This is a genomic window from candidate division TA06 bacterium B3_TA06 (assembly GCA_005223075.1).
Classification (GTDB): domain Bacteria; phylum Hydrothermota; class Tepidihabitantia; order B3-TA06; family B3-TA06; genus B3-TA06.
In genome coordinates, this window is record NJBO01000012.1 from 1 (window position 1) to 57,671 (window position 57,671).

The 57,671-nt window shown below is 53.2% G+C and carries 50 protein-coding genes and 1 tRNA gene (1 of these 51 running past the window's edge); 19 read left to right on the forward strand and 32 right to left on the reverse strand.

What is annotated here, in order from left to right; translation table 11 throughout:
* Positions 1–20: 20 nt before the first annotated feature.
* A complete protein-coding gene (locus tag CEE36_07635) occupies positions 21–143 on the forward strand; it encodes a hypothetical protein (protein ID TKJ41992.1) in 123 nt (40 codons plus the stop codon).
* Between the two features lie 434 nt (positions 144–577).
* On the opposite strand, the gene CEE36_07640 is transcribed toward CEE36_07635, so the two are convergent.
* A complete protein-coding gene (locus tag CEE36_07640) occupies positions 578–1,183 on the reverse strand; it encodes a hypothetical protein (GenBank protein ID TKJ41919.1) in 606 nt (201 codons plus the stop codon).
* A 243-nt stretch (positions 1,184–1,426) separates the two neighbouring features.
* Here CEE36_07640 and CEE36_07645 point away from each other — a divergent pair, with 243 nt between their 5' ends.
* Positions 1,427–3,244, forward strand: coding sequence for a hypothetical protein (locus CEE36_07645; GenBank protein ID TKJ41920.1), 1,818 nt, complete (start codon positions 1,427–1,429; stop codon positions 3,242–3,244).
* Between the two features lie 33 nt (positions 3,245–3,277).
* Positions 3,278–6,205 carry a transcription-repair coupling factor gene (gene mfd, locus CEE36_07650; protein ID TKJ41921.1) on the forward strand — a complete coding sequence of 976 codons (2,928 nt, stop codon included), beginning with the start codon at positions 3,278–3,280 and terminating at the stop codon, positions 6,203–6,205.
* Positions 6,206–6,426: 221 nt separating this feature from the next.
* On the opposite strand, the gene CEE36_07655 is transcribed toward mfd, so the two are convergent.
* Positions 6,427–6,714 carry a hypothetical protein gene (locus CEE36_07655; protein ID TKJ41922.1) on the reverse strand — a complete coding sequence of 96 codons (288 nt, stop codon included), beginning with the start codon at positions 6,712–6,714 and terminating at the stop codon, positions 6,427–6,429.
* A 102-nt stretch (positions 6,715–6,816) separates the two neighbouring features.
* Here CEE36_07655 and CEE36_07660 point away from each other — a divergent pair, with 102 nt between their 5' ends.
* The 5 genes from CEE36_07660 to CEE36_07680 all read left to right on the forward strand — a co-directional run bounded on the left by CEE36_07660 (position 6,817) and on the right by CEE36_07680 (position 11,427).
* Entirely contained in the window at positions 6,817–8,652 is a 1,836-nt protein-coding gene (locus tag CEE36_07660) for an arginine--tRNA ligase (GenBank protein TKJ41923.1), read from the forward strand.
* Positions 8,653–8,701: 49 nt separating this feature from the next.
* The gene (locus tag CEE36_07665) at positions 8,702–9,211 is read left to right on the forward strand and encodes a hypothetical protein (protein TKJ41924.1); all 510 of its coding nucleotides are present in this window, start codon (positions 8,702–8,704) and stop codon (positions 9,209–9,211) included.
* A gap of 218 nt (positions 9,212–9,429) precedes the next feature.
* Positions 9,430–9,903, forward strand: a complete 474-nt coding sequence (locus tag CEE36_07670; protein TKJ41925.1) for a hypothetical protein — start codon at positions 9,430–9,432, stop codon at positions 9,901–9,903.
* Positions 9,851–10,846: a glycerophosphodiester phosphodiesterase gene (locus CEE36_07675; GenBank protein ID TKJ41926.1), complete on the forward strand. Its 996-nt coding sequence runs from the start codon at positions 9,851–9,853 to the stop codon at positions 10,844–10,846. The genes CEE36_07670 and CEE36_07675 overlap by 53 nt, the downstream gene beginning before the upstream one ends.
* A 185-nt stretch (positions 10,847–11,031) precedes the next feature.
* The gene (locus CEE36_07680; protein ID TKJ41927.1) at positions 11,032–11,427 is read left to right on the forward strand and encodes a hypothetical protein; all 396 of its coding nucleotides are present in this window, start codon (positions 11,032–11,034) and stop codon (positions 11,425–11,427) included.
* 12 nt (positions 11,428–11,439) lie between these two features.
* Here CEE36_07680 and CEE36_07685 read toward each other — a convergent pair whose 3' ends face one another.
* Positions 11,440–12,720, reverse strand: a complete 1,281-nt coding sequence (locus CEE36_07685; protein ID TKJ41928.1) for a hypothetical protein — start codon at positions 12,718–12,720, stop codon at positions 11,440–11,442.
* A gap of 90 nt (positions 12,721–12,810) precedes the next feature.
* On the opposite strand from CEE36_07685, the gene CEE36_07690 reads away from it, so the two are divergent.
* The 8 genes from CEE36_07690 to CEE36_07725 all read left to right on the forward strand — a co-directional run bounded on the left by CEE36_07690 (position 12,811) and on the right by CEE36_07725 (position 21,529).
* Entirely contained in the window at positions 12,811–14,118 is a 1,308-nt protein-coding gene (locus tag CEE36_07690) for a thymidine phosphorylase (GenBank protein ID TKJ41929.1), read from the forward strand.
* Positions 14,119–14,216: 98 nt separating this feature from the next.
* Positions 14,217–16,643 carry a DNA gyrase subunit A gene (locus CEE36_07695; protein TKJ41930.1) on the forward strand — a complete coding sequence of 809 codons (2,427 nt, stop codon included), beginning with the start codon at positions 14,217–14,219 and terminating at the stop codon, positions 16,641–16,643.
* Between the two features lie 39 nt (positions 16,644–16,682).
* A complete protein-coding gene (locus CEE36_07700; GenBank protein ID TKJ41931.1) occupies positions 16,683–17,147 on the forward strand; it encodes a cytidine deaminase in 465 nt (154 codons plus the stop codon).
* 2 nt (positions 17,148–17,149) lie between these two features.
* Complete coding sequence (gene rsmD / locus CEE36_07705) at positions 17,150–17,707, forward strand: 16S rRNA (guanine(966)-N(2))-methyltransferase RsmD (protein ID TKJ41932.1); 558 nt, start codon at positions 17,150–17,152, stop codon at positions 17,705–17,707.
* On the forward strand, positions 17,704–18,189 hold the full coding sequence (locus tag CEE36_07710; protein ID TKJ41933.1) for a pantetheine-phosphate adenylyltransferase: 486 nt from the start codon (positions 17,704–17,706) through the stop codon (positions 18,187–18,189). Before rsmD ends, CEE36_07710 begins: the two co-directional genes overlap by 4 nt.
* Positions 18,190–18,730: 541 nt before the next feature.
* Positions 18,731–20,062: an HslU--HslV peptidase ATPase subunit gene (locus CEE36_07715; protein ID TKJ41993.1), complete on the forward strand. Its 1,332-nt coding sequence runs from the start codon at positions 18,731–18,733 to the stop codon at positions 20,060–20,062.
* A gap of 75 nt (positions 20,063–20,137) precedes the next feature.
* Entirely contained in the window at positions 20,138–21,130 is a 993-nt protein-coding gene (locus CEE36_07720) for a hypothetical protein (GenBank protein TKJ41934.1), read from the forward strand.
* Positions 21,131–21,529, forward strand: a complete 399-nt coding sequence (locus CEE36_07725; GenBank protein TKJ41935.1) for a twitching motility protein PilT — start codon at positions 21,131–21,133, stop codon at positions 21,527–21,529. It abuts the gene before it with no gap.
* A 33-nt stretch (positions 21,530–21,562) separates the two neighbouring features.
* Here CEE36_07725 and CEE36_07730 read toward each other — a convergent pair whose 3' ends face one another.
* The 4 genes from CEE36_07730 to CEE36_07745 form a co-directional block, all read right to left on the reverse strand.
* Positions 21,563–23,596 carry a hypothetical protein gene (locus CEE36_07730; GenBank protein ID TKJ41936.1) on the reverse strand — a complete coding sequence of 678 codons (2,034 nt, stop codon included), beginning with the start codon at positions 23,594–23,596 and terminating at the stop codon, positions 21,563–21,565.
* Positions 23,596–26,769: a hypothetical protein gene (locus CEE36_07735; GenBank protein ID TKJ41937.1), complete on the reverse strand. Its 3,174-nt coding sequence runs from the start codon at positions 26,767–26,769 to the stop codon at positions 23,596–23,598. Before CEE36_07735 ends, CEE36_07730 begins: the two co-directional genes overlap by 1 nt.
* Positions 26,770–26,903: 134 nt before the next feature.
* Entirely contained in the window at positions 26,904–28,325 is a 1,422-nt protein-coding gene (locus tag CEE36_07740) for a hypothetical protein (protein ID TKJ41938.1), read from the reverse strand.
* Positions 28,322–28,600 (reverse strand): hypothetical protein, encoded by a 279-nt coding sequence (locus tag CEE36_07745; protein ID TKJ41939.1) that lies wholly within the window; start codon positions 28,598–28,600, stop codon positions 28,322–28,324. The genes CEE36_07740 and CEE36_07745 overlap by 4 nt, the downstream gene beginning before the upstream one ends.
* Before the next feature lie 104 nt (positions 28,601–28,704).
* On the opposite strand from CEE36_07745, the gene CEE36_07750 reads away from it, so the two are divergent.
* Entirely contained in the window at positions 28,705–29,124 is a 420-nt protein-coding gene (locus CEE36_07750; protein TKJ41940.1) for a hypothetical protein, read from the forward strand.
* Between the two features lie 334 nt (positions 29,125–29,458).
* Here CEE36_07750 and CEE36_07755 read toward each other — a convergent pair whose 3' ends face one another.
* The 8 genes from CEE36_07755 to CEE36_07790 all read right to left on the reverse strand — a co-directional run bounded on the left by CEE36_07755 (position 29,459) and on the right by CEE36_07790 (position 39,227).
* Positions 29,459–30,895, reverse strand: a complete 1,437-nt coding sequence (locus CEE36_07755) for a hypothetical protein (GenBank protein TKJ41941.1) — start codon at positions 30,893–30,895, stop codon at positions 29,459–29,461.
* Positions 30,896–31,001: 106 nt separating this feature from the next.
* On the reverse strand, positions 31,002–32,456 hold the full coding sequence (locus CEE36_07760) for a hypothetical protein (GenBank protein ID TKJ41942.1): 1,455 nt from the start codon (positions 32,454–32,456) through the stop codon (positions 31,002–31,004).
* Between the two features lie 97 nt (positions 32,457–32,553).
* The gene (locus CEE36_07765) at positions 32,554–34,077 is read right to left on the reverse strand and encodes a hypothetical protein (protein ID TKJ41943.1); all 1,524 of its coding nucleotides are present in this window, start codon (positions 34,075–34,077) and stop codon (positions 32,554–32,556) included.
* Positions 34,078–34,199: 122 nt separating this feature from the next.
* A complete protein-coding gene (locus CEE36_07770; GenBank protein TKJ41944.1) occupies positions 34,200–35,366 on the reverse strand; it encodes a hypothetical protein in 1,167 nt (388 codons plus the stop codon).
* Between the two features lie 140 nt (positions 35,367–35,506).
* The gene (locus CEE36_07775; GenBank protein ID TKJ41945.1) at positions 35,507–36,358 is read right to left on the reverse strand and encodes a hypothetical protein; all 852 of its coding nucleotides are present in this window, start codon (positions 36,356–36,358) and stop codon (positions 35,507–35,509) included.
* The gene (locus tag CEE36_07780; protein ID TKJ41946.1) at positions 36,355–36,930 is read right to left on the reverse strand and encodes a hypothetical protein; all 576 of its coding nucleotides are present in this window, start codon (positions 36,928–36,930) and stop codon (positions 36,355–36,357) included. Before CEE36_07780 ends, CEE36_07775 begins: the two co-directional genes overlap by 4 nt.
* Positions 36,914–37,630, reverse strand: a complete 717-nt coding sequence (locus CEE36_07785) for an RNA polymerase subunit sigma-24 (GenBank protein ID TKJ41947.1) — start codon at positions 37,628–37,630, stop codon at positions 36,914–36,916. Before CEE36_07785 ends, CEE36_07780 begins: the two co-directional genes overlap by 17 nt.
* A gap of 235 nt (positions 37,631–37,865) precedes the next feature.
* The gene (locus tag CEE36_07790) at positions 37,866–39,227 is read right to left on the reverse strand and encodes a hypothetical protein (GenBank protein ID TKJ41948.1); all 1,362 of its coding nucleotides are present in this window, start codon (positions 39,225–39,227) and stop codon (positions 37,866–37,868) included.
* A gap of 353 nt (positions 39,228–39,580) precedes the next feature.
* Between CEE36_07790 and ftcD the strand changes: the two genes are divergently transcribed.
* On the forward strand, positions 39,581–41,269 hold the full coding sequence (gene ftcD / locus CEE36_07795; GenBank protein TKJ41949.1) for a glutamate formimidoyltransferase: 1,689 nt from the start codon (positions 39,581–39,583) through the stop codon (positions 41,267–41,269).
* A gap of 47 nt (positions 41,270–41,316) precedes the next feature.
* Positions 41,317–42,369 (forward strand): hypothetical protein, encoded by a 1,053-nt coding sequence (locus CEE36_07800; protein ID TKJ41950.1) that lies wholly within the window; start codon positions 41,317–41,319, stop codon positions 42,367–42,369.
* Positions 42,370–42,442: 73 nt separating this feature from the next.
* On the opposite strand, the gene CEE36_07805 is transcribed toward CEE36_07800, so the two are convergent.
* From CEE36_07805 to CEE36_07885, 17 genes are all read right to left on the reverse strand, one after another.
* The gene (locus tag CEE36_07805) at positions 42,443–44,506 is read right to left on the reverse strand and encodes a glycine--tRNA ligase subunit beta (protein TKJ41951.1); all 2,064 of its coding nucleotides are present in this window, start codon (positions 44,504–44,506) and stop codon (positions 42,443–42,445) included.
* Complete coding sequence (locus tag CEE36_07810; protein ID TKJ41994.1) at positions 44,499–45,404, reverse strand: glycine--tRNA ligase subunit alpha; 906 nt, start codon at positions 45,402–45,404, stop codon at positions 44,499–44,501. The genes CEE36_07805 and CEE36_07810 overlap by 8 nt, the downstream gene beginning before the upstream one ends.
* 29 nt (positions 45,405–45,433) lie before the next feature.
* Positions 45,434–45,982, reverse strand: a complete 549-nt coding sequence (locus CEE36_07815) for a phosphohydrolase (protein TKJ41995.1) — start codon at positions 45,980–45,982, stop codon at positions 45,434–45,436.
* Between the two features lie 75 nt (positions 45,983–46,057).
* Positions 46,058–49,132, reverse strand: coding sequence for a CusA/CzcA family heavy metal efflux RND transporter (locus tag CEE36_07820; GenBank protein TKJ41952.1), 3,075 nt, complete (start codon positions 49,130–49,132; stop codon positions 46,058–46,060).
* A gap of 55 nt (positions 49,133–49,187) precedes the next feature.
* The gene (locus tag CEE36_07825; GenBank protein TKJ41953.1) at positions 49,188–49,505 is read right to left on the reverse strand and encodes a hypothetical protein; all 318 of its coding nucleotides are present in this window, start codon (positions 49,503–49,505) and stop codon (positions 49,188–49,190) included.
* A gap of 14 nt (positions 49,506–49,519) precedes the next feature.
* Positions 49,520–50,818 (reverse strand): hypothetical protein, encoded by a 1,299-nt coding sequence (locus CEE36_07830; protein TKJ41954.1) that lies wholly within the window; start codon positions 50,816–50,818, stop codon positions 49,520–49,522.
* Entirely contained in the window at positions 50,815–52,059 is a 1,245-nt protein-coding gene (locus CEE36_07835) for a hypothetical protein (protein TKJ41955.1), read from the reverse strand. The genes CEE36_07830 and CEE36_07835 overlap by 4 nt, the downstream gene beginning before the upstream one ends.
* Before the next feature lie 221 nt (positions 52,060–52,280).
* Positions 52,281–52,352: transfer RNA gene (locus CEE36_07840), tRNA-Thr, on the reverse strand.
* A gap of 171 nt (positions 52,353–52,523) precedes the next feature.
* A complete protein-coding gene (locus CEE36_07845) occupies positions 52,524–53,144 on the reverse strand; it encodes a hypothetical protein (GenBank protein TKJ41956.1) in 621 nt (206 codons plus the stop codon).
* A gap of 243 nt (positions 53,145–53,387) precedes the next feature.
* A complete protein-coding gene (locus CEE36_07850) occupies positions 53,388–53,867 on the reverse strand; it encodes a PTS fructose transporter subunit IIA (GenBank protein TKJ41957.1) in 480 nt (159 codons plus the stop codon).
* Positions 53,868–53,893: 26 nt separating this feature from the next.
* Positions 53,894–54,244 carry a ribosome silencing factor gene (rsfS, locus tag CEE36_07855; GenBank protein TKJ41958.1) on the reverse strand — a complete coding sequence of 117 codons (351 nt, stop codon included), beginning with the start codon at positions 54,242–54,244 and terminating at the stop codon, positions 53,894–53,896.
* The gene (locus CEE36_07860; protein TKJ41959.1) at positions 54,241–54,864 is read right to left on the reverse strand and encodes a hypothetical protein; all 624 of its coding nucleotides are present in this window, start codon (positions 54,862–54,864) and stop codon (positions 54,241–54,243) included. The genes rsfS and CEE36_07860 overlap by 4 nt, the downstream gene beginning before the upstream one ends.
* On the reverse strand, positions 54,642–55,595 hold the full coding sequence (locus CEE36_07865) for a hypothetical protein (GenBank protein ID TKJ41960.1): 954 nt from the start codon (positions 55,593–55,595) through the stop codon (positions 54,642–54,644). Before CEE36_07865 ends, CEE36_07860 begins: the two co-directional genes overlap by 223 nt.
* Positions 55,592–55,939: an aspartate 1-decarboxylase gene (locus CEE36_07870; GenBank protein TKJ41961.1), complete on the reverse strand. Its 348-nt coding sequence runs from the start codon at positions 55,937–55,939 to the stop codon at positions 55,592–55,594. The genes CEE36_07865 and CEE36_07870 overlap by 4 nt, the downstream gene beginning before the upstream one ends.
* Positions 55,940–56,482, reverse strand: coding sequence for a 50S ribosomal protein L17 (locus CEE36_07875; protein ID TKJ41962.1), 543 nt, complete (start codon positions 56,480–56,482; stop codon positions 55,940–55,942). It lies immediately after the preceding gene.
* A complete protein-coding gene (gene rpoA / locus CEE36_07880) occupies positions 56,472–57,482 on the reverse strand; it encodes a DNA-directed RNA polymerase subunit alpha (protein ID TKJ41963.1) in 1,011 nt (336 codons plus the stop codon). The genes CEE36_07875 and rpoA overlap by 11 nt, the downstream gene beginning before the upstream one ends.
* Positions 57,482–57,671 carry the final stretch of a 30S ribosomal protein S4 gene (locus tag CEE36_07885; GenBank protein ID TKJ41964.1) on the reverse strand. 425 nt of this gene lie beyond the right edge of the window, so only the last 190 of its 615 coding nucleotides appear in the window; its start codon lies off the right edge, out of view — the gene reads right to left on this strand; the stop codon is at positions 57,482–57,484. The genes rpoA and CEE36_07885 overlap by 1 nt, the downstream gene beginning before the upstream one ends.

Consider the following 57,671-nt stretch of genomic DNA (forward strand, 5'->3'; position numbering starts at 1 on the left):
AAGAGTTCTACACCGAGGGGATCAAGACCACCGTGCCGTTTCATTTAAAAGTCTTAGACGATGCAGAGTTCCGCGCCGGCAACCTTCACACCGGCTTCATCGCCGAAATGGCGGAACGGGCGAAGGCCAAAGAGAAGAAGTAAGTTCCACAAAATCAGAGAGATATGAAAGACGCCCCGCAAGGGGTGTTTTCTTTGCTAAAAGAGTTAAGAAGGCATTTGCTTCCTTTTGAGGAACTTCTTAGCCGTTGCATAGACGTCGTCATGCGGTCCGATTGTGAAAATCATAACAGAGTTGTCTGAGCGATTCTTACATCCCTTGCAATTTAAAAATCCCTGTCTATTCTGCTCACGACATTCTTTGCATATGCAAATGAGCATAAGGAAGTTCTTTTTGATCTTTACAGTACGTAACCCAACGAGATCGTGTCTTAACCGTTCACTAACGCTGGCGTCATTAAGGATGGGTTTTTAGAGCATTCGTCTTTCCTTTGATAGTATTTTTAAGATTCGCGAATTTTTCCCGGACCAGACTTTTGACATTTTCGGTGACAATTACTTCAAATTCGGGTGGGGTTTTACTCAAAAAGGGAATCGACCGGATATAATTTGCCCCTTCTTGCGTCTTCTATTCCCCTTTTGAAAGATGCAAGAAGCTCAGGACTTCCTTCGATAATCTCCGTCGCAGTTAACTTATTGGCAATAGCGATCAACTCTTTAACCTCTTCTTCGGAATCCAGAGAAGCGAGCTCCAAAGATACATAGCTTCTTGGCAGCAGGTGTATCCAGGCATAGTTTTGATGGCTTAAGTATATTACCATCTCGGTAGAACAGGAGAGGAACTCCTTGGCGACGCTGCGGAGCACTTTCTGTTCGGTCTCTGAGAAGACAGATAAATCGTAGGGCTTTGCAGGCAAGAACGGAGTTTGATTCCTTCGTCCCTTCCTTATAAGTCTTGCCCGCTGCATAGAGTCCAGAACTTTATCAAATCCTGCAGGCATTGGCCCCAGGTTCATCCGAAGGTAATCGATCCCAGTGATAGGCTCGTTTGTTGCTTTGTAGGCTTTCAGGTCCGCAAAAAACAACAGCTTCGCCAACTTCACTTTACCCAATTTCCTATTGTTGGCTTCGTGAAGGAAGAACAAGATGGTATTTACCATCTTTGCCGGGAGAGTTCCACTCATCGTTTAATTATGTGCATATTTCAATGTTTGTCAAGGGCGGCCGAACTCTCACTCTTACGTTAAGTTTCACTTATAAATCATCTTCCGAAACCTGACGAATGCAATCGAAATCTGAGGGAGTAGGGGCCGACGTTCGCAACCTTTGGTTGCCCGCTTTGCGTCCCCTCGGTCCGGTATTACATCGCTTGAGGAACAGGTGGACGTTGGTATTATTCTACAGGTTGATTTAGAAGGAGGTAACCTATGTTCCTTTTGGTGTTAGCCCTTTATGCAGGGGAGTGGGTGGAGACTACCCAGGAAGATTTCTGCGACGGCTGCTATGAAGTGAACCTATACGCTTCCCATCGCGGTGACGGGGCTTTGGAGTTTGTACCCCGCTGGGATGCAAATAACGACAGCTGGATAGACCTTCTATCCTGCCACGTTTACGGTGGATCCAAGCTCTTCTGGGGTAGCCCGCTTGGATTTTCGGATAGTCGCTGTTGCGATTATTATGCAGGAAGCGGAGGAGGATGCTTTGCCGACCTAAATCAGGATGGGTATCCTGATTATATCTCTACCGGCCCAATATGCATCTATTGGGGGAGTCCCGACGGTCCGGATACGACAAATTTCACCACGCTCGAAAACGGGATGGAGGCCTGCCTGGTTGCCGATTTCAACAAGGACGGTTATCTGGACATCGCCTTCGACTACGCCGATTATGATTACGGAGGCATCTACTGGGGTTCGCAACGGGGTTATTCAGAGACAAACCTAACCCTTCTGCCCACGGTTAAGGCGCAACACAATATAGAAGCAGCGGACCTCGACAAAAATGGTTGGCTCGATCTTGTATTCGTTAATCAGGAAGGGAACTACAACGTTATCTATTGGGGCGCAGAATCAGGCTTCCGAGCTTCAAACCGAACGCACCTTGCTTATCTTATGGAATATCCCCACGGGTGCTCGGTCGCCGACCTGGATGCTGACGGGTGGCTGGATCTTATTTTCACTGGTAACTACAATATTGATGAGTCCTGGATCTACTGGGGACCTGACTTTTATTCATGGGAGAAAACCACACTAGCCACCGGCGAGTGCTACGGCGGGTCGGCGCTCTCAGACCTTAATGGCGACAGTCTTCTGGATATAGTGTTCTTCCGTGGAGCAACAACCAACTATCTGACCCGTATCCAATGGGGAGACGGAAACCGCTTCAGAGACGATTCATTCAGTCTGGTCGGGCCTGCCTTCAGGGCATCAGGAGGGTTCGTTGCCGACTTTAACAAGGATGGGTACCTTGATGTCTTCATGAACTCTTACGATGAGGAGAGCCCCATCCTGTACGGCCCGGATTTCGATACTTCCAGTATGACTTGCCTTCACGGCGGGATAGACCACCATGCATTGGCCAGGGAGATAGGAAACGTTTACACCAGGGAATATAAAGAGGCCTACTACTCCTCAATCTACGACGCACAGATAGATGTTGGTTATGTGGAGTTATCATGGGAAGATTCATGTCCTGGCAACAGCAGGATACGTTTTGCCATACGGACGGGCGAGAAGCCGGACACCACAAACAACTGGTGCATGTGGACTCCGCTTGCTAACGGTGAACGCGTGGTTATCCTGAATGACTTCTACTCCATCCACCGCTATATCCAGTACAAGGCGATCTTTGAATACACTAATCCTGCCGAGCTGCCGGTGCTCAAAGAGGTTCGCATCCGCTACGAGGAGGCGGAAGGCGTTGAAGAAGACCGCAACCTGTCTTGCCCCTTCGGGCTCATCGTTACCCCCAAGAGTTTCTGTTCCGAGTGGAGTATCCGGTTCTCTACCTCAAGTCCAGGGCCGGTGGAGCTGGCTGTCTATGACATAAGAGGTTCCCGTGTACGTACCCTGATGCAGGAAAACGTATCTGTCGGACGCTTCTCGCTTATCTGGGACGGCTGCGACGAGGATGGCATCGTTCTGCCTGAGGGTGTTTACTTCGTTCGCCTGAGAACTCCAGAAGGTGAACAGGCCACTCTTGGCTTCAAGATTATCCAACGCGTGAATATGAAGGTGTGGCTTTGACATCCCCACGATCGTCACTACAATCATCCTCCCATGGCTGAACACCTGACTAAAAAAGACCTCTACGCGCGCTTCCTTGAATCCGCCTCGTTGATTCGCTTCCTTGGCTTATCCGAGCTGCCTCGCTCGGTTTCAGGACTGCCGGGAGGACTGCGTGCCTTCTTTCTTAAAGCACTTCGGGGGAGCGGGAGCCAGATGCTCTACCTGGCAAAGGACTCCGAAGAGGTGGAACGCTTACTTTTTGATCTAGAGGGGATTGATCGTACGGGTATAGTTGCGATTCGCAGGATCGAGAGCCTCAACCTGTTACGTCTTTCGTCCGGCGCGCCGAGACTGATTCTCTGTCCTGCAGAGCTGTCCGAGCAAAGCATGGGCTGGCGAGAAGAACGAGCGTCAGTCTATTTTGAGCCCTCAGGCGAGGTGGAACTTGAGGAAGCCCTGAACTGGCTTGAAGAAAACGGCTTCGAGCGCGAAACACTCCTGACCGAGCCTGCTGAGTTCGCGCAAAGGGGAGGGATATTGGACGTCTTCTCCCCCTTGTGGTCCGAACCGGTGCGGATTGAGTTCGAGGGCGACAGGGTTGTATCTATCAGACGTTTTGATCCCCTTACCCAGCGCTCGCATGAGAAACTTTCCTCGGTTGAAATCATCTCAAACAAGCCCCCTGACAGCCAGGGACCAACGCTCCGAGAGTATCTAAAGGATAGCTTGACAATCTCCGCTCTGCCTGAGGCCTCCCCCCGATTGCTGATTACCGATAAAGCCGCAGAATTTGCACCCCAAGAGGGGTACTTTGATTTCGGCTTTACACCCGCGGTAAAAGTCTTAGGACACTTCGAGGAGCTCCGAGAGCTCGAAAGCCAGGGGCTTGAACTTTGCTTCGCGCTTGATCCTGAGCACGGGGAATCTTATCTCTCCCATCATCTTGAGCGCTTCAAGCTGGTTGACGCTCATCTCTCCGGTGGGTGGGTGGATAGAGCTACAGGTTATGGTGTTTTCACCGAGCACGAGCTGTTCGGGGTCAGGCACCGGCGCCGCCTCCCACGCCACTTCAAAGGGATTCCCTCGGACGCAATCTATGAACTTCACCCTGGCGACTACGTGGTGCACATAGACTACGGCATCGGCATCTACCAGGGGCTAAAACGTTTGGAGATTGGAGGCCAGGAGAAGGAGTTTTTGAAGATCTCCTATGCGGGCACCGACGTTCTTTATCTGCCGGTGGAGAACCTCGGGCTCCTGGACCGCTACATAGGTGCCGAGGGTCGCGCACCTAGGGTCAACCGGCTGGGTTCACAGCGCTGGAGGCTTGCGCGCAAGCACGCCCGCAAGGCCGCATACGACTACGCCCAGGAGCTTTTAGCCCTCTATGCTAAACGGTCGGTGGTGCGCGGCCACTCCTTCAGCCGCCATCCAGACGAGATGGAGTGGGTCGAGCTTACCTTCCCTTACGAGGAGACCCCGGATCAAAAGCGCGCCATTGAATCGATCTTAGCCGATATGGAGACGCCAAACCCCATGGACAGGCTTGTCTGCGGCGAGGTGGGATACGGCAAGACCGAGGTAGCGGTGCGCGCCGCCCTCAAAGCCGCACTTGACTCAAAACAGGTGGCCATGCTCGCCCCGACAACCATCCTGGCGCTTCAGCACTACCGGACGTTCACCGAGCGCTTGAAAGAGCTACCAATAAGGGTCCAGATGCTCTCACGCTTCGTCGGGCTGGCAGAACGCAGAAAGACATTGGCAGAGTTGGCCTCAGGCAAGGTAGACGTGCTTATCGGCACCCACGCGTTGCTTGCCGAGGCGGTGAAATGGAACGATCTGGGGCTTCTTGTAGTAGACGACGAGCACCGCTTCGGGGTCAGACAGAAGGAGCGCATCCGCCGCAAGAAAGCTGAGGTGGATACCCTGACGCTGACCGCTACGCCGATCCCGCGCACGCTGTACATGAGCCTTGTGGGGATCCGCGACGTCTCAAGGATCGAGACACCTCCCGTTGGCCGAAAAGACGTGGTGACCGAGGTATCTAACTGGTCGGACGATATGGTAAGGGAATGGGTGCTGCGCGAGCGCTCAAGGGGAGGATTGGTGCTCTTTATACACAACAGGATCGAGACCATCGAATCGTTAAGACGCAGGCTGGAAAGGCTTCTGCCCGGACTTCGCCTAGAGGTCGCCCATGGCCAGATGCCGGAGCGAAAGCTGGTTAGTATCTATGACAGCTTCATCGAACGCAAAATAGATATCCTCATCTCTACCGCCATCCTCGAGGCCGGCATAGACATACCGGACCTGAACACGATAATCGTTGACCGCGCTGATCTGTTTGGCCTTGCCGATCTCCATCAATTGCGCGGCCGTGTGGGGCGAGGCCAGCGTCAGGGCTATGCGCTGTTTATCGTTCCGCGAAGGACTACCGACGACGCCCGCAAACGGCTTGCCGCAATCCGCGCCTACGCCGAGCTTGGTGCAGGATACAGGCTGGCTGTGCGTGACATGGAGATACGCGGGGTGGGCAACCTGTTGGGAACCGAGCAGCACGGACACGTGAACTCCATAGGTTTCATGCTCTACACGAAGCTCTTATCAGAGGCGGTGGCAAGGCTCAAGGGCGAGGAGTGGTTCACCGAACCTGTGCTGGAGATAGAGCATGGCGCGTACCTGCCTGAGACCTACATCGGCGATTCGGCGGAGCGCGTCTCTCTCTACAAGCGACTCCTCTCAGTGGAGGAGGAGAGAGAGATCGACGCCCTGCATGAGGAACTTGCCGACCGCTTCGGCAAGATGCCCTCCTCTGCCTTAAAAATTCTGGACATCGCCCGGGTTAGGGCATTAGCGAGAAAGAAGAAGGTGAGCAAGGTCAGCTATCGAAAGGATTCCTGGTTCATCCTTGCCGCCGACCGCACCCTGCGCGGCACCGGCCCGTTTGAGATGCTTTTGGATCAGCTGAGGAGATTGTAGCACAAACCTCAGCGTGCCACTGGCGAGTATCAGCCTCGTAGGGGCCGGTTTCGGTGTGCCCCCGTCGGGTATTAAACCGGCCCGATCTCTTTACCGGGCCGATCTGACACGAAGTGCGCAGCCTCGGCTGCGAAGGTCGGCCCCTACAGACCTCCACATAGTTAGACATATGCATCTCGCAACATTCCAGGCACGCTAAAGGCTAGAAACCCCCTACCTTATCACCCGATCTTCCACTCCCAAGAACCAGAACAAACCAATATAAGATGCTTGCCCAACCTCGCTCCGGCTTGGGAGACAACCCACAATAAGACCTTCTCCACCCAGTCGCGATCCGGAACATCATTTGATTCACGGGCATAGGTAGTGCTTGGCAAACCGGCAGCCTCCCCAGCACTAGACCTGAGAAACGGACAGAATCCATACTTACCCAACGCCTCTGCCGTCTTCCTGTAATGATCGGGTGAAGGGTTCTTAAGGTCAAAAGATATGATAGCAAGTGAAGCCATTCGACCTCCTCCTTTGTTCGGATTGCTATAGCAATAACTTATATTAACTTCCTTTTCAGGCATGTCAAGTCCCCTCTCCCTGCTTGACACAAGCATCCCGCAATGTTACACTTACTCCAAAGAGGAGAGAGATTGAACTACGTATTGGATAGAATTTATGCCGATGTTGAGAGTCTTGCGGCAACTGAGTTCGGGCAGCCCAATCCTGAGATACGCCGACCGCCCAAGGGGTCGGAAGCGATCTACGCCGTGCCATGCTTCCAGTACGCGAAAGAGAAAGATACTAATCCTATAAAGTTGGCAGAGGGGTTATCGGCTAAATGGAACCAGGGATTGCAAGCGGGCTCACTAATCGAAAGATTCGAGCCTGCACGCGGATACGTAAATGTATTTGTAGATCAAAAAACTCTCCTTGCACGCATACTCAAAGACCTGCTAGATTATGGTGAAAAATATGGTTCCTACCCGAAACTCAACAAGACCATGGTGGTTGACTACTGCTCGCCCAACATCGCTAAGCCCTTGTCGGTAGGGCACTTAAGATCAACCATCATCGGCCAGGCGCTTATAAATATTCTACGAGCAAGGGGATACCGAGTAGTGGGCATAAACTTCATGGGTGACTGGGGAACGCAATTTGGCAAGCTTATTTATGCGTTTGAGCAGTGGGGTAACGAGAAGAAGTTGGAAGATGAGCCAATCCAGCATCTATTGGAACTTTACGTGCGCTTTCACAAGGAGGCCAAGGAAAACCCGGCTTTGGAGGATGAAGGTCGGGCGGCGTTCAAACGATTACAGCAGGGAGGAGAAAAGGAACGAGCGCTCTGGCAGCGCTTCCGAGAAAGTAGCCTTGAGGCCTTCGAAAAGACGGTAGCCCGACTGGGGGTTAAGTTTGACCACAACTGGTTTGAGAGCGAGTTCGAGGAGAGGGCGTGTGAGTTGGTGAACGAGCTACTTGCCAAAGGGATCGCCGAAGAGTCAGAAGGAGCAATAATAATCCGATTCAGACCTTTACTGCCAGCCGAATCTCCTGAGCCTCCGCCAGCCCAACCTCCACTTGTAATCCGTAAGTCTGACGGAACCACCCTCTACCCGACACGTGATCTCGCCTCAGCCGTGGAAAGAATCGAAAGGTTCCAGCCTGTCCATAGGTTGTTATATGCTGTAGCTTCAGAACAAACCCTTTACTTCTCCCAGTTATGGAATGTCCTAGAGGAGATGCGGAAAAGGGGATTCTTCAAGCATGCGAAGATAAATCAACCAGGGATACTGAAGTATATACCCTTCGGGATGGTGTCACTGCCAACAGGTAAGATCTCCACACGCGAGGGGCGCATCGTTTATCTTGACGAACTCCTGGACGAGGCCGAGCGTCGAGCAGCCCAGATCATAGCAGAAAAGAACCCGGATATGCCTGACGCCCGAAGGAAGGAGGTGGCAAGAAAGGTGGGGATCGGAGCCGTGATCTATGCCGACCTCTCTCAGGATCGAATAAAGGACATCGTCTTCGACTGGTCAAAGATGCTGGCATTCGAGGGCAACAGTGCTCCTTATCTGCAGTACGCGGCGGTGCGCTGCGCCAGGATACTTGCCAAGGCCTCGCCTGAAGATCGCAAGTGTTTGGAGGAGCCCAAGGATGCCGACATCCCCAGGATGGTGGAAGAGATCAAGGAACCGCAGAGCATCGAGCTTCTTATGGCCTTGGGCCGATTCCCGCAGGCGATAGCAGAGGCCGCAGAGCGCTACGCCCCGCACGCCCTGGCCTCCTATCTATACGATCTTGCCACCGCACTCAGCCGGTTCTACACCGAGGTGCCTGTTCTTAAAGCCAAAACCAACACTGCCCGTCTGGCAAGGCTGACGCTTATCGAGGCGACGGGCCGGGTCCTGCGCCGAGGCCTTGCTCTCCTGGGGATCGAGACGCCTGAGCAGATGTAATAATGCACAAGTATCTAAATAAAAAAAGGAGGCAATTCTGCCTAATTCAATGACTCCTAATAAGCATCTGATAGATGCTCTTGGCGATCACCTAGACGCGTTCTCATGGAAGCTGTGGGTAAGTGTGACAGTTAAGCCTTACTTGGACGAGAAAGGGCAGGTATGCCGTCCTGATAACGAACAGGCCATGAGGACTTGGGGTAGATTCAATAAGCTTCTTAGGCATGAGATAGGTCATCGCTCAGAATTCCTTGGACTCATCGAGAGACACAAGGAAGGCGTCACCCCCAGCTTTTGCGTTCACGGGCTATTCTGTGGAGAGGATCTGAAAAGAGTATCGACAGAAGTCTTCAGAGAAAAGTGTTTGAAGCACCTTGGTGAGACTGCGATCGAGACCTATGATCCGCATCGCGGAGCAAAACATTACTTGGTCAAATATCTCTCCGGAGACGGTGAAGCTGAGCTTATCTTTTCCCGTAATCTGCCCAGGTGGTTGCGTTCGATAGAGGATAGCTCTCAACGCGCTCACGCCGAAGCTATCCTCGCCTTACGGCCATAACTTCCCCAAAACCGAGTCGGAAAAACTCCCGACGGACGAGACCCCCGAAGAGATGTAGCCAAATCCTCCTTTTCTCCTGACGGAGAAAAGATCGGAGAAGAATAAAAGGAAGTAGCCGACGAAGTCGGCCACTTTTTACCTGCAATCTTCTACCCTGCAACAAAAAGAACCAGGTTTACACCCTTGACAAATCATTTTAATTGAGGATAGTAAAAGGTATGGCGCGTACCATAGACGAACAGATCAGACGCCTGGAAGAGCTGGGGCCGATTCTGATCAGAGGGTTTCAGTTGATCGGTTCCTCCACGCCCTTCGGCAGTGAGCTTTCCTTCTCCCAGTATATGATCCTACAGACGCTTCTCCTGAAAGAAGCGATGCGGATGAACGAACTCGCCTCAACCCTGGGTGTATCAAAGGCGAACGTTACCGGATTGGCGGATCGTATGATACGCTCCCGGCTTCTCGAACGCCTGCGTTCGGATGAGGACCGCCGGGTGGTCTTCGTGAGACTCTCTCCCAAAGGACAGCGTATCGCCCAGCGTCTCTTAAATGCCCAGCGCAAGGATTGGAAACGTATCATGGAGAAGCTGCCACCTCGTAACCTTGAGATCTTCATGAACTCCCTCGATCAACTCGCCCATGCCCTGGCAGAGAGAACTCGTGAAGCCCCTCTGCCCGATGAAAAAGACTAATTTACCCTTCCCCTTCCCAATCAACGCCTCAGGCAAACCCCTTCACAAGGAGAAGGTTTTGGAACCAGGCCTCCGGGCAAGGGTCCTCGTGGTTCTCGCCATGAGTGCGGTCCCGGCCTTCGCCTACCTTGATCGGACAGAACCACCATTGATACTTGCCCACCGCGCAGGAGCGTTTGTTGTGCCTGAGAACACGATTGAGGGATGGGCCGAGTCAAGGATTCGCTACCAGCCCGACGTCTGGGAACTGGATGTGCATCTCACCGAAGACGACAGTCTGGTGGTGATCCACGACGAGGAGATTGACCGCACAACCAACGGCACGGGTCTCGTCAGAGAGATGGCCTTTGTCCAGATCCGCTCCCTGGATGCGGGGTTCTGGTTCACCCCCGACTCAGGGGGAACCTACCCCTGGCGCGGGAAAGGGCTGCGTATACCGACACTTGGCCAGGTCTTTGATTCTTTTCCAAGGGACTTCTTCAACATCGAGATCAAGGATTCCCTTACATACGCGGCGGCTCGCCTTGTAGGAATCATCCGCGAAAAAAGGATGCAGAATCAGGTGGTTGTGGTCTCGGAATATACCGAGGTTTTGGAATGCTTCAGGGAATTTGATCCATCTGTGGCCACCGCCGCCACGCCGGACGAGATCCGCAAGTTCGTCATCTGGGGAAAGCTGGGACTTGGATTCCTGGCCAGGACCCCGATGGACGCGGTCCAGGTGCCCGAATACTCAGGCTCCATACACGTGGTTACGCCGGGTTTCGTTAAGCGCTGTCACCGTAAAGGAATCCAGGTGCACGTCTGGACCGTCAACGACGCTGAGTCCATTAAACGTTTGCTTGAAATGGGCGCAGACGGCGTCATCACCGACCGCCCCGATGTTGCAGACAGGGTCGCAAAAACCATGGGGTTCCGCGAGTTCCCCCGTAACACACCGTAACACCCCCGTACACCTTCGGGGCAGAGCCTGCCCCTTGAAGTATTTTATACTTCATAGGGTATTCTCATTATTACTTGGAGCTAATGCTCCAGAACATCTAAGAATATAACACCCGTAACACCCGTAACACCCGTAACACATCCACCCCTTGACATAAGCCCGTAAAGCGTTATCTTTAGGATGTAGTGAGAAAACTGCTGCCGATTCTTATAGTTCTTGCAAGCGTGCTGGGGGGGTGCGGGCGCAGGGTAAGCGTTACTGGGGCGCTAACCCACAGTGAGACCGGGCGGCCCATTGCCGGAGCGTGGGTTTATGATCCAACCCTTGACACGCTCGCGATAGACTCCCTTGCAACGCCCGATATTGAACCGCTTGATGGCATACACCCGAATAAACAGATAGTCACCACGGACAGCGCGGGCCGCTATTTGTTGGAGAACATCTCGGCGCGCAGGCACTTCATCTACTTTGCCGCCAAGGACTTTGAGTGGATCAAGGTGGACTTCAAAGCAAAGGGACGCGACTCAATATTCGAGCTAAACGTCAAGCTCGAGCCCGAACCCATCGAGGTGATCTACTAGAGCTATTACCCCTTACGTTACATTGTCATCGAAGAAATGGGCTGAACTCTCAATTATTCCCTTACCCTTACGCCAGTCGTTTTTTGCTACGCTCAACAAACCACGTTTGACCTGTCTACAGATATCGATTATATCTTCGTCTAGGCAGAACGATTTTACATTCTCTCCGTGTTTTTTCACAATCTCATCGATTTGAAGGTTAAGCTTTTCAACCGTTCCAAGCCTTAAAATTATTTCCCCGTCACGCTTAACGAAGCTGTAAAAATCATGGTAGATTTCTCTCAGCAGAAGAAGTGGAAACATTACGAAGATTTCTCGTTTCCTATCGGGACTCTCAATACGAGAAACAAGAGAAAGTATCTTTTCTACAGCTCGCAGTATGCGGCGGGGATTGCCCATCGCTTTAGGTCCATACCCCTTGGATCTATCCCACCATCTACCTATAGCTTTCTCAAAATCCTTATCTGCCTCTATTCCAACCAACTCTTTATATTTCTTCGTCACAAATCCCTGGAAATGTTCGTGAGTAGGAAGAGGAATCCTATACATCCTATCAATTAGTTTCTCCAGATACCAATGTCCATTGATATTAACATCCTTACCAAAACGTGCCGTGATAGCATCGGCAACGACTTCTTTATCTAACGCGACGATAAAAATAACTCTTTCGCTGTCAAAGAATAACCTAAGTTTCTCTAAAAACTCGAGTGCCTTATCTGGCAAACAACGATCGAGGTCATCTACAGGTACAACAATTTTGGTATTCTTCGATTTACCCTCTAAACCTTTCTCCACCAACTCGTCGAATTGTTCGTGAAGTTCCTTCTCAGCAGCTTTCCAGATATTATAAATTTCGTCAGGTTTAGAATGCACGTTGACCCCAGGAAGCCCTATTGACACCCACGATGCAAACTTGAATAATGTATCTCTTACCTTACCGAGCAATTCCTTGGCGCTTTCCTTTTGGGACAACCTTAAATGTTCAGTAATAGTCTCAACCATGGCCGTTGCAAGATCAACCCTCCCAGAAAACCTCCAAAGCTCCATTCTATCAACGACTTCTAACGTTGGATATCTTTTTGCCCTTTGCTTTATACACTCAACAAGGAAACTCGACTTCCCTATCCCCCACTCGCCTGTAAGGCCAATCACGTATGGCGGATCGGTGGCCCTTAACTCTTCTACAAATTGCGGGACAAGTTTATCAAAACCCAGCAAGTCGTTTTTGATGTCGTCAATCGGCTCGCGCCGCTTGAAGCGGATAGTTGGTTTAGGTTCTTCGGCTTTGGTCATCGCTCCTCCTTTGCGTTAATATACAAAAAGCCTGCCCTTTGTCAACCGTTACCACCCTTGACTACCTACAATCTCACGGTATCCTTCCCCATGCCCATCTCGCCCTACGAGTTCATCCGATATAAACGTCTAGGCAAATCGGCTGATCCCAAGGATATAAAGGAGTTCATTCAAGGTTATCTGGATGCTAGCGTCGCCGACTACCAGATGTCCGCTTGGCTGATGGCGGTGTGCTTTAACGGACTATCGGATGCCGAGCTTTTTGCCTACACTGAAGCACTTATAGAGTCTGGCGAGCGGTTTGATCTCTCGGAAATCCCTGGCTGCAAGGTGGACAAGCACTCCACCGGCGGGGTGGGGGACAAGGTGTCACTGGTGCTCGCTCCGCTGGTAGCTTCTTGCGGGGTTGCGGTGCCCATGGTCTCGGGCAGAGGGTTAGGCCACACCGGAGGGACGTTGGACAAGCTGGCCTCCATCCCTGGATTCTGCACGGACTTGAGCGTGGATGAGTTCAAGCGCTATCTTTCCAAGATCGGGGTGGCGATGATGGGCCAGAGTGTTGATTTATGTCCGGCGGACGGAAGAATTTACGCTTTGCGTGACGTCACCGCCACGGTTGATTCGATTCCGCTGATCGCGGCGTCTATATCGTCAAAGAAGATCGCCGAGGGGGCCCAGGGTCTAGTTTTGGACGCGAAGGTAGGCTCGGGCGCGTTCATGAAGGATGAAAGCAAAGCCGAGGAGCTGGCCAAGACGATCGTGTGTGTTACGGGGAGGTTCGGGGTACGTACCACCGCTCTCTTGACCGACATGAGCCAGCCGCTGGGCAGGGCCGTTGGCAACGCCCTGGAAGTAGCCGAGGCTATCGATTGTCTTAAAGGCCAAGGGCCGGATGATCTGAGAAAGATAGTGCTTGAACTCGCTGCCGAGATGCTGCTACTGGCCGGGCGCAAGGATCACGAGCAGGCCAGAAAGGAGGCAGAGGATGCCCTGGAGCGAGGCAGGGCGCTTGAGAAGTTTCAGGAGATGGTCAAGATGCAAGGAGGTGATCCGGGGATAGTAGATGATCTATCTCTCCTGCCTCATGCAGCTCATGATATTCCGGTCCTAGCCGAGAGTAACGGGGTTGTGCAGTCTGTAGATACCTATAGGGTCGGTATGCTTGCGGTCGATCTGGGTGCGGGAAGAAGACACAAGGAGGATTTAATCGATCCGGCGGTGGGGTTTACGATACTCAAAAAGATCGGTGATGAGGTCAAGCAGAGCGAGGTGCTGGCGACCGTTCACGCAAGTAACGCATCAAAAGGGGTTAGAGTCGGCAACGAACTGGTAAACTGTTTTAAGATAGGCGATGGAAGCCCAAACGTGCCCCAACTTATAACCAAGAGGATCACATAGATTCAACGATGAACTAACTCGTCTAAGGGACGTAAAAAGGAGACTTAATTGGACTGCAAGCGTTTGACTTCCCCCTCCCTGCGCGTAGAATTAGGGTTATGGACGATAGCCGAATGCAACCAGTATACATAGAGGACGAGGTTCGCCAATCCTACCTCGACTACGCGATGAGCGTGATAGTGGGCCGGGCTTTGCCCGACATACGCGACGGCCTAAAGCCGGTTCAGCGCCGCATCCTTTACGCGATGAAGGAGCTGGGCCTTGATCCTAACAAAGCCTATCGCAAGTGTGCTACAGTGGTGGGTGAGGTTCTGGGTAAGTATCACCCTCACGGCGACCTGGCGGTCTACGACGCACTCGCGCGCATGGCCCAGGATTTCAGCCTGCGCTATCTGCTGGTGGACGGCCAGGGCAACTTCGGTTCCATAGACGGCGATCCGCCCGCGGCCTACCGTTACACCGAGGCCAAGCTGCAAAGACTGAGCCTTTCACTACTGGAGGACCTGGATAAGGAGACCGTTGATTTCGCGCCCAACTTTGACGGTTCGCGCCAGGAGCCGGAGGTTCTGCCTGCCGCCTTCCCCAACCTTCTGGTGAACGGTGCGGCCGGGATCGCTGTGGGCATGGCTACCTCCATCCCCCCTCACAACTTCTCAGAGATCACCGACGCCCTTGCAGCCATGATCGGCGAGCCAGGGGTCTCGGATGAGAAGCTCTGTGAGATTGTTCAGGGGCCTGACTTCCCCACCGGCGGTCTGATCCTGGGGCGCGAGGGGATAACCCAGGCCTACAAGACCGGACGTGGAAAGGTAACCGTACGCGGAAGGGCGCGATTCGAGGAGCCAAAACCCGGACGCCAGGCTATCGTCATAACCGAGATACCATACCAGCTCAACAAGTCCCAGCTCATCGAGCGCATCGTTAATCTGGCACGTTCAAAGAAGCTTTCAGACATCTCCGACCTGCGGGACGAATCAGACCGGGAGGGCATCCGCATCGTTATCGAACTCAAGCGAGGCGCCAACCGCGAGGTGGTGCTCAACAGGCTCTATCAGCACACGCCGCTGCAGTCCACCTATTCCATGATACTTTTGACCATCTCCAACCTGACGCCCAGGATATATCCCTTAAAGAAGATACTGGAAGAGTTCCTTGAGTTCCGCTACCAGAGCGTGCGGCGCCGCACCTCCTTTGAGCTTAGAAAAGCCGAGGAAAGGGCTCACATACTGGAAGGGCTGAAGATCGCATTGGACAACATCGATGAGGTCGTAGGGATCATCAAGAAGTCAAAAGATACCAAGATCGCCAAGGAAAGGCTGATGGAGCGCTTCAAGCTCTCCGATGTTCAGTCGCAGGCGATACTTGACATGCGGCTGGCGCGGCTGACAGGTCTTGAGCGGGGAAAGATCGAGGCTGAGTACCGGGAGCTGATCAAGGAGATAGAGCGCTTGAAATCGATCCTTGCATCGCGTACCGGGGTGATGGCGGTGATTACCGAGGAGTTAAAGGAGCTCAAGAAGCGCTTTGGCGATGAGCGCCGCACCGAGATCAGAGCCGAGAAGCCTGAGGAGATCACCCTTGAGGACCTTATCAGTGAGGAAGACGTAACCATCACCCTTACCCTGCGAGGCTACATCAAGCGCACGCCGGTATCCGGCTACCGCAAACAGGGCCGGGGCGGAACCGGACGGGGGACAATAGACCTGGGCAAGCAGGATATGGTCACGACTCTTTTAACCGGCTCGACCCACGACTCCATACTCTTCTTCTCCAACCTGGGACGCGCATATCTGCTTAAAGCTTATGAGGTTCCGGAGGGTTCGCTGACTGCCAAGGGAAGGCCGATATACCAGCTGTTTAACCTCTCCGAGGGCGAGCGCATAACCCAGCTCTTGCGGGTCAAGGAGTTCACCGAAAACGCCCATGTGGTGGTTGTAACCGAGAGAGGCGTTATAAAGCGTACCCCGCTCAAGCTTTTGGAGAACACCCGGCGCTCAGGTGTGATCGCCATCACCCTCAAGGAGGGAGACAGACTGCAGGATGTCCTTCTTGTGGAGGATGGAACCGATATCTGCCTGTTCTCAGCCGAAGGCCAAGGCATCCGATTCTCGACCGATGAGGTTCGTCCCATGGGCCGGGCCGCCGCAGGAGTGCGAGGAATTAAGCTGGCAGAGGAGGACAAGCTGGTCGCTGCGGTACTGGTGCGCAAAGATGTCTCGCTCCTCTTCGTCACCCGGAACGGCTACGGCAAGCGTATGAAGTTTGAAGAAATCCGACCTATCCACAGAGGAGGCAAGGGAGTTCGTGCCATCGCAGTAAACGAGAAATCGGGACTGCTGGTGGGCGTAAAGGTCATCAGTGAAGCCGGACACGCCATCATCGTAACCAAACACGGCACCGGTATCCGCATCGCCGCCAAGCAGGTGAAGCCCCTGAAGCGAGCAAGTCTGGGGGTTCGCCTCATCTCACTGCGCGCGGAGGATGAGGTGGCCGAAGTGGCGATCGTTCCAGAAGACGAGGAGTAGACATCAACCCATCGGAAACTAAAACCACGAGCAGAGGAGATGAACAAAGCACCTGAAAGAATCCCGTGGGATCACTATTTCATGAAGATAGCTCAGCTAGTGGCCGAGCGCTCCACCTGCGTCCGCCGCAAGGTGGGTGCGGTGATCGTTCGGGACAAACACATCCTTACCACCGGCTACAACGGCGCACCCAAGGAACTTCCGCACTGCACCCAGATCGGCTGTCTGCGGGAGGAGCTGGGAATCCCCTCGGGTGAGCGGGTGGAGATATGCCGCGGCATCCACGCCGAACAGAACGCCCTGGTGCAGGCCTCGCGGTTCGGTATCTCACTAGAGGGCGGCACGCTCTACTCGAGCACCCAGCCATGCGTTACCTGCGCCAAACTTTTGATCAACGCAGGTATAGTGAAGATACTCTACCTTGAAGGCTACGCGGACAAGTTGGGTAAGGAGATGTTAAGTGAGGCGGGGGTGGAGCTCGAACAACTAAAGTTCGAGGAGTAGCCATGCCCAGGATAACCGCAGGCGAGTTCAAGGGACGCAACTTGCGTTATCCCGAAGGCGCGAGGTTCAGACCTACCATGGACAAGGTAAAGGAGGCGCTGTTTTCTATAGTTGCCGAAGAGATTATCGACGCACGTGTGCTCGATCTTTATGCGGCAGCTGGGGGACTGGGATTGGAGGCGCTCTCACGTGGGGCAAGACAGGCGGTGTTCGTGGAGCAGAACCCCCAGGCGTGCAGGCATCTTGAGGCAAATATCCGAGCCCTTAAGGTGTCTGACCGCACCATAGTGGTTCGGCAGGACGTTCGCGTCTACCTCAAGCAATCGAAGTTCTTCGCCACCCATATCTTCTGCGACCCACCCTATTATTACAGCCTGGCCAAAGAGACCCTCGAGCTTCTTGCAAAGAACCCGGGTGTGACCACCGAAACCTTAATCATCCTCGAACACGCCTCAGATGAGGAGATAGCCATACCAAAGGGCCTTGAACTGAGAGAAACAAGGGAATACGGGGAGACCAAGTTGAGCTTCATCGGCAAGAAAGAAAGGAGGGTAAAGTGAGGATTGCGATCTATCCAGGCACCTTTGATCCCATAACCTACGGACATCTTGATGTTATCAAGCGCGCGCTCTCTTTATGCGATAAGCTCGTGGTGGCAGTGGCCGATCGCAGGGAGAAGGCCCCGCTCTTTTCGGCAGAAGAACGCGCCGAGCTGATACGAGAGGTGCTTGCCGACGAGCCTAGGGTGGAGACAGAGGCGTTCTCCGGCCTTCTTACCGAGTTCGCCAAATCCAAGAATGCAAACTTCCTGATCCGCGGGCTTCGAGCAGTATCCGATTTCGACTACGAGCTGCAGATGGCATTAACCAACCGCAACCTCGCCCCTGAGATAGAGACCATCTTCCTCATGCCTGCCGAGAACTACATCTTCATCTCCTCATCGCTTGCAAAGGAGATCGCCCGTCTTGGCGGAGACGTTTCCGAGCTTGTGCCGCCGGCGGTCGAGAAGGCCTTACACGAGTGCTTCGCGGGCAACGACTGAGCCGTTTTGCCATTGGAGGAAAGGGTTATTTAAGAAGTAGGGGCAAGGCATACCCTATGAGACGCCAAGCATCTCAAGGGGCACGCTGTGCCGTGTCCCTACAAATTCTGACTAGAGAGATATTTCCCGGGGTCCCCGAACGGATGCGCCTGTACCCCCGTCGGGTGAAGCAGCCGTTTGGGGTGTATAATCCCCTCCCCCTTGATCCCCCTTACCCGACTGGGGCACTTACGCCACCAGGGAGGGGGAAACGATTTATCAGAGGGTTCTCCTCTCTCTTTGGGAGACGTAAGTGCCACCGTCTGGCAGAAGTTAGAGGTGAGGGTGTCATTGCGAGGGAGACGGAGTCACCCGAAGCAATCTCATAATATTCATTTGGAGTGCAACAACCGCGTTGTTGCGTTGTTGTTTCAGCATGACAGAATAACAGGGTTGCTCCATAATTCTGACTTGACATACGCCGTATCCATCTTATCATAGAAGTATGGCTGAAGCTTTAGAGCGTATATCGGCTCCTTTGGGAGTGCTTATACAGAACGGTATGTTCACGCCGTCGCAGATAGTCAGAGAGCTTGACCGCTACATCATCGGTCAGGATGCGGCCAAGCGCGCGGTGGCCATAGCGCTCAGAAACCGCTGGCGCCGACAAAGGGTCTCCGGACCCTTACGTGACGAGATATATCCCAACAACATCATGATGATCGGCCCAACCGGCGTGGGCAAGACCGAGATCGCCCGACGTCTGGCCCAGCTGGCAGAGGCACCGTTCGTCAAGGTCGAGGCCTCCAAGTTCACCGAGGTCGGATACGTGGGCCGGGACGTTGAGTCCATGATACGCGAGCTTGTCGAGATCGCGGTCAAGATGGTCAGGGAAGAACAGACCCTAAAGGTCCAGGCCAAGGCTGAAGAGCACGCACGGGAGAGGGTGGTCGACCTCCTCTTACCCAGCATGCCACAACCCAGGGAGGGCGAACCGGACACTCGCGCCGAGACCCGTGCCAAGCTCAGAAAGATGCTTGATTCAGGCAGGCTGGATGAACGCACGGTGGAGATCAACACCTCACGTGAGCCCGCAGGACTCTTCGACCTCTTCCGCATGAGCGGCATGGACGAGGTCAATGTCGAGCTTCAGGATATGCTTCAAAACGCCCTGCCGCGCAAGCAAAAAACGCGCCGCGCAACCGTAAAGGAGGCCCTAAGGATACTTATCCAGGAGGAGGCGGCCAAGCTTGTAGATATGGAAGAGGTAACCCGGCTGGCCAAGCAGCGTGCCGAGAACTCGGGGATCGTCTTTATAGACGAGATAGACAAGATCGCGGTGGGCGAGGGCACGCGGGGGCATGCAGGACCGGACGTATCGCGCGAGGGCGTGCAGCGAGACCTTTTGCCCATCATAGAAGGATCAAACGTATCCACAAAGTACGGGCTGGTTCGCACCGATCATATCCTTTTTATCGGTGCGGGTGCTTTCCACAAGACCAAGCCCTCGGATCTGATCCCCGAGCTTCAGGGCCGCATGCCCATAAGGGTGGAGCTTGACTCCTTGACCAAGGAGGATTTCGAGCGCATTCTGACCGAGCCTGAGACAGCGCTCGTAAAGCAGTACCAGGCTCTGGTCGAGACCGAGAACACAAAGCTTAGCTTCACCAAGGATGGCATCGTGGCCGTGGCGGAGATCGCGGCACTGGTTAACGAGCGTTCTGAGAACATAGGCGCGCGCCGGCTGCACACGGTGATGACTACCTTATTGGAGGATTATCTCTACAACCTGCCGGAGTCGGGCGAGCGGGCGATTAAGATCACTGGCAAGGCCGTTCGCGCCAAGCTAGACGCCATCGTCGCCGACGAGGACCTGAGCCAGTACATTCTGTAAAAACTTGATTACAACGGCCTTGACAAAATCCAACTTCTAGTTATACTGTAATTATATTCCAACTTGGAGGCGATCATGGCTGGAAGTAACGTTACACATCTACTCACGATAAAGCTTGACGGCCCCAAGATCAAGCCGGGGCGTATCCCATTAAGTGATCTAGTGGCTTTAGGCGATAGGCTGATGAAAGCCATTGAACGCTCCGCAATGATATTAGGAGGAAAAGCGGTTAGTCTAAAGCGTGGCCGCAGAGCCAAGAAATTAAGGGAACCCTGTGCTCTTGACTTGGTAAGTATAGGCAGAGGAAGTGTTACTCTGGGATTCGAACGTACAACGAAGTTACCCGAGTTTGACGAAACAGATCCGGGATTGCAGGTAATAGAGAAAAGTATACAGGGACTAAACAAAGTCGTAAGTGACGTTGAAAAACCACTACCTCCTGGCTTTGACGAAGGGGTTTTGCTGGCGTGGCGAGATGTAGGGAAGCCTCTCCTCAGTAAACGCATAACCAAGATGGAATTCACCCTCAACCACCAGAGGACGCCTTTAACCGTAACTTACAACAAAACCGGCTTCAATAGGATACAAAAACGTATTCGGAAACCCGTAACAAACCAAAGAACAATAGAAGGCCGTCTATTGATGGCTGATTTCAAAGAAGAAGGTCCACGAATCAGAGTGCATCCCTCAATAGGTAAACCCGTAATCTGCTACTTTAAGGATTCGCTACGTGAGGAGGTGTATGAAAACATTCTGCACTTCGTAGAGGTAACGGGTGAAGCAAATATTAATCCTCAAACAGGGGAAATTATTAGCATCAAGATTTCAGATGTAAATCGCCTAGAAAGCAAAGAAGACGAACTCACAGACAAACTACCCTCCGGTTCACCCTTACAGGAAGGCTTTTGGTCAGAACTTTCTTTAGAGGAACTTGCTGAAGCGCAAGGCGTGAAGCGCTTAACTAATATCGAAGAAATCCTCGGTAAGTGGCCAGGGGATGAAAACGAGGGGGATATAGCGGAAGAAATCCGTAAATGGCGAGCCGAAGATCTCCACGAGGTTCGTTAGGTGGAACACGTTCTGATCGACACCAACGTACTCTCTTACATCTTTAAAAATGATACCAGAAGTTCTTCCTATTTGCCATACCTTTCATCCGACAAACTCCTCGCTGTTTCTTTCCAGACTGTAGCTGAGCTATACCTTTGGGCAGAAAAGCAATCTTGGTCGAACCCCAAAATCAATGAACTGCAAAACCTGCTCCAGAAATTCATCATTGTCCTTTATGATAACAAACTAGCACATATTTGGGCCGGAATTGTCGCTACACGAGAAAGAATCGGCACGCCTATTTCTTGCGCTGATGCATGGGTAGCTTCCTGCGCTTTACGACACTCCGCAACGCTCATTACACATAACAGAAAAGATTTCGAAAATATTCCTAAACTTAAGGTTATTTCCCACTAAAATCCGATCAACTGTTATTGGCTTTGTAGAAACTTACCCGCCGGCGAGGGCTTCGAGTTTGGCCTGGGCGCGGGCAAGGTTCTTGCGCGCGTTGGCGTGGCCCGGGTCTATCTCAAGAACCCGCTGCCAGTAGGAGATAGCAAGCTCGTAGTTGTTCTCGGAGTATGATTCAACCCCTAAAAGGTAGAGCTTCTGCACGTCGGCAGCCTTCTTTGCCGCCTTCTCGATCTCGGCCAGGTTCTGCTGCACCTCTATGTTTGCAGGATCAAGCTGCAGCGCGGCCCTTAGCTCCTTCTCCGAACGCGCCGGGTCCTGGGTTTCCTTGGCGCGCGCCAGGCGTCGCTGCACGTCCTCTGAGAGCCTGCGGTCTATCTCGCCCAGCTTCTGCAAAAGCTCGGCGTTCTGGGGAGCAAGCCTTAAAAGCCCACGTACCTTAGACTTTGCCTCGGAGTAGCGGCTGCGACCCAGCAGTGCGCCAACCTCCTTGATCTCGGCTGATATATAGCGGTCGATCTCCTCCTTGGTCTTGCGCATGTAGTCGCGAGCCACCTCGTTGTCGCGATCGTAGTCAAGCACCTTCTCGAAGGAACGCATGGCGGTAAGGTAGTCCTGTGTGGCAAGTGCCTCGATGCCTTTCCGCAGGTCGTCCTGTATCACGACAGGGGCCGAGGCGATAAGCTCTTTGGTAACACCCTCTTCTGCATCCTCTTGATAGAACAGGGCAAGGCTGTGGGTTGAATCCTGGGCCAGTATCTGCTCGGCCAGCACCACCAGCGCCACGTAGTTCTTGCTCACGTAGGCCTTTTTTGCCCCCTCAACCAAGGAGTTCAGCGCCATCTGTTCCTTCTCTGCATTAACCTTGGCAATCATCCCCTGCGCCTGGGTGTTCTCCGGCCACCAGATAAGTGCCAGATCCCAGCTCGCCAGCGCTTCGTCGTATCTGTCCATGTTGTAGGAGGTCATCCCCTGCTCATACAGGCTCTGGCTGGTGAGCTTCATCCGTTCAAGCGCCTCTTTCTCGGCCTCTTTGCGCGCCTCGGCAAGGAGCCGCTCTCGCTCCGCCTCGCTTGCACCGAAGTGAAAACCTATATCAAGCCCGTGAATGCCGCCTGCGCCGAAGTATGTATTGGGCAGGTAGGAGTAGTTGATCTCCAGGTTGGCAAGCTGCAGGCCGAAGCCGGTGGCCAGACCGTTGATGAGGTGGCCGGCGATCCGCTCGGAGGTATAGCCCATTCTGAGCGAGAGGACCCGCCAGAGGGAGTACTCCAAAGCGCCCGAGATCACCAGCCCGCGCGCACCGTACCCCGCGCCTGCCAGGAGCGCAAGCTTGTCTTCCAAAAGCCCGTAGCGTGCAGAACCGCAGACGTAAAGCGGCTGCAGGGCGCCGTTGCTTTCGACGGTGTCGCCCGAGAGGGTGTCGGAGCCTGCAAGATCGAACCTCATGCGGGGACCGAGATTCTGAACAACAAGCCCCAGGCTCAAATCCCCGAGTTCCTGATACGCTCCGAGGTCTACAGCCACCGATGCGGCCTGGAAATCGGGGCTATCTTCGAGGTAGGGATTTGTGCCAAGGGAGACGGTCTGCGCGCGAAGGGCCAATCCGGCACTGAAACTTCCAAATCGACGGGAAAAGGAGAGCGCAGGGGCAAAGGCGGAAGCATTCGTGTTGTCTAGATAATAGTCGGGATTGGCAGGGTCGGGACGCACCTCGATGCCCTGCACATTGGCTCCCTTGAACCCCACGCTGAAGGTTCCGAACCTCGCTGGGAAGACCCCGATCAGCCCCGCTGAATTCACAAACCCCATGTTCTGCATGCCCGCGATGACCACCGTCTGCTCGGCAAACGCCGAGGTAGCCGGGTTGTTATAAAGGCTCATGCGATCCGCGGGCACGGCCTGCATGACCTCTGCCAAGGCAAGACCTCGCGCGCCGAAGGAGACGTCAAGGATCGAAAGCCCGGGGGCCGAGGCCTCAGGAATGGACTGGGCAAGAACAGAGACTACCCCCAAACCCATCATCACCCCCAACATCAGAGAAAATCTCAACGAACTCTTGATAACACCCATCAGCGCACCACCACGAAGGGCTTTGTGACCACCACCACGTCGTCGGGTTTTTCACCATCCGGAGCAGCATCACGAATCGCCTGGAAAGTTGGGTTATCACGGGCATCAACGGTCAGGCGGAAGAAGTATACGTCCGCACCAAGATCTGATATGTCTATCTCCACGTAGTTGTGGTAGCCTGCGGAAACAAGATCGCCGCCTGCCTCCTCGTGATACAGGAGCCGCCTGGCGCGCGCGGTGAAGATCTCAAGCGTTACGCGCGCGTCGTAGCCCAGGTCGTAATAGACCCGACCCGTGCTCTGGTTGACCGCAGGCGAAGGCACAAAGAAGACCTGTTTGGGGTCAACAAGGATAGTGGTGTCGGGCCGGGCAAGCACCTCAAGGGTATCCTCAACCTTCGACTCAAGGACACCGCTTTGAGCATCGGCAATCACCCGATAACTTCCCTCAGGGAACTCGCCGGTTTTGGAGAAGCAAGCGTAAAGCGAGTCGTAATCTGCGGAATCGGTGGGAAAACAGTAGTCGGGATAGAACTCATCGCCAAGCTCTGCATGCTGCAGGTGAAGCTGGATGGAGTCTGCGAGGATGTTGGACTTGACTACTACCTGAAAGGTATCGCCTGCAAATATCTGATCCGGTGCGGAAAGGGTAAGGATGAGTATGTCAGGCAGGGTATCCGCCACCACGGTAAGGGTATCCACCACCGAGGTAGTATCCAGTTCCACATAGGCGTTGGCAATCACCCGGTAGCTCCCCTCCGGAAACCCGGCGGTGTTTGAGAAGCGGGCGTAAAGCGAGTCGTAGCCTGTTGAATCGGCAGGGAAGCGGTAGTCGGGATAGAACTCATCGCCAAGCTCAATATGCTGCAGGTGAAGTTGGATGGAGTCCGTGAGGATGTTGGCCGTAACCGCAACCTCAAGGGTATCTCCTGCAAATATCTGATCGGGTGCTGAAAGGGTGAGGATGAGTGTGTCAGGCAGGGTATCCGCCACCACGGTAAGGGTATCCACGGCGGCAGTAATATCCATCCCAAGGTAGGCCTGGGCTGTTGCTTGATAAAGGCCGATTTCAAGTTCTCCAGTGTTGAAAAACCATGCGGTAAGCGAGTCGTAGTTCACCGAGTCCTGAGGGGGATAGATGGAGTCTGGCCACGATACCTGCATGTCGGTAAGATGTTTTATGTGCACGGTTATGGAATCCACAAGCCTGTTGGCCCGCACCGAGATGTTGAAGGCGTCACCTTGTTGAACGGTATCGGGCAGCCAGAGGCTGAGCTGGACTTCAGGGGGCGGAAGGTCAACCTCGAACACATCGTAGAAAACACCTTCCGCCGAAGCCACGTAGACATGCGCCTTGGATTCTGCAACCCTGACCTCGCAGACCTGCGCCATGCCGGGCGCCGGATCGGGACGAACGTCCCAGTTCTCGCCGCCGTCGGTGGTAAAATAGACGGAGAACCCCTTCTTAATCTGCTTGTACACGTCGGCGGCTAGCAGGAACTCGGGCAGCGAGGGGTCGGTTGCGATCCGCTGAACGTTCACGCTCTCCAGACCGGTGACCTTGCTCCAGCTTTCCGCACCGTCGGTGCTTACGCATACCTGATTGTTATCCAGGAGCGTATAGAGACGGGTTCCCGCGACCTCAAACTGGATCGGCAGGCCGTTGGCAGGCAAACCAGCATCTGCGGTCTGTTTAAGACTACCCTTCACCTCCGGCTCGTCGGTGCGGAAGCTACCCAGAACGGTGGCAACGTAGAGCTTGCGATCCAGGGGAGAGTAAGTGAGATCGGCTACCGCTCTCCACTCAAGGTTCTCGGTGACGATGTAGTTATCCAACCCGTCGCTGCTGTAGCAGATGCGATACTGGGTCTGGCCACCCCACCTGCCTATGGCGACAAACCAGACCTCGTTTCCGTTCCCAGGATTAGAAACCACAAAGGGGACGATGCAGGGAGCACCCGTCTCGTCCGAAATTGTATACACGAGCCAACTTCTCCCTTCGTCTTTGGAGACCCCGATGCCGTTGAACAGCCCGGCATAAAAGATAGACCCTTCGTTGGTTTCTCCTGAGGCGAGATCGAAGGCCAGGGTTATATCGTTTGCGCCGGTTCTATCCCAACTCTCACCGGCGTTATCACTTATAAACCCGCCGCTGCCAAACGAAGAAACCATAAGCCTGGTTGGGGCATCCAGGTTGACCACGATGCCCGTAAACGTCTGTGCGGGTAATTCCTCTATCACAGCCCATCCGCTTCCGACTCGGCGGTAAAGCCCGTCGAACGTAGCGGCCATAACGCCTCCTTCCCAACCGGCGAGATCGGTAACAAAAAGCGAAACCAAACCGTTACTTGCCTCAGACCAGCTGGAGCCGTGGTCGTGAGAAAGTGCAATCCCCCCGAACGTGGCTGCGTAAAGATCACCTCCGGCTGCCGCAAGATCTTGGATCTGCACACCCACAAGTTCCATGTCCCCCTTCCAGTCGCCCGGCCCTATGTGGGGATTTAAGACATAGGTGACCCCGCTCGCAGTCCCTACGTGAAGATACAGGGCACCGATGCTGCCGGATGTCCACTCCAATGAAAGGATTCCACTTGGCACATAGCCGGGAAGCTCTTCCGTTCTCCAGGTGTCCAGCGGCCGCCGGATTCGAATCTGGCGGTAGTTGGAGACCGCAACGGCAAGAACCTTTTCATGGACCGCGAGAGCCGAGATCTTTGCCCCTGGGACATGCCAGTCAGGAAAAATCTGAAACGATGCCCCGTTATCCTCCGAGAGCCACAAGCCGTTGCTCTGGGTGGCGACGACAATGGTATCCCCAATACCGCAGATCCCCACGACATCGGCGTCGGTCGGGATGCCCTGAGCCTGAGACCAACCGGGCGCATCCTCTGCGTGCCACCAAAGACCCCCTTTCCTGGGGCACGACCAGAGCTTGCTCTCGATAAACGCAACCTCGTTCATCCAGTCCACTGTGAAGGGGATCGGCTCGTATCCGTCTATCCTCTGCCAGTCAAAGCCGCCCAGCTTGCGGTAGAAGCCCTCGTTAGTGTATATGTAGGGGTTGGCGCCGCCGTCCACGCAGACCGCCTCCCCCAGACCGCCGTAAGGGCCGTTACTGCTCCACACCTGCGTGATGGAAAGAAGAACCTTGAACCCTAAAAGAAGACCCGCCATACATTATCACTTTACGGAATATTATTAACTTGTCAATAGGGAATTCACCCCACGCCGTTGCTTCGCAACGCCGCGGGGACCCCGAACTTAATCCTCCTTTCGCCTTGCAGGCGAAAGATCGGAGGATCGGAATTCTACGGAATGAGAATTACCTTTTGGATAGCTGCCGGTCTATAGACCTCCCGAATAAAGTAGACTCCCGGCGTGTAACCTTCACCCCAAATAAGTGTACCTGAGGGGGCTGTACAGTGCATCTGATCCACTTTGCGGCCTGCAGCATCGAAAATCTCCGCACAGAAACCATCGGGACGATCGGAATACCGCAGCACTATCTTTTGACCGACAGGGGAGATTATCTGCCAGTTCACACGAGAATCAACGATCGGCTCTTCTTTAACTGCATCTATGAGTCCTTCGGAGTTGGTTTTCATAAGAAGCAGATCGCTGCCCGCACTAGCCCAGGTCTCGGTTGAACCGGTCAGGATGTAGCCGCCGTCTGATGTTTGCAGTACCCACCTTGCATCGTCTTCCTGGGGATTCTCGCCGTACAGACGGGTCCATAAGGTGTCGCCTTCCGAATCGGTCTTTAGAAGCCATGCGTCGCCGTTTTCGAAAGAATAACCTGACCACTCCCATGAGTAGGCCCCTGCCACTATATAGCAACCATCTGAGGTCTCTTGCACACAATATCCAAAATCGTAATGATCCTCTCTCATATCTCCATAGGTCTTTTCCCATACGAGGCTTCCATCTTCGTCCAATTTTACTAAAACTAGGTCTCCATCATTGGTTTGACCTGCGGAGACGTAGGCATTATCCGTAGTCTGCTGTATGCAGTTCATAGAAGAACCAGCTCGGTAAGTCCACACGGTATCTCCTGCAGAGTCGGTCTTCATTATCGCGATGGCCTTAGAGGTAGCCTGAGAGTACAGGGCGTAGCAAGCGATGATGTAGCCTCCGTCACTGGTCTGGCTTACGTGGTTGCCGAAGTCGGTCCTGTCTTCGCCGTAGGTCCTGGTCCACATTGTATCACCGTGGGGGTCGGTCTTCAAGAGCCACATATCCCCGGACATATAGTAGTTGGGACCATCCCGGTGACCGGTAATTATGTAGCCGCCATCTTCGGTCTGCTGTACCCAGTAAGCGGCATCGTATTGCGGTCCGCCGTATGTCTTTGTCCATAGGGTGTCGCCTGCTTCGTCCGTTTTTAGGAGCCAAATATCTCGGATTCCTGCACCAAAAGATTCAGTGTAGCCGGCAAGAATATAACCACCGTCAACTGTCTGCTGACCACAGTAGCAGTATTCAGGAGCTTGTCCGCCGTAGGTTTTTGTCCATAAGGTATCGCCCTGGGCATCGGTTTTGAGGAGCCATATGTCGCTCGAACCGGCACCTGAGACGATGTTTCCAAAGACAACGAAGCCGCCGTCCGAAGTCCCCTGGATTACATACCCGGATTCGTCGTCTTCTCCGCCGTAGGTTTTTATCCAGCCCGCTTGAAGGGATAAAGCGGTAAAGGTTGTCGCTAAGACAACCAGTAATACAAGGTTTTTCATACCTGCCTCCAACATTTTGATTTTATTATCAAGAATATACGCAGGTGGGTTGAGTTGTCAAGCATACATGCTCCTTTTGACCAAAGGTCAAAGGATCGCAGGAAGAGAGGATCTCTAAGCTTATCCTGCTGGTCCTCGGTAAGGTTAAGCTCCTTAACGGCCCGAGGCGATAGGAGCCTGCCAAGACCTCCCATGTGCATTCCACCGCGCTGGCCGCGCGGCGACCCGAAAAGCCCCACGAGGATTAAAGGTAGTGCTGCTGCTATCCTAAACATTTCATTCCTCCTTTCAAAAGATTCATTCGTAACCGTTGGACACGCCAACCTCAAAAAGGTTTAATCGGCCTTGACAGCTTCCCAGCACCGCCTATGCTTAACGAATGGCGATGCTTCTACTTGCTTTTTTAGGGGTGATGGATACGTTAGAATTACCAGAACCTGCCTCGGCTATCTTTGCCACAACCGATGGTAAGCTTGGGTATCTTTCAAGAACCGGTGAGGAGATATTAATCAAAGAAGAAAAGGGGTGGAAGAAGTTTCCCCTGCCCGAGCGTTTTCTCCTGGTGCAGAGGATTCTTGTAAAAGGCTCTTTATGTTACATCCTTGCAGAGCGCACCCTGAGGCTTTTTGATCTGCGCACCTCGCGCAAAGCAGTGATCGCCGAGGACGTTGACGATGCTGCCATCAATCGCTACGGCGAGTTATGGGTGCTTTCTGCGTTCAATCTACGGCGGCTGTCGCCTTTGGGAAGGGAACTTGAGATTCGCAAGCTCAAGACCCTACCTGCCTCAATCTCTTAGTCATTCCGAGCAAGCCAAAAGCTTGTAAGGTTCCGAAGGGCGACGTATACGGAGCAATCTCATATGTAGTACAATCCGAGGATTCATCCCCCAACTGGTTATCACCCTCTTATCCGGATCGAGTGCGATCAAAGATATATGGGATCACCGCGCGGTCCTCGACCGCTCGCGATGACAAGGTGGGGGATGTAGAACAGGCTGGAGAGCCTGTTCTTTAATATTTGCGCGCACCCGGTGTTAAGGCACAGGTTGGTGACCTCCTTCGCAGCCGAGGGCATCTCTGCCGATGACCTGGAGACCGGCTGCTTGCCGAGAAGTAACCTGACCTCATAAGTTACTTGAGAATAATCGCTTTCTTGACTTCGTGTATACCCTTATCAAACGTTACCTTCGCAAAATAAAGGCCTGTCTTTACGTTTGAGCTTTTCCCCCACTCGATGGTGCCCGAATTCCCGGATTTCTTAAACTCGACAACCTTCTTGCCTGACAGATCAAAAATCTTACACACAAAATACCCATGCCAATCCTTATAGGTAATTCGTACGTAATCGCCCCGAGATTCGATCTCCCACAATGAACCGAAATCCAACTTTATCTGTTTGGGTTTGATTAACTCTCCCTTCTCCAGCCGGTCCCTTAAAGAAATGTCGCCGAGACCATGAACGTATGGTAAAACAGTATAATCTTCTCTCTTAAAGCTGTGACTTTTACCCCAGATTATTTTACCGTCGGTTCTTTCTGTCTCTTTCATGTGTAAAGGAACGTTAGAGTGAGAATTAAATATCTTGATCCCCATGTGTTTGTTGCGAGGCCAGTTTTGATATTCTATGATCACGTGCAGGTCGCCGAACTGGTCCCTTTTGAATTCTGCCTTCAGGGAAAGAGGTTTTTTAGCAAGCAGTTCAAATCGCTCACGGATAGCGAAAGGGTCAATATCTACTTCAAACCAGTATTCACCGGGATCGGCACGCGAGCCCCAGGTAAAGGTGCCCTTGCCCGGTGGAATATTTACGTCATACACCTTGGTTTTCTTGTAGTCGGTGATTCTGCCTGTGATCCGCTCGGAAGTTTTGTAGTTAAACTTCAGCTCTTTAACCGGCTTGTCTGGAAAAGGGATATCAAGAGCGAGCTTGCCTTTCTGCCTCGTAGTAGGAACCGTATCACCTGACCATGGGAAGAACCGATTGTTGTAGCTCTTATTTGGTACCCTTGCGTATCTTGCCACGTGTTGATGGGCAAATGCCCCACCTACAGATATACCTGTGGCTTCTTCAGGGTTATTGAACACTATGCCGTTAATAGCCAGTAATGCAAGCTCCATTAGTTCGTGCCATATCGCTTTCCTCAACTCTATCCGATGATTTTTCCTTATTTTTAGATCGGGATTGTGGATGTCAAACTGAGGGGCAAATCCAATTTTTACTGAACCTAGGGGCGCTCCGGTCGGACTCCAGAGAGTGCTGTATGTCCCACCATCTCTGCTATTCACATTGTAATCAATATCTCCATTAGATAATGCTAAACTGAAATTGCCATTTACGTGGCAGTCTACTTTTATGCCTAAGCGTTCCAACACCTTCTCCGCGTGTCCTGGGCTTGAGAGCCTGATGCTGCCGTCGCTCGACACCGCATCCGACACCCTGTCGTAATACCTCTTGCTTATTATCTTTATTTCCTTACCATGGGCTTTCAATTTGTAGCTGGTAGGCATCCCCATGCGTTTAGTCAACCACGCCTGCATCTTTAGATCGTTCGGCTGGAGGTCTGCCATAACTCCTCCTTTCCAAAAGGATAACCGGTTATCTACTAAAAGTGTTCTCTAGAGTGTCCCTCTATTCTTGACGAAGTCAATAGAAGCCTGACGAAAAGAACGGAAGTTAATCAGACCGTTTAGCGCAAATAATCTCACATTCTGGCAAGGCTCTTTGTAAACTCGCCATCCCCTCGGCGGTTACCTCGGTATAAGAAATGTTCAGCCTTCTTAAGGTAGTTAGCTTCTTAAGGTGCTCAACCCCGGCGTCCGTGATCTCATTGTTCGATAAATCCAGATCCCGGAGTTCTGTGAGGTTCTCAAGATGTTTGAGTCCCTCGTCGGTAACGCCTACAGCTCCCACATCAAGACGTCTGAGGTTGGTTATCGACCCGATACCCTCCAGATCCTCGGTGGTCAGCTTTACATCATAGTGATAGAAGTCAAGCTCCCGCAGATAGGGAAGCTGGGCAAGATGCCGCCAGCCTTCGGCTGTGGTGTGCGGTATGAATAAAGAACCGTATTGGTAGGGAAATTCTTCAATGAATCCCACGTAATCAAATCGGTCTGAATACTGTCCAGAACTACACGTAAAGATGGTTAGATTTTCAAACCAGAAACGAAAATCCTCGCGTGTGTGCGGCTGGAACTCCTCCAGCCTCAGACTCCTCAAGGAGCGTATCTTCGCCAGATGACGAAGCCCCCGGTCGGTTATCTTGATGCCATCCAGAGTCAAGGTGTGCAGATTCTTAAGATTAGCCAAGTGCTTCAGTTCATCGTCGTTTACGGTGAAGAATCTAAGCTTTAATTGCCTCAGGTTCCTCATCTTCCCTATACGTTCGAGGGTTCTGCCAGCCAAGGGGTACACATAGGCATCGAGTCCCTTAAGATTCTTAAGCCGCGCAAGCTTACGGGGATCAGGGCTCCGCATGTATACATAGAACACATAGAGGTCAATATTTTCAGAGATTTTTCTAAGATTACGGAGAGGCAAGGGGCGACGAGGCAAGTTTATATTGCTATAGGAAATCCCCACCGCAGCAACATTCGGATACTGCTTCAGACTGTCGATGTTTACAAGATAGTAATCCCCGATACAAACGATCTCTTCAGGGTTTGTAACTCCTAATTCTCCGTAAATATCGGTATCTAATCCAACCAACTTGCCTTGAAAGTAAGGCATGCCTTGCAGGTTAATTGTATCGGCTAAATTGTTTTTTTGTAATCTATAGTCGCCATAGTACCCGCAGTAGAAGTAAATCGTGGTATCCTGAGGATCACCCCTGACCAATAGATGATCATTAGTATAACTGTACATAATGGTATCTTCGCCTTGCCAGGGATATGGGATTATAGTGTGCTCCCCGTAAATAATTACCGCATCCTCGCCTTCTTCCCAGCCGGTAACGTCGATGATTTTTACATAAGGCTTTTCCATGTACGGCTCGTCCCTGATAAGCACCAGCTCGCGCGGCTGGGAGACATCTTGCCCTGCTGGAGCCGTGACCTCCACCTCCTCTCGGCAGGAAAGAACCCCCAGCGCCGCCGCAAGGATCAAAGCTGATTTAAGGACGCTCTTCATCGCTCCTCCTTTGTGTAAACTATTGTAGCGAACAAAAACCCGGTGTCAACCTATACTGACGAATGCAATAGAAACCTGAATATTAGAATGCAACTAACTACCGACGACCGGCCCAAACTACGTCGCAATCAGGCAAGGCTTCTTGCAGCCTTGCAGCTCCGTCCGCAGTCATTAATGTGTAAGAAATGTTAAGTTTTTTTAGGCTCGTTAATTTCATTAGCAAGGGAAGACTAGCATCAGTAATCTCAGTGCTGGTTAAATTGAGATCGCAGAGTTTTGTGAGATTCTCAAGATACTTAATCCCTACGTCGGTAATGTTCCCTCCAATCTGATCTAGACGTCTGAGGCTGGTGATTTGACCGATTCCACGCAGGTCCTCATCAGTTATAATCACACCATAGAGTTTAAGTTCTTCCAGAACGGAAAGCTCTGCAAAATTCTGCCAGCCTTCGGCGGTGGTGGGCTTTATAAACATTGAGCCGTACGCGTAAGGGAAAATCTCCAGGAATTCGATGATATCATCAAAGAAAATGTGAAGTTCAGTCCAAAGATCGAATTCATTATACGAGCCAAACACGTCGCACCAGTAAAGGAAATCGTCGAATCCATGACGTTGATAGTTATCCAAGGTCAGGCTTCTCAATGAAGGAATCTTTCCCAGATGACTTAATCCCCGATCGGTTATCTTGATACGGTCAAGGGTCAAGGTGTGCAGGTTCTTTAGCCTGGCTAGGTGCCTGAGCTTACGGTCGTTTGCACTGTAGTAACGGATATCAAGCTGTCTCAGGTTCCTCATCCTCCCGATGTGGCGAAGAACGTTGTTTGCCCAAGGTGGAATGTAACAGACCAGCCCCGCTAGATTCTTACGGCGTGAAAGCACACGAGACTTACAATTACACAAACCCGGAGTCGGGTGAGAATAATCAACGTACAAATCAAGGTTTTCTGGTATCTTTCTGAGATTTCTGCGATAATTGATGAGGTATACGTAACTGCTGAAATCAAAGATACAGCCGTAGTCGTTGCTGAATCCAACAGCGACAAGGTTTGGATACTGTTCAAGGCTGTCAGGAACCATGTAAAATCCTTCACCGACACAGACGATGTCTTCGGGATTCTCGATCTCCATCCTGTAGTATCTGTGGGTACTCAAACCTATCACTCGACCTTGCGCCCAGTAGTTATAAGGTGGTTCGTAGAATTCTATTGAGAGGGTATCTTTAGCTTTTCCTTTCTCCCACACATCGTAACGTTCGTAATCATTCGGACGGTATCCAAAAACAAAGAAAAAGGTCGTGTCCTGCGGTTTCGTTCTGACCCATAAGTAATCACCGTCATAAGCGTATATAATCGTGTCTTCACCTTGCCAGGGATATGGGATTATAGTGTGAGCCCCGTGAATAATAATCGCGTCTCTGCCCTCTTCCCACCAGGTGACGTCTACGGTTTGCACGTAATATTCATCCATGTGTGGATCTCTTCTGATAAGCACAAGCGTGCGCGGCTCGGGAGCATCTTGCACTGCTGAAGCCGCTACCTCCTTCTTGCAAGCCAGGACTCCCAGCGCCGCCACCAAGGTCAAAGCTGATTTGATCAATACCAGCTTAAGGACGCTCTTCATCGCTCCTCCTTTCCAAAAGGATAACCGGTTATCTACTAAAAGTTTCTCTAGAGTGTCCCTCTATCCTTGACGAAGTCAATAGAAGAGAGAAGAATTGAATGCCCAGAATCCGATTTATCTACCTAATATATCCATACGGCATCATGTGGATGGTAAGGCGGATTCCTTAATTCACCTACATACCCTGTCTCGCAGCCAGGCATTGTCTTGCCGAACTCCTCGTATCCATAAGAGGTTACTTTGGTTTCCCACAACCCCAGCTTCTGTAATTCGATAAGACCTTTAAGATGATCAAGTCCGGCATCGGTTATTTGATTACCTCCTAAATAAAGCTCTCTTAATCCCTCAAGTGTCCCTATATGTTTCAGCCCTTGGTCGGTAAGATTACAATAAGAAAGTTCTAGCTTTCTGAGGTTTGGCAGGCCCTTAAGATAAGTAAGATCGCTATCGGTGACAGAGGTGCCTTCCAGTGTAAGCACTCTGAGATTTTCTAAATTGGCGATGTATTCAAGCTCTGCGTCCCCTACCCCTTCCCCGCTCAATCCCAACTCCTTCAGGTTCTTGAGTCGCGCAATATTCCGTAAGTCGCTTCCAGCCGGGGCATTAAGAACCAGTTTCTCAAGATTCTCAAGGCCCCGGGGGAATCTTAATCCCCTATCCTCCAAATATGTCACTACCAGCCCCTTCAAGTTTGGTATCAAACTCAGCTTCCATAGCTCGAAATTGGTAATCCCGGAGTAATAAAAGTAGAGGTCAATATCTTCAGGTATTTCTTTAAAATCCCAAATCGAAATAATATGCGCAATCCACGGCATCATATGGCTAGTATAGGATATTCCTACCGCTCTTAAATTAGGCAGGTATTCGCGGAACCCCTCGACGTGACGCCCAAATTTCACCTCACAGGAAAGGATGCTGTCAGGATCGGCCCTTGGATGGCTTTCAAGCACAGACACATACTCTATCCCTACTACTTTTCCATTTACCTTAATGTAATCCCCTTCGAAGTCGTAAAAATAAACGATGGTATCCTCACCCTGCCAGAAATAAGGCATGATGTAAGGCGCGTGAGAGGCATGATAAACAAAAAGGATGACATCTTCCCCCACCTCCCAATCAGCCACGTCTATCTCTCGCACCACATCCCCCCACTCATCTTCAATAACCAGCCATCGCGGCTCAGGGTTGTCGTAAGCAACAGGGATCTCCTCCATCTCCTTCTTACAGAATGTGATCGATCCCGCAAGGACCGTGAGGTACAGGATCGTTATCTGTTTAAACACGTTCATCACTGCTCCTCCTTCTGTAAACTATTGTAGCAAGCGACGCCTCGTTGTCAACCCCCCTGGATTACAAGCATAAAGAGATATTGCAATCCGCATGTAGAGAGAGGGGGTGTGATGCGTGGGGTATGTGTGAAGGGCGGTGGCTAGCGGATCTCCACCAGCTGGTAGAGGCGAACGCTTTGGACGATGTAGGTAGAAGGTGGTTTTTCGCCCTCAGGCACGATGCGTGCGGTGGAGGTATAGAAAGAGTCGCGCTGCTGGATAGGCAGCCCCACCTGGGGTGCAAACCAGATACTTCCCTTGACCTCGCCCTGTTCCAGGAGCCTTCTGCCCTTGCTTTCGTAAGGGATGAACGACTTACTGTGGTAGTCAATCCGCAGACAGATATACTCCCCAACCTTTTCCCATCCCTTAACATTGAACTGGCTTTCAGCGGTCAAGATACGATCCTCAAACACCACCTTGGTTTCCTGAATCCATGTCTCTCCGGGTTTGAGTTCACGGTCAGGATAGGTCGGCTGGGTCTGCTCAAAGTACTGCTTGCGGTACTCGCTGCGTTCCCTGCTGGGGATGGAACGGGGAGCCGAGCCTGTATCAACTTCGGACATACCGTAGAGTCTACCGTTGGGGGCCATGCTGTAGGTAACAATAGTGGGCTTGAACTCCTGTCCCTCCCTGATAAGGTTGATAGCCTCGCGTATCCGGAAGGCGGAATCAGGCCCTATCCCAAGCACACTCATCTCGGTCTCGATCAGGTTCCCGAACTCACCGCTGCGTTCTCCCTTTTCCCAGCCCTCGATTCTCCAACTACCTGTAACCTCGCTGCGGTAGACGTAGGTTTTGCCCTGCTCAAGCTTCCAGCGCAGCTTTGCAGACCTGCGCTCACAGGATATGGTGAAGGAAAGCATGAATGCTGCGAGTCCTCCAAGAATCAGCATCGCCCACAACCTGCTCTTCGCACGTAACGGCACAGACCTGGCGAAAGCAGAACTCACAATCCCTCCATCCTCTGCCAGGCGGCGGCACGCTCCGAAGGGGTGGGCTGTCCCAGGGAAAGGTTCGCAAGTTCAAGCGAGATGCGCTGCTCGGCATCTTCTTCCAGGATCGCAGGCGGAGCGGTGGGGAGATCTGTGAAGTAGGATGCATCATGCGTTGTCAATACCGGTGCGAAGAAAGAACGAGCAAGAACGAATAGAGATACAGCCGCGGCAGCGGCCAGGGCACCCGCACCGGCTAAAGCCCAGCGAAGCCAGAGCCTGGGGCGGCGCTGACGGCGTTGGACTAACGCGGCCTGCACGCGCGGCCAGATGCGCTCCCAGTAGCCGGGATCGACCTCAAGACGCATGCCCTCACGCATAACACGGTTGAGACCGATCTCCTGTGCCAGCAGCTTGCGGCACCTCTCACACGAACGCAGATGCCTCTGAACAGCCTCTAACTCCCATCCCTTCAGCTCTCCAGCCAGGTAGGCGGCAAGAGACTCCTTGACAGCCTCACACCTCATCTGCACACCTTTCTTATTCTGCGATCTCTCTCTATCTCTGTGCCTTCTATCCCTTGCGAACAAATCCTGCCTCCAAATCGCGTAACCGCGGGCCTAAAAGCTCCTGCAGCCGTTTGCGTGCCCGGTGCAGATGCGTCCGAACGGTCACCTCTTCGCACCCAAGCACCTCTGCAATCTCCGCATAGCTCAAACCTTCCATAAAGGAAAGCACTACCACGCGCCTCTGTCTTAAAGAAAGCTGCCCTAAGGCCCATTGAATCAAAGCGGCAAGCTCCTTGCGTTTCGCACTCTTCTGAGGCGTTTGACCATCCTCAATCGCCAGCGTCTCCCCAGCGCCCAAGTCTTCAAGGGACACAGTCTGACGTCTCTTGACACGACGCAGGCGGTCTATGCACTCATTCGTGACACTGCGCGCCAGGTAGGTCTTGAGAGCTTTAGCCTTGCGCAATCTACCCGCTTTCTCAAAGAACCTGATGAAGACCTGCTGCACCGCGTCATCTGCCTCGCCGTGGTCTCCCAAAAACTTATAGGAGATACTGTAAAGCAGGCGTTGATAACGCTCCACGATGGCGCGGCATGCCTGAAAATCTCCAGCGCGAACACCTGCCAGGAGATCTGCATCGGACGCAAGCCCCTCTCGTCCGGCCGCAGACTCCATCTTTCTATTAGACGAACCGTTTCTGGGCTCTGTTGACATGGAAAGATAGCCCCTCGGGAGTGAGTCAAGGGTATTTTGAGCCGCTGTCCTCGGAACGGCAAGCACTGAGCGCTCCTTCACGATAACGATTGTAACTCGGATTCAACCTCAAGTCAAGGTTTGAGTGCAACTCGTCGCAAAAAAGCTGGACAAAAGGTGGTCAAAAGCTGGACAAAAGGTGGACAAAAAGGGGGCAATTTTGGGGTTTTGAGGTGTATCCCCGCCCCCTTTATCCCCCTACCCTATGGGGTGCAGTAAAGTTAGCACCCCAAGGGGCACACTGTCCACCAAGGAGGGGGAGTTAATGGATCAAGATCACCTTGTGAGTGGTAGCTGACGCGTCACCCTCAATCCTGATGAAATACACGCCGGGTCTGTAACCCTCGCCCCAGGTGAGTGTTTGACCAGCAAGGTGTATTTCATCAACCTTGCGGCCAGAAGCGTCGAACACGGCGAGGTTGAGAGGTACCAAGCCCTCCAGCGCACGCAGGGTGATGTGAGGACCGATGGTGGTGACAATCTGCCAATCGGGTTGTGTTACGGGTGTTACGGGTGCGGGTTCTTCTATACCACTGACGATACCCATGGAGTCGGTTTTGATGAGCCACAGGTATGGTTTATTATCACTCCCACTAATTGTCGCACTGATTATATAACCGCTATCTGATGTTTCACGCACTGAGTTGCCCTCGCCACCGTACTTGTGAGTCCATAAAGTATCGCCTGACGCGTTTGTTTTGATAAGAGAGTATGGCTCGCCGGTTATTATATATCCCCCGTCACTTGTTTGGCAGAGCGAATTCCCTACGCCTGTGCCCAGACTACGAGTCCAGAGGGTATCACCAAGAGAATCGGTTTTGAGAAGCCATATAAGTTTTTCAGCGGTCGAATCGGGGTTTGTCTTATAACCTGTCAGTATATATCCACCATCGTCAGTCATGCAAACGCAATTCCCAGCCTCGTCATAATCATTTGACTCACTTGCTTTGTATTCCTTATCCCATACTATTTTTCCGTCATTGCCGGCTTTAAAAAGCCAGAGATCCAAGTTGTGGTAGAATGCTTCCCAGTTGCCTTTTATGCCTGAAACAATATAACCACCTGAAGGGCATTCAATTACAGATAAACCCTCCCTGTAATTTGCGTCCGTTACCGCACCTCCGTAAGTTCTAGTCCAAAGGGTGTCTCCGTTTGCCTTGGTTCTTACAAGGTATACTGATTTGCTGGCCCCCTGGATAGAGTCAAGCTCCTGAGCTTCGCCAACAGCGATGTACCCGCCATCGGATGTTTGTTTAACGCACCGACCACAGCTCTCAGCTTGCCGGACTCGATACGTTCGACTCCATTGAGTATCACCAGCACTGTTCGTTTTAAAGAGGCATAGGGCGTTAATTTTGCTTCCAGTTAGTATATAACCAGAATCGGTTGTCTGTTCGACGCTTCCCGCAAAGAAATCATAGTTCTTTGCCCACAAGATGGCTCCGTCTTTATCGGTTTTAATGAGTGATTGGGGTGTACTTGAGACTATATATTCCCCTTCCAAAGTTTCTCTGGCGCTGTTATTGGAAAAGGCTCCTTCTTCTCCGAGATTCTTTTCCCAGCCTGCATAGGCTGTGGTAAGAAAAACCAACAATATCGCTGTAATGACGTGAAACTTCTTCATCTTTCCTCCTCTCAATAAACCGGTTTACGCAACATTAACTAGCACAAAACATGCCATCCTCATCAGTTTCTATGTTATTGAAAATCGGCGGGTTGTCAAATGGGAAAATCTGAATCTTTATACATTTGTATAATCTGATTGACGTAGACGGGCCGGTTTGAAAACCGGCCCCTACGAGGTCTTTCATTTTGGAGTGCAACAACCGCGTTGTTGCTGAATTAAATTACGCAATAACATGGTCCTCTCACCGCATAATAATCTGCGTCATCTGCGTAATCTGCGGTTTAAACAATTCGGTTGACTTCCGATAGTCGGTCAGTAGAATCAATCCTTAAATCCCCGAAGGAGGCCTCATGAAGATTGTCGAGTGCGTACCTAACATCAGTGAGGGCAGGGACAAGGCGAAGATTGATGCGGTAACTTCCGTAGTTGAAGAGGTTGAAGGAGTAAAGCTGTTGGACGTGGACCCGGGTGAGGCAACCAACCGCACGGTTATTACGTTCATCGGAGACCCCGACGGCGTGGCCGAGGCCGCGTTCCAGCTGGTGAAGAAAGCATCGGAGCTCATCGACATGCGCACCCACAAAGGGGCTCACCCGCGCATGGGCGCAACCGACGTGTGCCCGTTCGTTCCCGTATCCGGCGTCACCATGGAAGACTGCGCCGAGATAGCAAGAAAAGTGGGTGCCAGGATAGGTGACGAGCTGGGCATCCCGGTGTATCTGTATGAGGAGGCAGCCTCCAAGCCGGAGTGGAAGAATCTTGCCAACGTGCGCAAGGGCGAGTACGAGGGGTTGGCAGATAGGTTTACTGGCCCTGATGCCGAGTACTGGAAGCCTGACTTCGGCCCGGCCTCCTTCAACCCTACAGCAGGGGCGACGGCAGTTGGGGCAAGGGAGTTCCTTGTCGCCTACAACATCAACCTCAGCACCCGGGACCGCAAGGTAGCCCATGACATCGCACTCGACATCCGCGAAGCTGGCCGGGCAAAGAGGGATACGAAGGGCAACATCGTCCGCGACGAGAAGGACAAGGTGATAAAGAAGCCGGGGATTTTTACGCACGTGAAGGCGGTGGGCTGGACCATCGAGGAGTACGGCAGGGCACAGATCTCGATCAACTTTACCAATTACAAGATCACGCCGGTGCATGTGGTGTTCGACGAGTGCGTGAAACAGGCCTCCAAACGCGGCGTGCGGGTGACCGGCTCCGAGCTGGTGGGACTCATCCCCAGAAAGGCGTTGCTTGATGCCGGTAGGTATTACCTTGCGAAGATGGGCCGCTCCACCGGTGTGCCCTCCTCGGAGTTGATTCATATCGCGGTGCTGTCGCTGGGACTGGATGACCTTTACCCGTTCAAGCTGGAAGAAAAGATCGTTGAGGCGTTCGTAGAAAAGGAAGGCTGGCTTGAGGGGATGAAGATTGCCGATTACTTCGACGAGCTCTCTACAGATTCACCTGCCCCTGGCGGCGGCTCGGTGGCTGCGGTATCTGGTGCACAGGCGGCAGCGCTGGTCTCCATGGTGGCCAACCTCACCCACGGCAAGAAGGGTTATGAGGATGCGTGGGAAGATATGGAGAAGGTGGCTATTGAGGCGCAGAAACTCAAGGACGAACTTGCAAAATCCATCGACCGGGACACCAACGCTTTCAACGCGCTCATGGCCGCAAACCGCATGCCAAAGAAGACCGATGAGCAGAAGGCGGAGCGTGAGCGGGCGATCCAGGAAGCGACCCTTGGTGCGATCGAGGTTCCGCTCTCGGTTGTTCGGAACATGATCAAGGTTATGGAACTTGCCAAGATAGCCGCTGAAAAGGGTAACCGCAATTCCATATCGGACGTGTCTACCGCAGCGGCCCAGGCTCGGGCAGCGGCCGAGGCAGCAGCGGACAACGTGATGATAAACGTGCCCGGCCTTGCGGATAGAAAAAAAACTAAAGCCCTGCTTGAGGAATCAACTAAGCTCCTTACCGAGATCCGCAAGGCGGCGGATGAGGTGATAACTCAAGTTCACAAGGTTCTCGAAGGGAATCTGAAGTAACAGTGACGGTTATCGGCTGAATCCTGGATCAAAACCGACGGTAGCAGATGAGTTACAATAAGATGTGCAGTGTTCAAATGGGGTGTCAAGGCCTTGACAAGCCCGCTGACTCGGTTATATTGATTCAAACAGCATTGGAGGCGTGCATGAAGCGAATCCTTTTATTCCCAATCGCGGCAATTATAGCCGTCTTAGCAGTTACCGGATGCGAGAAGCCGCTCCCTGAAGGCCTCAAGGGTGAGATTGCGTTCATAAGTTCGATGGACAACGACGGAGCGTTCGACATCTACGTCATCAGCCTGCCTTCAAAGGAGATCCGCCAGCTTACGCATACCGAGGGGCGAGGCATAGAAAACGTGTGGCTTGACTGGTGCCTGGCAGGCCCGATTGCCTTTGCAAGCACCCGCGACGGCAACTATGAGATATATATGATTAACCCCGACGGATCAGGTGAGGTTCGCCTGACCGAAAACGACTACGACGACTTCTACCCGACCCTGCGCTGGGACGGCAAGATGGTAGCCTTCTCGTCCTCAGTGGCGACCAAAAAAGGCCCGCCCCAGAAAGACATCTTCATCATGGATATCGCAACCCGTAAGACAAAACGCATAACCAAGACACCCGAGGACGAGATTGCCCTGAACTGGTCGCCGGACGGCAAGAAGATTGCCTACTCAAAGTATGTGAGGGGACAGCCTGATATCTTCATACTCGATCTTGCCACCAAGACCTCCACCCGGATAACGTACAGCCCTGGCGAGGATTTAAATCCGGTGTGGACATCCGACTCCAAATACCTGGTCTTTTCCTCCGATCGCACCGACACCGTAAACGTGGCCGGCGAAAGGCTCTACAGTATCTTCACAGTTGACGCGGAAGGAAAGACTCCACCTGAGCTGCTAATCCATAAGGAGAAATATACCATGGGCAGCCCGTCTATCTCTCCTGATAACAAGTGGATCGCCTATCAGTTCAAGCGGGTAGATTGGAACTGGATGTATATAGGGATCCGCAGCACCACCAATCCCAAAGAGTCCTACACCCTGGTCAAGAACATCTACTTCAACCGCAACCCGGTCTGGAAACCGACCTTAGATTAAATCCGGACGCTCGGAGGGGTTGCGTCCGAGCGAGAAAAGGAGGCCTAAGGGTCTCCTTTGTTTTTTTAGGGGGCTACCCCTCGACTACGATCCGGGAGAAGTCGGCTACCTTGAGGAACTCGTTGCGGACGGCTGCTAACAGGTGAAGCCGGTTGGTGCGAACCTTCTCCTCATCAACCATCACGAACACCTCGTCGAAGAAGCGATCAATCGCGGGCCGAATGGATAAGAGCAACTCCAGGGCCTTGCGATAGTCTCTGGATTCAACTGCGGACTCAAGGTTAGGCCGGATGCGGTTGGCTTTTTCCCAAAGCTCTTTCTCCTCATTTTGATCGAACAGTGAATCATCAGGAAGTGGTGTGTTACGGGTGTTACGGGTGATGTTCGCGACACGTTTTTGCCCTACTGCCACCAGGCGGAACTCCTCGCCCTTGTCAAGTTCCCGGAACGCCGCCAGCCTCTGGTAAGCGTCGTAGGGTTCATCGCCTGCAACCGCCAGAACCGCGTCCACCCAGTCGTAAGCAAAGTCCTGATCGGTAAGAAAGAGCCGCAGGCGATTGACAAGGAAGGTGTATATCGCCTCGCGTTTGTCTTCACCCTTACCGATAAGCCGGAGGGTTCGATCCAGCGCGGCGGGGAGACTAACAGATAGTTCACGATCTATTATGATCTTCATTATCGCCCCGGCTTGCCTGCGCAGGGCAAAGGGATCGGATGAGCCCTTGGGCGGCTTGCCAACTATGAAGGTAGCGGCGATGTTGAGGAGCCGGTCGGAGATCGCCAGTATGGCGGACTCGTTGGAGGTGGGCGAGTCGGTGTACTGCTGCCCGATTGCGTTCGAGACTTCAGGCTTTTCGCCTGACCGTTCGGTGTAGATCGCACCTGCTATACCCTGGAGTGAGGTAAACTCCTTCTCGCGCACCAGGTTGGTCAATAGGTCGGCTTTTGCAAGGTGCGCGGCGCGGATATAGGTTTCCTTATCGAAACCGTCTATGTTTGTTCCCAAGGATGTCACAAGCTCGGTAAGCCAGCGGGTCTTGTCCGAGAGTGTGCCGATCCCCTTGACCCACTCCACGCGTGATTCCTCTTCAACAAGGGACCCAAGACCCTTGTTAAGGTCTTCTTTGATGAAGAAGTCGGCGTCCTCAAGACGCGAGGCAGCCATGCGCTCGAACCAGGGCTTGGAAAGCTTTGGATCGAGTGCGGCGGAGTTGGTAACCACCAAAAAGTGCGGAAGGAGCTTTCCTTTCTTTTCAACAACGAACGCACGCTGGTGCTTTGCCAAAGCGGTCTGGAGCACCTCGCGCGGCAAATCAGTAAACCCACCCAGACTACAGGCGAGGATTTTGGGGCACTCCACGAGATTCGTGACCTCGTCGATGAGCTCTTGATTCTCCACCAGCTCGCCTCCCAGCTTCTTCGCGGCTTTGGATAGCTCGGCGACGATCTGCTGCTTGCGTTCGTTCTGGTCAACAAAAACGAAGCCCTCGTTCTTCAGTCTTTGTACGTATTCTTCAGGGTTGTTAATGGCAATAGGCTCAGGATGTGCGAACCGGTGACCAAAGGTCTGGTTGGACGGGGTCAGTTCGGGGAATTGGAACTTGACCACCTCATCACCAAACAGGCAACAGAGCCAGCGGATAGGGCGTGCGAAAGTAACACTCTTGTACTTCAGCCATCTCATTCTTTTAGGGAAAGGAATCTTAAAAATTAGGGAAGGAATAGTATCCGCAAGGAAATCGTAGGTCTTCTCTTCCTTGGATATTATCTTGGCAAAGACGTAACTACCCTTTTCACTTTCTTCAATAGAAAGAGCCGATTCGTCTACCCCGTGCCTCTCTGCGAATTTCTTTGCTGCTTTCGTCCAGTTCCCGTCGGCATCTTTAGCTACTTTCGCAGGAGGACCTTGAGTAAGATAGCTCTTCCGAAGAGTCATCAAAGGGATATCTTCTACGATCAAAGTCAACCGACGAGGTGTCCACATCCTTTTAACCCCCCCGTAAGGGTTCCCGGGATAGCCAATAGCATCCAACTTTTTCTTTAGTTCCTCAGCCAGCCAACTGACCGCCGGTTCCAGGTAAGCCGCCGGGATCTCCTCGGTGCCGATCTCAAGAAGGAAGGTTCTGGTCTCAGGCATCCTTCACCTCCCCTTCGGGGTCGGAGTCGGTGTCTGGCCCCTCCACGTAGAGCTTGGCGACCGCCATGGCAAGCTTGCGAACACGCAGTATGGTGGCCGCACGCTCGGTAACGCTTATCGCACCACGAGCATCTAACAAATTAAAAAAGTGCGAGCACTTTATAACCGCATCATAAGCCGGCATCAGGAGGCCTTTGGAGACCAGCCGCGAACATTCTTCTTCGTAGTGATCGAAAGCCCTCCTCAGGAATTCTGGATCCGCTTCCTTCAGAGAGTAGGCGGAGAAGTCCTTCTCATTTCGCAGGAACACGTCACCCCAGGTCATCTGCTTACCGTCCACCCCACCCCAGGTGATGTCGAATATGGATTCCACACCTTGCAGGAACATGGCGATGCGCTCCAGGCCGTAGGTGTACTCCACCGGGATAACTGGCAAATCCAACCCGCCTACCTGCTGGAAGTAGGTGAACTGGGTTATCTCGATCCCGTCAAGCTCCACCTGCCAGCCAAGACCCCACGCACCCAGGGTCGGAGACTCCCAGTCATCTTCGGTAAATCGCAGGTCGTGCCGCTCAAGGGGTATACCAAGAGCACGAAGACTGCCCAGATAGAGTTCCTGTGAATCCTCGGGGGCGGGCTTGAGGATCACCTGCATCTGCCAGTGCTGGTATACGCGCAAGGGGTTCTCTGCGTATCGTGCGTCTCGCGGGCGCTTTGACGGCTCCACGTACACGCATCGCCAGGGCCGCTCGTCGAGAACTCGAAGGAAGGATGCAGGATTAAACGTCCCCGCTCCAACCTCTGAGGAGTAGGGCTGCATCAAGACACAACCCTTATCTATCCAGTAATCCTGCAGCCGAAGGATAATCTCCTGAAAGCTGAGGGGTTTACTCATCAACTCTCCCAAAAACCTAGAAGAAAAGAGCGCTAAAGACCAAGCTCATCCCGGATACCACGCATCGCCTCAAGAGAGATCGATACGAACTCGGAAAGCTGTATGCCTAACTCGGAGCAGGTCCTTATCTGATCGCGGTCAGCACCCGCGGCGAAGCGCTTGTCCTTGAAGCGTTTTAGCACGCTTTTGGCCTGAATCCCGGCAAGCTTTTCCGGATGCATAAGTGCCGCGGCTACGATCAGACCGGTCAAAGGATCAACTGCATAGAGCGCCTTGTCGAAGTTAGTGACCCTGGGGACGTCACCCAGGTGGGCGCGAATCGCCTGCACCGCATCCGGGGGCAGACCTTTCTCATCCGCTACCCTCGCCCCCATCTCGCCGTGCAGCATCATGTCCCCTGCTTTCTCTGCATCCTCGTAGGATACATCGTGCAGGAGCCCGGTAAGTCCCCAGACCTCGGGGTCTGCGCCAAGCTTCGAGGCAAGAGCCTTTAAACAAACCTCGGTGGCAAGCATGTGCTTGCGCAGATTGACGTTGGATACCTTCTCTTCAAGCAACTTCAATGCTTGTTCACGTGTAATCATAGCATAAGGATAGGGAAAATGGGAGCCAAGTCAACGCCTGAGATCGAACCAGCGACTGCGTCTGACTGAGGCTTATATCTTTCTTTGTGTCCTGCGTTCGGCAAACCAGGAATAGAGCACCGGAACGAGGATAAGGTTGGCCGCGGTGGCGGTTAACAGTCCGCCTACCGTGGGTGCGGCCATGGGCTTGACCACCTCTGAGCCTGTACCCTGGGAGAAGAGGATAACAACCATAGCCAGCATGGTGGTGGCCACGGTCATGAGTGCAGGGCGAACACGCAGGGAAGCGGCATCGAGCACCCCATCCCGGACAGCTTTAGGATCACGGAAGAGCTTATCCTTCAATCGGTTGCGCAACACCGACATCATCAGCACCCCGGAGTCGGTGGCAACGCCAAAGAGTGCGATGTAGCCCACCCAGACCGCAACCGAGAAGTTGTAGCCCAGGATTATCTGCAGGAGCAGCCCTCCGGCGATGGAAAGAGGAAGACCCAGAGCGATTATCCCCAGATCCCTGAACGACTTGAAGCCCTGATAGAGGATGAGAAGGATAATCAAAAGCGAGATGGGTACGATGATAGAGAGACGTTTACGGGCGCTCACCTGGTGGGTGAAGCTTCCACCCCAGGAGATGGAGTAGCCGGGGGGCAATTCGACTCTTGAAGCGACGGTTCGGGAGGCCTCACGCACGAAGCTCATCACGTCGCGGCCACGCACGTTGGCAAGTACGTAGCTGCGCGGGATGCCGTTGGTGGAGTTGATCATCGCCGGCCCCATGGTGCGCTTGATGGCAGCGATCTGGCCCAGGGGAACCACGGCTCCTTGCTTGGTGGGTACAAGCACTCGTTCCAGGTCCCGGACCTCGGTGCGCATCGCCCTGGGGTAACGAAGCTGAAGACCGTAGCGCTCCCTGCCTGCGAAGATGGTGGTAACCTCCATCCCTCCCACCGCAGTCATTAGCACATTCTGCACGTCACCCACCGACAGCCCGTACCGCGCCGCCTGTCGGCGGTTTATCTCTATCTCGACATAAGGCTTGCCGACCGGCCGCTCGGTGAAGAGGTCAGCCGCGCCGGGTACTTCACGCAGCACCCTCTCTACCTCCAGACCGATGCGCTCCAGTTCGCGGATGTCCGGCCCCATGATCTTGGCACCCACCTGTGTCCTTATGCCTGTGGCGAGCATATCAATGCGGTTGATGATCGGCTGGGTCCAGATGTTGGATACGCCGGGGATCTGCAATGCGGCGTCCATCTCTCCGATTAGCTTCTCCTTGGTCATGCCTCTGCGCCACTTACGGCGCGGCTTGAGGTTGATTACCGTCTCGATCATGGATACAGGTGCGGGATCGGTGGCGGTCTCGGCGCGGCCCAGTTTGCCGACCACGCTGGAAACCTCGGGGAAGGTGGAGAGCACTGAATCCTGGGTACGCATCACCTGCATCACCTGAGGAAGAGAAGCGGACGGCAGGGTGACGGGCATAAAGAGTATGGAGCCCTCGTCCAGCGGCGGCATGAACTCCCCTCCGATGAAGGGCACGGTTGCAAGGCCTCCCACGGTAATGACAGCAGCGGTGATTACTACGACAAGCTTATGCTTGAGTGCCCAGTTAAGAATCGGCCGGTAGCCTCGCACGATCGCATGGGAGACCGGATTCTCCTCTACTTTGCGGAGACGACCGCGCAAAATGAATGAGGTGAGGACGGGTATGAGAAACAGAGATATCAGAGCGGCGGCACCGATGGCCAGGGTTTTGGTCCATGCAAGGGGCCCGAACAGCTTGCCCTCCTGACCGGTTAACGCGAACACCGGGGCGAAGGAGATGAGGGTGGTGAGGATTGCCACCAGGATCGGCGGGGCTACTTCTCGCGCCGCCTGGGCGGTAACTTTGAGCGGCGGTTCTCCGGGTGCTTCAGCCCTTCGACGAAAGATATTCTCGGTCATTATGATGCCGTAGTCCACCATAACCCCGACGGCGATCGCCACTCCGCCCAGCGACATCACGTTGGAGGTGATACCTATAATCTTCATAAATACGAAACTTGTGGCCACGCCGACAGGAAGTACAAGGGAGACGGCGAAGGTGGAGGCGAAGTGGAGAAGAAACAAAGTGACGACCAGGATCACAATGATGATCTCGATTATGAGGGTAGTGCGCAGGGTCCCGATGGTGCGGTTTATGAGTCCGGAGCGATCGTAGAACGGAACGATCTTGACACCCTGGGGAAGTCCGGGTTCGATCTCGGCTATCTTGGTCTTGACCTTCTTTATAACCTCAAGGGGATTGGAGCCATACCGGACGATAACCACCCCGCCAACCGCCTCCTGCCCGTTTTTATCCAAAGCACCGCGGCGGAACGCGGGACCTAACTGGACGGTGGCCACATTCCGGACATAGATGGGGATGCCGTCGCGGGCGGTTATCACGATGTTTTCGATATCCTCAACGTCTTTGATGAAACCGATGCCCCGGACAACGAACTCCATCCCCCCTTGCTGGATCACCTTAGCTCCTACGTCCACGTTGGAGCGCTCGATAGCCCTGGATAGCTCATGGATACTGATGCCGTGGTCGGCCAACCGGTTGGGGTCAACGTCCACCTGGTACTGACGCACGAACCCGCCTACCGCAGCGACTTCAGCGACACCCTGAACCGACTGCAGCTGATAGCCGATGTAGAAATCCTGGATGGCACGCAGCTCGTCTAAAGAGTAACCCTCGCCCTCCACCGTGTACCAGAACACCTGCCCCAGACCGGTGGCGTCCGGGCCGAGTACTGGCACAGCGTCAGGTGGGAGTTCTCCCTTAAGCTGGGCTAATCGTTCCAGAACCCTCGTGCGCGCCCAGTAGAAGTCCACGTTGTCGGCAAAGATCACATAGATCATCGAGAACCCGAACCCGGACTGACCGCGCACCTCCTTCACTCCGGGAAGACCCTGAAGCTGAACCGAGAGTGGGTAGGTTACCTGATCCTCAACGTCCTTGGGGCTTCGACCCATCCATTCGGTGAACACGATCTGCTGGTTCTCACCAACGTCAGGTATGGCGTCCACCGGCGTCTCGGTCAGCGCCCAGATGCCTGCACCCAGAAGAAGCAGGAAGAACGCCAGGATCAAAAGTCGGTTTTTTAAGAGCCAGGAAAACATTAAATTCTCATTTTCTCAAATCCGTAGGGGCACGGCATGCCGTGCCCCTACATTCTTACATCCTGTGATGCTCGCCCTCTCCGTGCATCTCCTCTTCCATCTCTTCGTGGTGCTCTTCCATGTACTCGCCAGGATCAGCCACGAACTTGGTTTTGCAATCTGCGGAACAGAAGTAGTAGGTTTTGCCTTCGTATTCGTAAGTGGGGGTCTCGTCGGTGACAGTTACCTCCATGCCGCAGGTGGGATCTGTTGCCTTCTTGGTAACCTCATCGGTCTTCGCCTTGCTGCCACAGCCGGCAAGGAAGCCTACCAGAACAACGGCTCCGAAAAGCAACGCCGCTCCTAAAAGAGTGGGTAGGGTTTTCTTTAGCATCTTTTCCTCCTTACTTAGTGTTGATGCAAGTGAGCGGGAGGCGCTTCGCCTCCTCCCGCGTCCACCTCGGAGGCGCCGCCGTAAAGCGCGGAGGAGCCTCCGGTTATCCTTGTTTCCGAATCTATGAGAAATCCTCCCCGGGCGACCACCTTCTCACCCTCAGCCAGTCCGGAGATCACCGGGTAGTAACCGTCCGCCGAAGGTCCAACCTCGACCTTTCGGGCGATGAACATCCCGTCACCGGCATCAACGTAGACGATCAACTCCTCCCCGGTATCGATCACCGCGTCACGTGGCACAGCCAGTACCTTGCCCACCGGCTGGTGGATGTCCACGTCAACGTACATTCCGGGCTTGACGTAAGAACTGGTTGATTTGGGTTGAATCCTCACCTTGACCGACCGGGTGGCCTCATCGAGCACCGGTGCGATGAACGTAACCTTGCCTTCGTATTTTTGCGACGGGTCGCCGGGCAAGGAGAACACCGCGTGCTGGCCGAGCTTGACCGATGAGATATCCTGTTCATACACCGCTGTCTGGATCCACACCCGATGAGGGTTGCCGATCTCGAACAAAGGCTGACCGGTCTTCACGTACTCGCCCTGGACCACGTGCTGGCGGGTGACAGTGCCCGATTGCGGGGCAACGATGGCCATGACACTGCCGGTGCGTTCAAGCTCGGCGATCTGGGCGTCGGTGATTCCCCATAACCTCAACCTGTCTTTTGCGGCATCAAGAAGGGCCTTTGCGTTGGCAATGACCTGATCCGATGCCCCCTCGGCCAAAGATTCGTAAGAAGCTTTGGCCGATATGTATTCCTGCTGGGCCGCGGCCAGCTCCGGGCTGTAGATCTCAGCCAGCGCTGAACCGGCATTCACCACCGCACCCTGAAAGTTCACGTAAAGCCGCTCGATGCGGCCGCCGAATCTCGCAGAAACCGTGGCCAGGGCGCGCTCGTCGAACACCACCGTGCCCGTGGTCTTTATGGAATGATTCAGTTCAAGCTTCTCCACCGTTGCCGTGCCTACCCCGGCAAGGTTCATCTGGTTTGCTGACAGCTGGATCATGCGTGGGGCGTCCACGTCATGGGAGTGCTCCGTTCCACCTGATTTTACCGGTATCAGATCCATGCCGCAGATGGGGCAGTCGCCCGGCTCCTCGGACCTGACCTGGGGATGCATCCCGCACGTCCAGCCCGCATCCGCGTCAGAGCCCTCCTCAGCAACACTGTCAGATTTGCAGCTTATTACAGAAATGGACAGTGCTGCTATCAAAACTACCCCGATAAAAATGATTTTCGGAATTTTCTTCATCTTGTCTCCCTTTTAATTTCATATCCTCCCAGAAGTGCTCGCAGATCAGCGAGTGAGGTCTGATACTCGAATCGGGACGCTTCCAAGGACATCCTTGCCGACCGCCAGCTCCGCTCCACTTCAAGAAGGGTGTTGAACTCCACCGCCCCGGTCTCGTAAGCCAGCCGGGAGCTGGCCAACGCCTGCTCGGCCAAAGGCAGCACCTCGTGCTGGATGCGCTCGATCTCCGCCCGGGAAGCGGTCAGCTTTGCCGTAAGTTTTGCATACATGGTTTCCACCTGATTACTGGTCGCCTGATTCTGATAGATTGCTACTTTGCGTTCAGCCGAGGCTTCGGTGATTCGATTGCTTCCTTTAGGCCAAACCCAAATAGGAAGGGTTATGCCGACCATTACGTCGCCGGATCCCATCCCACCGTCCGCCTCACGCCAACGATACGCAGCCATGAAGTCAGGCGCGAGCGCAAGCCACGATCCGGTAAGCTGACGTCTACTGGCTCGCAGTTTCGCCTCGCTTGCCTCGATCATTGGAGCGGATTCGGTGGGAGGGAGATCGGCGGAGGTAAACTCTACGGGAATCTCATCAGGCAGTTTAGGCAGATCATCTGATTCTCTGCCTAAAAGCAAAGCAAGCTCCACTCCGGAGGCGTCGAGTTTTTCTTCAAGACCTATAAGCTTCACCTCGACCTCTGAACGCGCCAGCTGCGCCCTTAACACCTCGGCCTGGGGTGTGGCACCGGTGGCGTACCGCGACCGGGCACTGGCAAGAAGCTGACCAAGAAGTACCAGGCTCTCGTTGAGAATATCCCGATCCCTGGACAACCGGTAGACGGTCCAGTAGGCGCGCTCAACATCGGCAAGGGTGCGAGAGACAGTGGCGTCGGATTGTGCCTCGACCATATCCTGCTTGGCTGCCATAGCCGTTCCCCTCGCAAGTGTCTTGCCCGGGAACGCAATCATCTGCGACACCGCGTACTGCCTCATTCCTGCGTCAGCCGGATCCAGAGAACCCGGAGGGATATTCATCCACATCACCTCGAAGGAGGGATCGGGCCACAGGAAACTGGGTAAGACCCTGGCGGAAGCGGCATCAACCTGGGCATCGGCGGCCAGGATGGTGGGATTGTTACGCATCGCTTCCTCAAGTGCCTCCTCCAAAATCAGCACCTCGGAGGCATACCCTACTATAATAGTAAAGATTAAGGCCAAGACTATCCCCTTACTGAAGTGCTTCACCCTCATCTCTCATCCTTTAACTTGACACCAAGGTATTCCCATACAAATGGTAGGAATAAACGCCGGTTGATTATAGTAATTTCTGCCCCTGCGTCAAGGGCATATCTACGCCAGAGAATTTTATCTTACACTTTATGGATGGATCCCTTCCATGTGTTATTAAGGCGAAAACAGAATTATCGTTTGGGGGCCCAGCGGAGTCACGGAGTGACTCCGTGAGGTGCAAGAGCCGACGAGTGGATTCGAACCACTGGCCTACGCGTTACGAAAGCGTTGCTCTACAACTGAGCTACGTCGGCATGCCTCTGTCGCCCACATGTGCTTGCGCAGATTGACGTTGGATACCTTCTCTTCAAGCAACTTCAATGCTTGTTCACGTGTAATCATAGCTTAAGAATAGGGAAAATGGAAGCCAAGTCAACGGCATCTTAGTGGAGACTCGCCAATAAAAAGGATGTCTTTGCCCAGCTTCAGGGAGAGGGAAGTTCCGGGATCCTAAGCGTATCCCCTTTCTTGACCCCGTGGGCACCGAACCAGCCTTCCTCCATCTCGATCGCATATCGAAACGGCCTGAACGGCATGTGCATGGTGGTGGTATCAAAGGGCTGCATCTGGCGGATGCCCACAATCTCGCCGGCGGAGTTTATAAAAGCGATACAGAGTGGTATCTTGGTGTTCTTCATCCAGAAGGGATAGATAGCTTCCTGAGAAAAAACAAAAAGCATGCCGCTGTTAGGCAAAAGTGAATCCCGGAACATCAAGCCGCGACGACGGGTATCTTCATCATCGGCCACCTCCAGGGTCACCTTGGTTCCTCCCACCATCATCTCCACCTGCTTCGGTTTATCCGGGGTCTCCTGGTTTGGAGCAGATTTCGCCTTACATCCACAAGGTCCAACAACTCCCAGCATTCCGATCACCGCACTCAGCACCGCCCCGGAAAGCCAGCCTTGAGGTAGCAAGAAACCCCTGCCTGCCTGTACCTTAATCCCAGTATATAAAGCGTCCGCAGTTCGGACAGTTGTGGACTGCCCTACGCTGACCTGAAAGCTCTGTTGGAACCTTGCTGAAGCACCCGCCACAAAAGCCATTCACAACAGGGACAATCGCCCAATCATTGTAGCGACTGATTATGCGCTGATACATCTGGTAAAGTGCAGGGTTGATCCGCTCCAGAAGCTTCTTGCGCTTCTTTAAGAGCATCTGGACAGGGTCTTCGGCGGTTGTTTGGAAACCAATCTTCTGGAACTCGCGTCTCATCTCGGTGTTACGCCAATCCTTGATCATATAATCCAGATGCTGCAGCTCTAGGAGGGACTTGAGTTCATCAGACATCAGAGCTCCCCTTCGATCTCTTTAACAAGGGCTATAAACTCCTCAGGTGTTTGCGGTTTTTCGTAACGTTTGCGCTTGAGGAGTTCCTGGCAAACGACCGCAACCCTGCCCAGGGTTATAAGGTACTGATTACCTGGATCCTGGGGAGGTGCAACTATCAGGAAGAATAGATGCACAGGTTTCTTGTCGATAGCGTTAAACTCCACCCCGGCATCAGAACGCCCCACTACAACCTCTAACTTGTCTGCAACCAAAGAACGTCCGTGCGGGATTGCAACGCCCTTGCCGATTCCTGTGGAACCGAGATCCTCCCGCTTGAGTAACGTTGAGACAAGAAGGTCTGAATCTTTGTCCTTGCGGATGCAGCCCACCAGCTCCCGCAACACATCCTTCTTCTTCCGCCCCGAAAGGCTGAGGCTTATACACTCCGGTTTGAGCAGATTGTAGAGATTCACCGAACCTCCTTTAAGACATCGCAATTAACATAAGGCTATTTTGACCTCTGTCAAGTCTTTTGAGTAAAATTAACATCCTTCGCATCACCCCACAATTGCTCAAGTTCATAAAATGAACGCGTCTTGGGAAGGAAAAGATGGACTATCACCTCAACGAAATCCAAAAGAATCCAATCCCCTCCACCCAGCCCCTCAATATGATGCAAACCCCAATCCTTTTTGCTCTTCAGACGCAACTCCTCTGCGAGGGTTCGGTTGTGGACGCTTGAGGAAGCCGTGGCAAAAACGAAAAAATCCGTAACATCCGAAAGCCTACGAACATCAAGGATGCGGACATCCTCCGCCTTCTTCTCAACAAGCAGTCTTGCGACCTTCTTGACAAAAGCGCCGCTTAATTTCACTGGATGGTCTCCACGGTATCCGGGAGATACTTCCCGTAATCCTCGCCGATGATAAGCGTTACCGAGACAGGGGAAAGTGAGTCAAGTAACTGGGTTACATCAGTTTCATCAAGCCTGAGTGTGCGCGCCAGCAGCCGGGCATTTGTGTTCGTGGGACTGCGACGCTCCACGATTATTGTCTGAGGAAAGTGGCCCTTAGCGTCCCCTATACCCAGGATATCGTATCCCTTGCCACGCAGATAAGCCCTGGCGCGTCGGGCAACACCGGCCTCACCACACCCATTGAGTATCTCGACACGAACAGACCCCACGACCTGTGGCCTCGCAACCCTTTCCCCCTTAGTTAAAAGGTAGTATGCAATAGAAGCCGCTGCTCCCACAACAAGGAGCACAAGGACTACGAGGATGAACTTTTTGATCGCAACCCCTTTATACAGCTGTTGCCTTCTATCACTGTATCTTCCAAGGTAACGAAAGGACCTACGCGAGATCCAGAACCGATACGTGTAGACCCTCTGAGTACTGTTCTGCCGTTCACCTGGGCCCCAGCGGCCAACTCGACCTCGCTGTCTGCAAACACCATAAGGGGATTCTGTATCCTGGCCCCTGCGCGTCGCCAACGAGAAAGAAGCCGGCGGCGAAAAATATCCTCCACCCGCTTGAGTGCCGCGGGATCGTTGACACCCATCAGTTCGCTGCTGTCCTCTATCTTAAGAGCCTCCACACGCATTTCCACCTCAACAAGCATGGCGACCACATCTGTCAAGTAATACTCACCCGTGGCAGGGCTGGGCTCAACACGTTCGAGCATATCAAACAAAAGGTTTGACTCGAAGATATATGTACCGGAGTTAATCTCACGGATCGCTCGCTGGGCCGAAGATGCATCCTTATCCTCCACGATCCGGCGGACGGTGCCATCGCCGTTACGCACTATACGTCCGTATCCTGAGGGATCAGGAAACTCTGTGGAGAGCAAGGTAGCTGCTGCTCCGCGCGACTGATGCGACGCTATCATGTCAGAGAGGGTTCCCGAACGGAGAAGTGGAACGTCCCCGCATAGAACCATAACCCTGCGGGTCGTGACTTCATCTCGACAACGTCTAACCGCATCTGCCGTACCCAAAGCCTCGGGCTGAATGATATAACGGATGCCCTCGTCACTAAGTTCCTGACTGATCACCTCGTGTCCCTTCGGATCCACCACCACAAGCAGATGCTCCGGAGAAAAACGCTGCACCGTTAGCAGGATATGTGAAATCATGGGCCGCCCAAGCAAGGGACGCATCACCTTAGGGGTAGCCCCCCTCATCCGCTTACCACTACCAGCAGCCAGGATGATGAATGTCACGTCTTCTCCAGCGGACTGTTATCGGAATCCACCTTGATAATAAGAGGGGTTATGCTCTCAGAAACCTCAAGGTATACAAACGCCATCACTATCAATCTATCACCTATCTCGCCAAGCCTTGCGGCTCCGCCTTTTAACCAACACGCGCCCTCTTCCTCCTCCTCGATAAGGTATGTTTCAAACCGTTTGCCATTGGCGAGATTAACGACCAAGACCCGCTCGCCAGCAGCAAGACCCGCTTCTTTTATGAGGGCTCTTGAAAGTCCCAAGCTCCCTTCATATTCGAGATTCTTCCCGGTCACTCGAACCGGATACAGCTTGACTTGAAGAAACGCTCGCAGCACCTATCCAGACTTCTGTTTGGAGGTTGGCTTCTTCTTCGCTGCGGCGGGCTTGCGCTCCTTGCCGGCTTCTTTCTTAGGAGATTTCGCTTTGGCTTTAGGTTTGGCCTTCGACTTACCGATTTCCCTTGCCGGCGATTTCGCAGCGGTCTTCGTTGCTTGCTTGGTCTTCTTCGCTTTCTTGGTCTCTCCCTTTACGGCCATCTCAAGAACAGCCATCTGGGCCCCGTCCCCAGGTCGTGATCCCAGCATAAAGATCCGTGTGAAACCGCTCGCGCGGTCCTCAAAACGCGGAGATATCTCGCCGAAGAGGCGGGCTACCAGTTCGTGATCGCCAAGATGTACGTAAGCGTATCGTCGTGCTGCAAGATCATCGCGGCGGCTTCGGCTCACCAGCCTTTCGGCTAATCGCTGAGCAGCCTTGGCCTTAGTCAGGGTGGTTTTGATGCTCTCGTAAAGAAACAACGAACGCACAAGCGATTGCACCAACGCTTTCCGATGCGCACGCGGACGCCCAAGTTTTGAGAGATCTTTCCTATGCCTCATCTTTGTTACCCTCTTTTGTCTCCTCCTCGGTTGGCTGCTTGGCAAACTCGGCACCAATGCCCTTCAACCGAGAGCGCAACGTGGAGAAGGAACGAGGCTTTATATCACCCCACTCTTTAATCTCTTCCTCGGTATAACCAACGAGCTCAGCAACCGTCTTTATGCCGTGATCTGCCAAGGCCTTCTTAACCGTCTGTGGCACATCCAAAGACTCCACCAACACCTCGTTCCAGGTGGATTCTTCTGCCTCCCCGGACTCAGCCAAACTAGCCTGAGGGTCAATAATCTTAGAAAGGGCCTCGACATGACTCCTAAGGAGCTCCGCTGTTTGAACAAGTGTCTCCTCAGGGGTAACACTGCCGTCGGTGGCGACCTCAAAGACTACCTGCTCGTAGTCGGTCCGCTCTCCGTAGCGCACATTGGCTACGTCAATCTTCACCTGACGAACAGGCGAGTAGAAGGCATCGAGGAAGATCGTCCCGGATGGCTCAGCGGGCGAACGCTTCTTCACCAACTCCTGACTTTCATAACCCCTCCCACGCTCAACCTTTATCTCCATGTGAACTGGACGGTCTTTTGCGCTAAGGGTAAGGATTGGAGTATCGGTGTTTACAAGTTCCAGGTTTGGGGGCAACTCGAGGTCTGCCCCGGTGTATTCTCGGGGTTCTGCTGCATGCAGACGGGCGTATTCAAAATCTACACCTTCGAGCTTGAAGCGCAGTTTCTTCACGTTCAGAACGATCAATGGCACGTCCTCCAGCACCCCGTCGATACTGGAGAACTCATGAATAACCCCATCTATTCGCAGTTGCGTAGGCGCCGCACCCTCAACCGAGGAAAGCATCGCACGGCGCAGTACCGTCCCCATTGTCCAACCCCACCCACGCGCCAACGGACTCAAAGTAAAACGACCGAAGGTATCGGTGAGCGTCTCCCGGTCCACCGCAACCGCTTCGGCAATCTTTATGAATCTAGTTCGCTCAGACACTAACCCCTCCATTACTTGGAGTAGAGCCCAACGACGAGCTGGGTATTAATCGGGATATCGGCTACATCCTCAGCCGCCGGAAGACGCTCAATCTGCGCCTTCTTGCCGCCACTGTCAGCAGAAAGCCAGGGGACTAACTTCGTTGTATCAACAAGCTCGGCACGTTCCTGCGCAGAAGCCCCCTCCGGCTTACGCAGTTCT

Excerpts from the sequence above, each read along its gene's own strand:
- CEE36_07660 (TKJ41923.1), top strand. The coding sequence starts at position 6,817 with ATGTTACACTTACTCCAAAGAGGAGAGAGATTGAACTACGTATTGGAT.
- mfd (TKJ41921.1), top strand. The coding sequence starts at position 3,278 with ATGGCTGAACACCTGACTAAAAAAGACCTCTACGCGCGCTTCCTTGAA.
- CEE36_07685 (TKJ41928.1), bottom strand. The coding sequence starts at position 12,720 with ATGACCAAAGCCGAAGAACCTAAACCAACTATCCGCTTCAAGCGGCGC.
- CEE36_07825 (TKJ41953.1), bottom strand. The coding sequence starts at position 49,505 with ATGCTAAAGAAAACCCTACCCACTCTTTTAGGAGCGGCGTTGCTTTTC.
- CEE36_07750 (TKJ41940.1), top strand. The coding sequence starts at position 28,705 with ATGGCGATGCTTCTACTTGCTTTTTTAGGGGTGATGGATACGTTAGAA.
- rsmD (TKJ41932.1), top strand. The coding sequence starts at position 17,150 with ATGCCCAGGATAACCGCAGGCGAGTTCAAGGGACGCAACTTGCGTTAT.
- CEE36_07830 (TKJ41954.1), bottom strand. The coding sequence starts at position 50,818 with ATGAAGAAAATTCCGAAAATCATTTTTATCGGGGTAGTTTTGATAGCA.
- CEE36_07770 (TKJ41944.1), bottom strand. The coding sequence starts at position 35,366 with ATGAACGTGTTTAAACAGATAACGATCCTGTACCTCACGGTCCTTGCG.
- CEE36_07645 (TKJ41920.1), top strand. The coding sequence starts at position 1,427 with ATGTTCCTTTTGGTGTTAGCCCTTTATGCAGGGGAGTGGGTGGAGACT.
- CEE36_07740 (TKJ41938.1), bottom strand. The coding sequence starts at position 28,325 with ATGAAAAACCTTGTATTACTGGTTGTCTTAGCGACAACCTTTACCGCT.
- CEE36_07845 (TKJ41956.1), bottom strand. The coding sequence starts at position 53,144 with ATGGCTTTTGTGGCGGGTGCTTCAGCAAGGTTCCAACAGAGCTTTCAG.
- CEE36_07720 (TKJ41934.1), top strand. The coding sequence starts at position 20,138 with ATGGCTGGAAGTAACGTTACACATCTACTCACGATAAAGCTTGACGGC.
- CEE36_07665 (TKJ41924.1), top strand. The coding sequence starts at position 8,702 with ATGACTCCTAATAAGCATCTGATAGATGCTCTTGGCGATCACCTAGAC.
- CEE36_07875 (TKJ41962.1), bottom strand. The coding sequence starts at position 56,482 with ATGAGGCATAGGAAAGATCTCTCAAAACTTGGGCGTCCGCGTGCGCAT.
- CEE36_07760 (TKJ41942.1), bottom strand. The coding sequence starts at position 32,456 with ATGAAGAGCGTCCTTAAATCAGCTTTGATCCTTGCGGCGGCGCTGGGG.
- ftcD (TKJ41949.1), top strand. The coding sequence starts at position 39,581 with ATGAAGATTGTCGAGTGCGTACCTAACATCAGTGAGGGCAGGGACAAG.
- CEE36_07700 (TKJ41931.1), top strand. The coding sequence starts at position 16,683 with ATGAACAAAGCACCTGAAAGAATCCCGTGGGATCACTATTTCATGAAG.
- CEE36_07765 (TKJ41943.1), bottom strand. The coding sequence starts at position 34,077 with ATGAAGAGCGTCCTTAAGCTGGTATTGATCAAATCAGCTTTGACCTTG.
- CEE36_07745 (TKJ41939.1), bottom strand. The coding sequence starts at position 28,600 with ATGTTTAGGATAGCAGCAGCACTACCTTTAATCCTCGTGGGGCTTTTC.
- CEE36_07790 (TKJ41948.1), bottom strand. The coding sequence starts at position 39,227 with ATGAAGAAGTTTCACGTCATTACAGCGATATTGTTGGTTTTTCTTACC.
- CEE36_07835 (TKJ41955.1), bottom strand. The coding sequence starts at position 52,059 with ATGAGGGTGAAGCACTTCAGTAAGGGGATAGTCTTGGCCTTAATCTTT.
- CEE36_07730 (TKJ41936.1), bottom strand. The coding sequence starts at position 23,596 with ATGGGTGTTATCAAGAGTTCGTTGAGATTTTCTCTGATGTTGGGGGTG.
- CEE36_07670 (TKJ41925.1), top strand. The coding sequence starts at position 9,430 with ATGGCGCGTACCATAGACGAACAGATCAGACGCCTGGAAGAGCTGGGG.
- CEE36_07655 (TKJ41922.1), bottom strand. The coding sequence starts at position 6,714 with ATGGCTTCACTTGCTATCATATCTTTTGACCTTAAGAACCCTTCACCC.
- CEE36_07735 (TKJ41937.1), bottom strand. The coding sequence starts at position 26,769 with ATGGCGGGTCTTCTTTTAGGGTTCAAGGTTCTTCTTTCCATCACGCAG.
- CEE36_07640 (TKJ41919.1), bottom strand. The coding sequence starts at position 1,183 with ATGAGTGGAACTCTCCCGGCAAAGATGGTAAATACCATCTTGTTCTTC.
- CEE36_07675 (TKJ41926.1), top strand. The coding sequence starts at position 9,851 with ATGCCCTGGCAGAGAGAACTCGTGAAGCCCCTCTGCCCGATGAAAAAG.
- CEE36_07715 (TKJ41993.1), top strand. The coding sequence starts at position 18,731 with ATGTTCACGCCGTCGCAGATAGTCAGAGAGCTTGACCGCTACATCATC.
- CEE36_07805 (TKJ41951.1), bottom strand. The coding sequence starts at position 44,506 with ATGCCTGAGACCAGAACCTTCCTTCTTGAGATCGGCACCGAGGAGATC.
- CEE36_07690 (TKJ41929.1), top strand. The coding sequence starts at position 12,811 with ATGCCCATCTCGCCCTACGAGTTCATCCGATATAAACGTCTAGGCAAA.
- CEE36_07820 (TKJ41952.1), bottom strand. The coding sequence starts at position 49,132 with ATGTTTTCCTGGCTCTTAAAAAACCGACTTTTGATCCTGGCGTTCTTC.
- CEE36_07755 (TKJ41941.1), bottom strand. The coding sequence starts at position 30,895 with ATGGCAGACCTCCAGCCGAACGATCTAAAGATGCAGGCGTGGTTGACT.
- CEE36_07800 (TKJ41950.1), top strand. The coding sequence starts at position 41,317 with ATGAGTTACAATAAGATGTGCAGTGTTCAAATGGGGTGTCAAGGCCTT.
- CEE36_07695 (TKJ41930.1), top strand. The coding sequence starts at position 14,217 with ATGGACGATAGCCGAATGCAACCAGTATACATAGAGGACGAGGTTCGC.
- rpoA (TKJ41963.1), bottom strand. The coding sequence starts at position 57,482 with ATGGAGGGGTTAGTGTCTGAGCGAACTAGATTCATAAAGATTGCCGAA.